General features: G+C 64.8%; 41 protein-coding genes. 22 read left to right on the top strand and 19 right to left on the bottom strand.

What is annotated here, in order from left to right; translation table 11 throughout:
- The coding region (gene lepA / locus ACN0S5_RS20490) for a translation elongation factor 4 (RefSeq protein WP_417210803.1) at positions 1–1,104 on the top strand (1,104 nt) is incomplete at its 5' end.
- A gap of 776 nt (positions 1,105–1,880) precedes the next feature.
- Here the strand turns inward: lepA and ACN0S5_RS20485 are convergent.
- The gene (locus tag ACN0S5_RS20485) at positions 1,881–2,369 is read right to left on the bottom strand and encodes an REP-associated tyrosine transposase (RefSeq protein WP_417210801.1); all 489 of its coding nucleotides are present in this window, start codon (positions 2,367–2,369) and stop codon (positions 1,881–1,883) included.
- 103 nt (positions 2,370–2,472) lie between these two features.
- Between ACN0S5_RS20485 and ACN0S5_RS20480 the strand changes: the two genes are divergently transcribed.
- The gene (locus tag ACN0S5_RS20480) at positions 2,473–2,805 is read left to right on the top strand and encodes a hypothetical protein (RefSeq protein WP_417210799.1); all 333 of its coding nucleotides are present in this window, start codon (positions 2,473–2,475) and stop codon (positions 2,803–2,805) included.
- A gap of 134 nt (positions 2,806–2,939) precedes the next feature.
- On the opposite strand, the gene ACN0S5_RS20475 is transcribed toward ACN0S5_RS20480, so the two are convergent.
- Positions 2,940–3,218 (bottom strand): hypothetical protein, encoded by a 279-nt coding sequence (locus ACN0S5_RS20475; protein WP_417210798.1) that lies wholly within the window; start codon positions 3,216–3,218, stop codon positions 2,940–2,942.
- A 92-nt stretch (positions 3,219–3,310) separates the two neighbouring features.
- Positions 3,311–4,174, bottom strand: a complete 864-nt coding sequence (locus ACN0S5_RS20470) for a DUF1353 domain-containing protein (RefSeq protein ID WP_417210797.1) — start codon at positions 4,172–4,174, stop codon at positions 3,311–3,313.
- A gap of 141 nt (positions 4,175–4,315) precedes the next feature.
- On the opposite strand from ACN0S5_RS20470, the gene ACN0S5_RS20465 reads away from it, so the two are divergent.
- A complete protein-coding gene (locus ACN0S5_RS20465; protein WP_417210796.1) occupies positions 4,316–4,495 on the top strand; it encodes a CTP synthetase in 180 nt (59 codons plus the stop codon).
- Here the strand turns inward: ACN0S5_RS20465 and ACN0S5_RS20460 are convergent.
- A complete protein-coding gene (locus ACN0S5_RS20460) occupies positions 4,486–4,935 on the bottom strand; it encodes a low molecular weight protein-tyrosine-phosphatase (RefSeq protein ID WP_417210795.1) in 450 nt (149 codons plus the stop codon). The genes ACN0S5_RS20465 and ACN0S5_RS20460 overlap by 10 nt on opposite strands.
- 45 nt (positions 4,936–4,980) lie before the next feature.
- Between ACN0S5_RS20460 and ACN0S5_RS20455 the strand changes: the two genes are divergently transcribed.
- Entirely contained in the window at positions 4,981–5,697 is a 717-nt protein-coding gene (locus ACN0S5_RS20455; protein WP_417210792.1) for an NAD-dependent deacylase, read from the top strand.
- Positions 5,698–5,732: 35 nt separating this feature from the next.
- On the opposite strand, the gene ACN0S5_RS20450 is transcribed toward ACN0S5_RS20455, so the two are convergent.
- The 4 genes from ACN0S5_RS20450 to meaB form a co-directional block, all read right to left on the bottom strand.
- Entirely contained in the window at positions 5,733–6,218 is a 486-nt protein-coding gene (locus ACN0S5_RS20450) for a copper chaperone PCu(A)C (RefSeq protein ID WP_417210790.1), read from the bottom strand.
- A 43-nt stretch (positions 6,219–6,261) separates the two neighbouring features.
- Positions 6,262–6,600, bottom strand: coding sequence for a hypothetical protein (locus ACN0S5_RS20445; RefSeq protein ID WP_417210788.1), 339 nt, complete (start codon positions 6,598–6,600; stop codon positions 6,262–6,264).
- Between the two features lie 115 nt (positions 6,601–6,715).
- Complete coding sequence (gene rpmB / locus ACN0S5_RS20440) at positions 6,716–7,003, bottom strand: 50S ribosomal protein L28 (RefSeq protein ID WP_323771531.1); 288 nt, start codon at positions 7,001–7,003, stop codon at positions 6,716–6,718.
- A gap of 255 nt (positions 7,004–7,258) precedes the next feature.
- Complete coding sequence (gene meaB / locus ACN0S5_RS20435; RefSeq protein WP_417210786.1) at positions 7,259–8,239, bottom strand: methylmalonyl Co-A mutase-associated GTPase MeaB; 981 nt, start codon at positions 8,237–8,239, stop codon at positions 7,259–7,261.
- Positions 8,240–8,393: 154 nt separating this feature from the next.
- Here meaB and hrpB point away from each other — a divergent pair, with 154 nt between their 5' ends.
- A complete protein-coding gene (hrpB, locus tag ACN0S5_RS20430; protein WP_417210785.1) occupies positions 8,394–10,850 on the top strand; it encodes an ATP-dependent helicase HrpB in 2,457 nt (818 codons plus the stop codon).
- Positions 10,851–10,924: 74 nt separating this feature from the next.
- Here the strand turns inward: hrpB and argF are convergent, their stop codons facing one another.
- Positions 10,925–11,851 (bottom strand): ornithine carbamoyltransferase, encoded by a 927-nt coding sequence (argF, locus tag ACN0S5_RS20425; RefSeq protein WP_417210782.1) that lies wholly within the window; start codon positions 11,849–11,851, stop codon positions 10,925–10,927.
- Between the two features lie 93 nt (positions 11,852–11,944).
- The gene (locus ACN0S5_RS20420; protein ID WP_417210780.1) at positions 11,945–13,126 is read right to left on the bottom strand and encodes an aspartate aminotransferase family protein; all 1,182 of its coding nucleotides are present in this window, start codon (positions 13,124–13,126) and stop codon (positions 11,945–11,947) included.
- A 238-nt stretch (positions 13,127–13,364) separates the two neighbouring features.
- Between ACN0S5_RS20420 and ACN0S5_RS20415 the strand changes: the two genes are divergently transcribed.
- Together ACN0S5_RS20415 and ACN0S5_RS20410 are read left to right on the top strand one after the other, a co-directional pair.
- Complete coding sequence (locus tag ACN0S5_RS20415) at positions 13,365–14,345, top strand: membrane dipeptidase (protein ID WP_417210779.1); 981 nt, start codon at positions 13,365–13,367, stop codon at positions 14,343–14,345.
- A gap of 11 nt (positions 14,346–14,356) precedes the next feature.
- Entirely contained in the window at positions 14,357–15,394 is a 1,038-nt protein-coding gene (locus ACN0S5_RS20410; RefSeq protein WP_417210778.1) for a zinc-dependent alcohol dehydrogenase family protein, read from the top strand.
- A 31-nt stretch (positions 15,395–15,425) separates the two neighbouring features.
- On the opposite strand, the gene ACN0S5_RS20405 is transcribed toward ACN0S5_RS20410, so the two are convergent.
- Positions 15,426–16,571 (bottom strand): amidohydrolase, encoded by a 1,146-nt coding sequence (locus ACN0S5_RS20405; protein WP_417210776.1) that lies wholly within the window; start codon positions 16,569–16,571, stop codon positions 15,426–15,428.
- A gap of 114 nt (positions 16,572–16,685) precedes the next feature.
- Between ACN0S5_RS20405 and ACN0S5_RS20400 the strand changes: the two genes are divergently transcribed.
- The 4 genes from ACN0S5_RS20400 (at position 16,686) to ACN0S5_RS20385 (ending at position 20,355) form a co-directional block, all read left to right on the top strand.
- A complete protein-coding gene (locus ACN0S5_RS20400; RefSeq protein ID WP_417210774.1) occupies positions 16,686–18,335 on the top strand; it encodes a hypothetical protein in 1,650 nt (549 codons plus the stop codon).
- Complete coding sequence (locus ACN0S5_RS20395) at positions 18,332–18,853, top strand: hypothetical protein (RefSeq protein WP_417210773.1); 522 nt, start codon at positions 18,332–18,334, stop codon at positions 18,851–18,853. Before ACN0S5_RS20400 ends, ACN0S5_RS20395 begins: the two co-directional genes overlap by 4 nt.
- Positions 18,854–18,954: 101 nt before the next feature.
- Entirely contained in the window at positions 18,955–19,488 is a 534-nt protein-coding gene (locus tag ACN0S5_RS20390) for an RICIN domain-containing protein (RefSeq protein WP_417210771.1), read from the top strand.
- A gap of 69 nt (positions 19,489–19,557) precedes the next feature.
- Positions 19,558–20,355 (top strand): phytanoyl-CoA dioxygenase family protein, encoded by a 798-nt coding sequence (locus ACN0S5_RS20385; protein WP_417210770.1) that lies wholly within the window; start codon positions 19,558–19,560, stop codon positions 20,353–20,355.
- 4 nt (positions 20,356–20,359) lie between these two features.
- Here ACN0S5_RS20385 and truA read toward each other — a convergent pair whose 3' ends face one another.
- Complete coding sequence (gene truA, locus ACN0S5_RS20380) at positions 20,360–21,127, bottom strand: tRNA pseudouridine(38-40) synthase TruA (protein WP_417210768.1); 768 nt, start codon at positions 21,125–21,127, stop codon at positions 20,360–20,362.
- A 196-nt stretch (positions 21,128–21,323) separates the two neighbouring features.
- On the opposite strand from truA, the gene ACN0S5_RS20375 reads away from it, so the two are divergent.
- The 5 genes from ACN0S5_RS20375 (at position 21,324) to ACN0S5_RS20355 (ending at position 27,910) form a co-directional block, all read left to right on the top strand.
- Positions 21,324–22,739, top strand: coding sequence for a YcjX family protein (locus ACN0S5_RS20375; RefSeq protein WP_417210766.1), 1,416 nt, complete (start codon positions 21,324–21,326; stop codon positions 22,737–22,739).
- On the top strand, positions 22,736–23,200 hold the full coding sequence (locus ACN0S5_RS20370) for a GNAT family N-acetyltransferase (protein ID WP_417210765.1): 465 nt from the start codon (positions 22,736–22,738) through the stop codon (positions 23,198–23,200). The genes ACN0S5_RS20375 and ACN0S5_RS20370 overlap by 4 nt, the downstream gene beginning before the upstream one ends.
- A complete protein-coding gene (locus tag ACN0S5_RS20365) occupies positions 23,197–24,210 on the top strand; it encodes a YcjF family protein (RefSeq protein WP_417210764.1) in 1,014 nt (337 codons plus the stop codon). The genes ACN0S5_RS20370 and ACN0S5_RS20365 overlap by 4 nt, the downstream gene beginning before the upstream one ends.
- A 194-nt stretch (positions 24,211–24,404) precedes the next feature.
- A complete protein-coding gene (locus ACN0S5_RS20360; protein WP_417210762.1) occupies positions 24,405–27,119 on the top strand; it encodes a DUF2339 domain-containing protein in 2,715 nt (904 codons plus the stop codon).
- An 83-nt stretch (positions 27,120–27,202) separates the two neighbouring features.
- The gene (locus tag ACN0S5_RS20355; RefSeq protein WP_417210808.1) at positions 27,203–27,910 is read left to right on the top strand and encodes a VIT1/CCC1 transporter family protein; all 708 of its coding nucleotides are present in this window, start codon (positions 27,203–27,205) and stop codon (positions 27,908–27,910) included.
- 6 nt (positions 27,911–27,916) lie between these two features.
- On the opposite strand, the gene ACN0S5_RS20350 is transcribed toward ACN0S5_RS20355, so the two are convergent.
- Positions 27,917–29,089, bottom strand: a complete 1,173-nt coding sequence (locus ACN0S5_RS20350) for an FAD-dependent oxidoreductase (RefSeq protein WP_417210761.1) — start codon at positions 29,087–29,089, stop codon at positions 27,917–27,919.
- 166 nt (positions 29,090–29,255) lie between these two features.
- On the bottom strand, positions 29,256–29,585 hold the full coding sequence (locus ACN0S5_RS20345; RefSeq protein ID WP_417210759.1) for a hypothetical protein: 330 nt from the start codon (positions 29,583–29,585) through the stop codon (positions 29,256–29,258).
- 413 nt (positions 29,586–29,998) lie between these two features.
- Here ACN0S5_RS20345 and ileS point away from each other — a divergent pair, with 413 nt between their 5' ends.
- Both ileS and ACN0S5_RS20335 read left to right on the top strand, forming a co-directional pair.
- Positions 29,999–32,950, top strand: coding sequence for an isoleucine--tRNA ligase (gene ileS, locus ACN0S5_RS20340; protein WP_417210758.1), 2,952 nt, complete (start codon positions 29,999–30,001; stop codon positions 32,948–32,950).
- A 110-nt stretch (positions 32,951–33,060) separates the two neighbouring features.
- The gene (locus ACN0S5_RS20335; protein WP_417210757.1) at positions 33,061–33,549 is read left to right on the top strand and encodes a histidine phosphatase family protein; all 489 of its coding nucleotides are present in this window, start codon (positions 33,061–33,063) and stop codon (positions 33,547–33,549) included.
- A gap of 20 nt (positions 33,550–33,569) precedes the next feature.
- On the opposite strand, the gene ACN0S5_RS20330 is transcribed toward ACN0S5_RS20335, so the two are convergent.
- Complete coding sequence (locus ACN0S5_RS20330) at positions 33,570–34,172, bottom strand: response regulator (RefSeq protein WP_417210805.1); 603 nt, start codon at positions 34,170–34,172, stop codon at positions 33,570–33,572.
- A gap of 282 nt (positions 34,173–34,454) precedes the next feature.
- Between ACN0S5_RS20330 and ACN0S5_RS20325 the strand changes: the two genes are divergently transcribed.
- Positions 34,455–37,052, top strand: coding sequence for an ATP-binding protein (locus ACN0S5_RS20325; RefSeq protein ID WP_417210756.1), 2,598 nt, complete (start codon positions 34,455–34,457; stop codon positions 37,050–37,052).
- Positions 37,053–37,119: 67 nt separating this feature from the next.
- Positions 37,120–38,628, top strand: a complete 1,509-nt coding sequence (locus tag ACN0S5_RS20320; RefSeq protein WP_417210755.1) for a malonate--CoA ligase — start codon at positions 37,120–37,122, stop codon at positions 38,626–38,628.
- On the opposite strand, the gene tsaA is transcribed toward ACN0S5_RS20320, so the two are convergent.
- The 4 genes from tsaA to ACN0S5_RS20300 form a co-directional block, all read right to left on the bottom strand.
- On the bottom strand, positions 38,620–39,117 hold the full coding sequence (tsaA, locus tag ACN0S5_RS20315) for a tRNA (N6-threonylcarbamoyladenosine(37)-N6)-methyltransferase TrmO (protein ID WP_417210753.1): 498 nt from the start codon (positions 39,115–39,117) through the stop codon (positions 38,620–38,622). The genes ACN0S5_RS20320 and tsaA overlap by 9 nt on opposite strands.
- Positions 39,118–39,420: 303 nt before the next feature.
- Positions 39,421–40,053 (bottom strand): hypothetical protein, encoded by a 633-nt coding sequence (locus ACN0S5_RS20310; RefSeq protein ID WP_417210752.1) that lies wholly within the window; start codon positions 40,051–40,053, stop codon positions 39,421–39,423.
- A gap of 204 nt (positions 40,054–40,257) precedes the next feature.
- A complete protein-coding gene (locus ACN0S5_RS20305; RefSeq protein WP_417210751.1) occupies positions 40,258–41,112 on the bottom strand; it encodes an SMP-30/gluconolactonase/LRE family protein in 855 nt (284 codons plus the stop codon).
- 9 nt (positions 41,113–41,121) lie between these two features.
- Positions 41,122–41,907, bottom strand: a complete 786-nt coding sequence (locus tag ACN0S5_RS20300) for an SDR family NAD(P)-dependent oxidoreductase (protein WP_417210750.1) — start codon at positions 41,905–41,907, stop codon at positions 41,122–41,124.
- A 126-nt stretch (positions 41,908–42,033) separates the two neighbouring features.
- Between ACN0S5_RS20300 and ACN0S5_RS20295 the strand changes: the two genes are divergently transcribed.
- A complete protein-coding gene (locus ACN0S5_RS20295) occupies positions 42,034–42,270 on the top strand; it encodes an Lrp/AsnC ligand binding domain-containing protein (RefSeq protein ID WP_094033077.1) in 237 nt (78 codons plus the stop codon).
- Positions 42,271–42,294: 24 nt separating this feature from the next.
- The coding region (locus ACN0S5_RS20290; protein WP_417210749.1) for an ABC transporter substrate-binding protein at positions 42,295–43,040 on the top strand (746 nt) is incomplete at its 3' end.

The raw sequence follows: 43,040 nt of genomic DNA, 5'->3' as shown, positions 1-43,040 counted from the left end.
GGCAAATACGGCGTCGACAAGCTGGGCGTCTTCCGCCCCGCCATGCAGGACGTCAAGGAACTCGGCCCCGGCGAGATCGGCTTTTTCACCGGCTCCATCAAGCAGGTCCGCGACACCAAGGTCGGCGACACGATCACCCACGAAAAGCGCCCCTGCGAAACGCCCCTGCCCGGCTTCAAACCCTCGATCCCGGTGGTGTTCTGCGGCCTCTTCCCGGTCGACGCCGCCGAATTCGAAGACCTTCGGGACTCCATCGAGAAACTCGCCCTCAACGACGCCTCCTTCAGCTTTGAGATGGAAACCTCCGCCGCCCTCGGCTTTGGCTTTCGCTGCGGCTTCCTTGGCCTGCTGCACCTTGAGGTCATCCGCGACCGGATTGAGCGAGAATACAACATCGAGCTGATCACCACCGCGCCCTCGGTGATCTATCGCATCTTCATGAAAGACGGCTCTGTGCAGGAGCTGCACAACCCCGCCGACATGCCCGACATGTCCAAGGTCGACCATCTCGAAGAGCCGCGCATCAAGGCGACGATCCTCGTGCCCGACGACTATCTTGGGGACGTGCTGAAACTCTGTCAGGACCGCCGCGGCATCCAGCTGGACCTGACCTATGTCGGCAACCGCGCGATGGTGGTCTATGACCTGCCGCTGAACGAGGTGGTCTTTGACTTCCACGACCGGTTGAAATCGGTGACCAAGGGCTATGCCTCCTTCGATTACCAGATGGACAGCTACCGCGAGGACAACCTCGTCAAGATGCAGATCCTCGTGAACGATGAACCCGTCGACGCGCTGTCCACCATGGTTCACCGTGACCGCGCCGACATGCGCGGCCGCGCCATGTGCGCCAAGCTCAAGGACCTGATCCCGCGCCAGATGTTCAAGATCCCGATTCAGGCGGCCATCGGCGGCAAGGTCATCGCCCGCGAGACCCTGTCGGCGCTGCGCAAGGACGTCACGGCCAAATGCTACGGCGGCGACGCGACCCGCAAGAAAAAGCTGCTGGAAAAGCAGAAGGCGGGTAAGAAGAAGATGCGCCAGTTCGGCAAGGTGGAGATCCCGCAAGAGGCGTTTATTTCCGCCCTGAAAATGGACGAATAGTCCATTTTACCGGGCGCGTGGGCGGCAGCGGGTTCTGCGAAGCAGGTTCCGCGTGCCCACCCGGTGAGCGGGTGTGCCAGCTTAACTTGAAAGCCAAAGAATGCCGTGCAAGTTTGAAGAAACAAAGTGCAACCTTTGAAACTTGGGATTTGGAATCTTGGATAACATTTGTCATTCTTTGGATGCTGTGCGCAGGGCTCTCGTATTTCATCGCGCGTGACCGCGCGCCTGAAAAAGCTCCAATTGCAACCTTGCTAGGTTTTTTGTTTGGACCGCTAGGCGTAGCGGCAACCTTTTACATTGTGCGTTCAGCAACAACAGGAGCCGTAAAAGACGCGGCGAAAACGGACTTGGAGAGTCTATCTAGAGTATCGACAACAAGCGATAAGCCCACGAGAAGTGTGGCGGAAATACGATCTGATATCGATAAAATGAAGAGCCGTCTCGAGAAGTAAAAGATGGATACCTGCAAGTGCCACAAGGGCCGTCGCTCCACCTTCACGCCTTCCCTCGCCGAGGCCGCACATCTCCGAACGTTGAAGTCCTCTCCAGAGATTCCATCGGGCTACGTCTTCCCAACTTTCACCCCCTACCCAACCAAATCCACCCCCACCCTCAAACCGCGCATCCCGATGCACCGAGGAATACGGCCAATCCTCAACCTGCTCCACCAACCCATGCTTCACCGGATTGGTCCAACGATACCGCAGCAAGCGTAGGGTGCGTGCTCGCACGCACCGCTCCGCCGCAACCATCGGTGCGTGAAATCACGCACCCTACGCCAGATCCATTCCCGGCTTGAACCGCGCATCACGATGGACCGAGGAAAATGGCCAATCTTCCGGGTGGTCCACCAACCCATGCTTCACCGGGTTCATCCAGCAATAGCGCAGATGCGCCGCGAAATCGGCCTCGTCCCGGATGTGATGTTCCCAGAACCGCCTTTGCCAGAGGCCCCGTTCCTGCCGCCGGTCATGGCTCGCGCGCGTCAGCCCCTTGGGCAGGTCGCGCGAGAAGCGGGACTTTATCAGCCGCCACCGGGTGCCATAATCCCGGTCGCCCGTTGGCATTTGCCAGATGCAATGCAGGTGATCCGGCAGGACAACCCAAGCTTCAATCCCGAAAGGCCGCTCTGCCCGCGTTCGGCGCACCGCCTCCCGCAACAGATCAATTTCCCGCACCAACAAGTCGTGTCTACGGTCCGCGAGATTGACCGTGAAGAAGACGCAAGCGCCGGACACCTTGGGGCGGAGATAGCGGGACATGGCCCATCCTCCCCCGAGGTGGGTTAATGGTGCGTAAAGCCTCCCCCCTCATTGCCCCCCAAGCCTCAACACATTACCTTCAGCCATGGGGGGAGAGACACGCATGTTCCGCAAATGCACAGCTTTGGTGGCCACATTGGCCCTGCCCATGGCCCTGCCCGCCCCGCTGGCCGCGCAGCCCGAGGAATGCCTTGGCCATGATCTGAACGACCCCGCGCAGTCCATCCCGATGAACGCGCCCACGCATACATGGACGCTCTACAATCTCGGCCCCGGAGAGGTCGTCATCCACGCCAGCACCGGCGATAATATCCCCGGCCCTGCCCCCAGCAGCGACCCAAAGCCCGCCCCTTTTCGGGGCGAGGTGGGCACCAGCTACGCCATCGCTCTGGCCGGTCCGGGTCTGACGATTGTCTACATCTGCCCCGGCCCCTGAGGAGTCCCAGACGGGCCTCTGAACAGCCCCGCGACTGGGCTCAAAGGTTAATCGCAGGTAAAACCGTCTCTGTAACCCCTTGATTTTTCGTCACCGTAACGCTGTCCACGCGTGGACAGCGCCGCGCGCCACCCTCAGCCCTGCGCCCCTCGCGCCGCACCGGGATGCGCTTTCAAAAAGTGATGCAGCACCCCGTACAAATCCTTGGCGTGGGCGGTATCCCCCTTGTGCAGCGCCGCGCGAATATCCTCGCAAATCATCTGCTGCAACCTGGCCGCCCCGTGATGCTCATGCATCACATACTCCGCCAGACACGAGGCGTTCACCTCCGGCAGATGGTCATGTTCGGCCACCGCCGCGATCTCTTCGCGGCTCAGGCAGGTCATGTCTTCGATGTCGTCCAGCGTGATCATGTCTCTCCTCCCGGATGGATGCCCTGACAGGAGAGAATAGACCGCCGCACCCGACCCGCCTTGATCCGGATCATGTCGGCAAGAGACGCGCCTTACTCGCCGGCAGAGGCGGCGGTGCCGAGGTCCTCGTAGTAATAGACCTCTTCGGGGATGTGGTCGTCTTCCGGGCCGTCCGGGAAAATGTCGCTGTTTCCTTCGTGACCAAGCTCCTCATCGCGGAGCCCGAAAGCATTGCGCAGCAACTCACGCTCTTGCCGCTGAAGGTAGGCGATCAACCGTGGCAACGGCGGGCGGGTGGCCTCGATATAGCTTTTGGCCCGGCGCATCGCGTCTTGTTTGTGCGCGACGGACACACCATCCATCGGGTTGCGATAGGCCACCGCGCGCGCGTCCGACTGACCTTGGGTCGAGAGCACACCACCTGTCGGCGCCCGCCAGCGCGGACCGCCCAGCCAGACCGCCGCGAACATGATCTTGGCGCGGATCTCGGGCGTGCCACCGACGATCAACCCGTCGTAGAACATGACATGCACGTCCTCCCACTTGGCCCGGTGGTACATCGACCCGCTCTCATTTCCGACACCGCAATAGGCATCGTGCACGGCGGCGGCGTTGATGTACTCGGGCGCTGTCGGATCGCCGACAATCGCAACAAATATCTTGGGGATCGAGGCCCCGTCGGTCAGCGTCCGCGGCGGCGCCACCCAGTTGCTGCCCTGCGCATCGACAAAGTTCAGCGGTTCGGCCGTGGGAAAGAACTTGTATGGCCGCTTGGGCAGTTCGACCGGCTCCGGCAAGACACGCAAAGGCGATTGGCTGAAGGTACAGCCGCCCTGCGGCCGGGTCAGGCAGGACAGTTCCGGCGCGTCGGCGCGGCTGCTCTGGGCGAAGTAACCCGACGTATCGCAAGCCGCGAGCGCAAAGGCGCAGGCGGACAATAAGGCAAGAGTGCGCATGGGACTATCCATTTGGTCAAATTCGATAGCGGGAAAATACGGGACTCCCGCGCGCCGATCAAGCCACGCCTGACCCAGATCAAGGCCGAAGAATGCCTCAAACGCTATATGTCGCGCAAACAAGCACCTCAGGAGAGCGCCATGTTCCGTTTGGCCAGTTTGCTCTATTCGCTGATTTCCACCAGTCTCGCCGGTTCGCTGATCATTGCCGTGCTTGTGGCGGGCTACGGCACGCTTATGCCGATTCTTGGGGCCGCCGCGCTTGGCTTTGTTCTGGCCGCGCCGGTGTCATGGTATGTCGCGCGACAGATCTACAGCTGACGCAACAGGCCATCGGCGCAGCGTTCGATCAGGTCAAGCGCGCCGTCAAAGTCGCGCGTGAAATAGGGGTCCGGCACGTCGGTCGTGTTGGCACTGGGCACAAAGTCGGTCATCAGCCGCAACTGCGCCCCGCCCTCGGCGGGCGCAAGGCCGCTCAGATCGTCAAGGTTCTGCGCGTCCATCGCCACGATCAGATCGAACCGCCCGAAATCCTCAAAGGACACCTGCCGGGCACGCAGGTCTGACAGGTCATAGCCGCGCGCACGGGCGGCGTCCTGCATCGGACCATAGGGCGGCTTGCCCACATGCCAGTTGCCCGTTCCGGCACTGTCCAGCACAAGGGGTTGGCCAAGCGCCTCTGCCTTGGCGCGCACCACGGCCTCGGCGGTGGGGGACCGGCAGATGTTGCCGAGACAGACAAAGAGGATACGGTGGGTCATGATATGGTCCTAGCGACCGGGGCACGCTTGGACAAGGGAGCGGAGATGGCCGAAAAGATCGTCATCCTGACGGGCGCGGGCCTGTCGGCGGAAAGCGGGCTGGGCACCTTTCGGGACGCGGGCGGGCTTTGGGCCCAGCACCGGATCGAGGATGTGGCCACGCCAGAGGGCTTTGCCCGCGATCCGGCGCTGGTCCACGCCTTTTACAATGCGCGCCGCCAGCAGGCGGCGACGGCCACGCCCAACGCCGCCCACATCGCCCTTGCCCGCCTTCAGAAAAACTGGCCGGGTGAGGTCATTCTTGTCTCCCAGAATGTCGACGGGCTGCACGAAAGCGCAGGCGCGACAGCACTCCACATGCACGGAATTCTTGCCGGGGCGCTGTGCGCCGCTTGTGGTCATCGCTGGCCCGCGCCATCCGAAATGCGGCCCCAAACCCCCTGCCCCGACTGCCATGCGCCCGCAGCGCGCCCGGACGTCGTCTGGTTCGGCGAGATGCCCTATCACATGGAAGAAATCGACAACCACCTGCGCGATTGCGCGATGTTTGCAGCAATCGGCACCTCCGGACAGGTCTACCCGGCAGCGGGATTCGTGGTCGAGGCCGCACAGGCCGGGGCCGAAACGGTCGAGTTGAACCTCGAACGCACAGAGATTTCGCGCGCCTTTGACCGACATCATATTGGCCCCGCAACCGATGTCGTGCCCCGATGGGTGGATGGATTGCTGACAGGCGGCGCGCGCCGCCTGCCGTTTGCATAAGGCGGGGATTTCCCCGCCGCCGGCGTGATAAAGTGTTAGTTGGTGACGTCCATGCCCGCACCCGTGCCATGATCCATGCCGTGCATCTGCATGCGCTCCAGATCGACAGGAATCTCGACCACCATCTCACCGGCCTTCTCGAAAGTCAGCGTGACAGTGACGGTGTTGCCCTGCTCCATCGGCCCGGTCAGCCCCATGAACATCACGTGATCACCCCCGCGTTGCAGCATATGGACGCCGCCAGCAGGCACGACAATACCCTCCTTGACCTCCATCATACGCATGACGCCCTCGCCCATGTCCTTGTGCGTGTGCAGTTCCACACGCACCGCGATCTCAGAGGCCACGGCAATCAGCCGGTCATCCTCGGGACCGGTGTTCTCGATCACCATAAAGGCGGCGCCAGCCTTGGCCGTGGGGCCCGAGCTGCGCGCATAGGGGTCCTTGACCACGATCTCTGCAAGCGCAGGCGTGGCAAGGGACAGCGCAACCGCGCCGGCGAAAAGGGTTTTCAGGGTCATTTGGGTCTCCTCAAGGGTCTCTGTCAGGTTTCATTTCGCACTGTCAGAGAAACGCCGGAGGCCCCCGCGCCTGTGCGGCAATCGCACCACGGGACCCGGCCACAAGAACGGGAGCATCCCACTGCACCGCCTGCCAGACAAAGGCCTGCGTGATCGGCGGCGGCACCGCGCCGGTTTCGACAAACAGCGCCAGCGCCGCGTCGGGGCAGATGTGTTGCACCTCTACCGGCTGGCCGTCCGCGCCGATCAACACCGTCGCCACGGTCAGACCACGGCAAATCACCATCGTGCCGACCGGGGCCGCCTGACCGCGCGCATGCGCCGCCGACAGGCTGGTCACGGCCATCACGACCGTCATCACCACACCAAGAAGGGACCGCAAACGCTGCTTCATCCGGCCGATATATCGCCATTGCCCGATGTGACCAAAGCGACAAAAGGAAACAGCCCCGCGCCAGGTGGCGCGAGGCTGCTTTCACTGTCCGTCGTCAAAGGCTTCAGGCGTCTGCCTGTGCCGATTTGATCTCTTTTTTGACCTTCAGCGCGCGATCCGAAAGCTCGGTATCTTTCGCCTTGGCCAGGAATTTATCCAGACCGCCGCGGTGATCGACCGAGCGCAGCGCATGCGCCGAGATGCGCAGCTTGACGCCGCGGCCCAGCGTTTCGGACTGAAGGGTCACATCGTTCAGGTTCGGCAGGAAACGGCGCCGGGTCCTGTTGTTGGCGTGGCTCACATTGTTGCCCACCATGGGGCCTTTGCCGGTCAGTTCGCAGACACGCGACATCGGTTCGTCCTCATCCACTGGTGGCAAGGCCTTTGCCCCGCCGGTTTCATCTATGCAAGAGCGTTTTCGCCCTGCCAATATCAAAAGGCGCCGCCCGTTACGTGGATCGGGGGGCGCCCGGAATCTGGTTCGACGGTGCATATGCAGATGCGTCGGCTTCGTCAAGGGCCTGTTACGATTCATCGACCCGCAGTTTAGGCTTGGAACGCCGACCTTTGCACCGCCAGTGAAACCGCGTGTTCCGCGATCCCACCGTCAGTCCATTTGCAGATAGTCCCGCAACAACTCTTCCGCCGCGACCGAAGGCGTCAACGCGCCGTCCTCGACCTGACGCGCCAGCGCCGCCATCGCCCCTTTGACAGGTTCACGCGACAACCGCGACAGCAGCCGCTCGCGCACTTCCGCCTCGAACCAGAATCGCGCCTGCGCCGCACGCCGCGCCGCGAAATGCCCGTTCTCGCGTCGCCAGTCGGCCAGCGCCTGCATTTCGGCCCATGCCTTCGCCAACCCGGTAACCTCCAGCGCGGACACGGTCATCGCCTTGGGAAAGCCGTCAGGGTCTTGCGGGCGCTTGCGCAACAGCCGCAAGGCCCCGGCATAGTCCGCACAGGTCCGCATCGCCGTTGATTTCAGATCGCCGTCCGCCTTGTTGACCAGCAGGATATCGGCCATCTCCATGATCCCCCGCTTGACCCCCTGCAATTCATCGCCGCCCGCAGGCGCCAGCAACAGCAGGAACAGGTCGGACATCTCCGCGACCATGGTTTCGGACTGGCCGACGCCGACCGTCTCGATCAGCACCACGTCAAAGCCCGCCGCCTCACACAGGTCGATCGCCTCACGCGTGCGCCGCGCCACCCCGCCCAACTGGGTCTGCGACGGCGAGGGCCGGATAAAGGCGTTGCGATCCCGGCTCAGCCGCTCCATCCGCGTCTTGTCCCCCAGAATCGATCCGCCCGACCGCGCCGAGGACGGGTCGACCGCCAGCACCGCGACCTTCAAACCCTGCGCCGTCAACATCATGCCAAAACTCTCGACGAAGGTCGATTTGCCGACACCCGGCGTGCCCGACAACCCCACGCGCAAGGCCTCGCGCCCGTGATCCTTCAGCCCATCCAGCAAACCCAGCGCCTGCGCGCGATGATCCGCCCGCCCGCTTTCCACCAGCGTGATCGCGCGGGCCAGCGCCCGCCGCTCGCCCGCAAGGATGCGGGTTTTCAGGTCGTCTATATCCATCCCGGTTTCATCACGCGCCGCCGCGAAAAAGTCCAGACCGCGCCCGCGCTTCTTCTGTCCTGAAATATTCCCGGGGGAGTCGCCTGAAAGGCGACGGGGGCAGCGCCCCCGCCACCGCTGGCCAAGCGCCCGTCCCATCGGGTAAAGCCAGCCCATGACACGCCTTCCCATCGATGACGCCCTGCCGGACCTGATCGCGGCCCTGCGCAATAGCGGCCGCGCCGTTCTGCAGGCCCCCCCCGGAGCGGGCAAGACAACCCGCGTGCCGCTGGCTCTGCTGGATGCGGATCTGACCGACGGCAAGATCGTGATGCTGGAACCCCGCCGCCTGGCCGCCCGCGCCGCCGCGCAACGGCTGGCCGAACAACTGGGCGAATCCCCCGGCCAGACTGTCGGCTACCGCATCAGAGGAGAGTCCAAGACCTCGAAACACACGCGAATCGAAGTGGTGACCGAGGGCATCCTGACCCGGATGATCCAATCCGATCCGGAACTCACCGGGATCGGCGCGGTGCTGTTCGACGAATTCCACGAACGCTCGCTGAATGCCGATTTCGGGCTTGCGCTGTGTCTGGAAATCGCCGGAGCCCTGCGGGACGATCTGATCCTTGTCGCCATGTCCGCCACGCTGGAGGCCCAGCCGGTGGCCGATCTCATGCACGCGCCCGTCGTGACGTCCAAAGGCCGCGCTTTTCCGGTCGAAACCCGGTGGCTGACGCAACCGCTGCCGAAACGCACCCGGTTCGACACGGCCATGGCCGACCTCATCCTGCAAGCCCATCGGGACACACAAGGCGGCATCCTTGCCTTCCTTCCCGGTGAGGGTGAGATTCGCCGCACCGAGGCGCTGCTGAAACCGCACCTGCCTGCGGACACACACCTGCGCCCGCTCTTTGGCGCGATGGACCTCTCTGCCCAACGCGCCGCCATCCGCCCGGAACAGGCGGGCCGCAAACTGGTGCTGGCCACGTCCATCGCCGAAACCTCGCTCACGATCGAGGACATCCGCGTGGTTGTAGACGGCGGCAAGGCGCGCCGGGCGCGTTTTGACCCCGGTTCGGGCATGTCACGTCTGATCACCGAGCGTGTCACCCGCGCCGAGGCGACGCAACGCGCCGGGCGCGCGGGCCGCGTTGCCCCCGGCACCGCCTACCGACTTTGGACAAAAGGTGAGGAAGGAGCGCTAAGGCCTTTTCCCCCAGCGGAAATCGAGGCTGCGGACCTGTCCTCTCTGGCGCTGGAAATTGCCCTCTGGGGCGCGGATCCGGCGCAATTGCCGTTTCTGACACCGCCACCCGAAGGGGCCTATGCCGAGGCACAGACGTTGCTGCAAATGTTGGGCGCTCTGGACACAGAATTGCGGATCACCGCGCACGGGCGGGATCTGAGCAGGCTCCCGCTTCACCCGAGACTTGCACATATGGTGACTCTTTCGGGTCCAGAGGGCGCAAATCTGGCCGCACTCTTGTCTGATCGCGATCCACTCACAGGAGCAACCTCAGACCTTACCCTCCGGCTCGACGCGCTCCGCGATCCGCGCGCCTTTTCAGAGCGCCAACGCGCCCAAATCAACCGCGCGGCGCTGGACCGCATCAAGACAGAAGCCAAACGCCTCACCAAAAGCACGAGAAACCGCGCAAAACCCGCTGATCCTGAAGGACATTACAGCGCTGCGGAATTTGCCGCCTTGGCGTATCCTGACCGCATCGGCCTGCGTCGAAAGGGCGACGCGGCCCGTTATCAGCTTTCCGGGGGCAAAGGCGCGGTCATGGACGATCACGATCCGCTGGCAAGCGAACGGCTGATTGTCGTCACCGACACCGATGGCAATCCCCGTGAGGCAAAGATCAGGCAAGCCATCGCAATTTCCCTGAGCGATATCCGCAGGCTCTTTGAAGATCAAATCACCTGGACCGACCTTTGTGAGTGGTCAAAGCGGGACCGCCGGGTCATCGCCCGGCAGCAGGAACGCTTTGGCGCCCTCGCATTGGATGATCGCATCTGGAAAGACGCCCCGGACATGGCCATCGCCCGCGCCATGCTGGACGGTGTCCGCGATCTGGGCCTGACGCTCTCCGACGCCGCACGCCGGTTCACCGCGCGCGTTGCCTTGGCGCGGGACGCGGGGCAAGACCTGCCGGACCTGTCGCCGGAGGCCCTGCTCGACACCATCGAAGACTGGCTTTTGCCCTATCTGTCAGGCGTCCGCACTGCGGCAGACTGGAAACGGCTGGACCTGCTGCCCGCATTGCGCGCGCGGCTCGACTGGACGCAGATGCAGGCTCTCGACAATAGCGTCCCCGCGCAGTTCACCACGCCGCTCGGTCGTCAGATCCCCATCGACTATTCCGGCGACCACCCGGAAATCAGCCTGCGCCTGCAAGAACTCTTTGGCCAAAAGACCCACCCGATGGTGGGCCGCACGCCGCTGAAGGTCACGCTGCTGTCGCCCGCCCAGCGCCCGGTGCAGACCACGATGGACCTGCCCGGTTTCTGGTCCGGGTCCTATGCCGATGTGCGCAAGGACATGCGCGCGCGGTATCCGCGGCACCCCTGGCCCGAGGACCCGACACAGGCGGACCCGACGCTCAGAGCCAAACCGCGAAGCTGAGCCGCGGCGTGGCTGGAGGGCGGGCCGCTGACGCGCGCAGGCGCGGCAGTCGGGGCGCGTGGAAGGCCCCGCCGTCAGACGCCAAGGCACCAGCGCATGATGGCCTTTTGCGCGTGCAGGCGGTTCTCTGCCTCGTCCCAGATGACCGAGTTCGGGCCATCCATGACCTCGGATGTCACCTCTTCCTCGCGGTGCGCGGGCAGGCAATGCATGAACAGGGCGTCCGGCTTGGCCGCCTCCATCAACTTGGCGTTCACCTGATAAGGGCGCAGCATGTTGTGCCGCCGCTCGCGCGAGCTTTGGGCGTCATGCATCGACACCCATGTGTCGGTGACAATCAGATCGGCCCCCTCAACCGCCTTGATCGCATCCCGCTCGATGATGATGGACCGGCCCGCATTCCGCGCCCAGCCGACGGATTCCATCTCCGGGTCCAGCTGAACCGGCCCCGAAAAGGTCAGGTCAAAGCCGAACTGACCGGCGGCATGCAGGAACGACGCGCAGACGTTGTTGCCATCGCCGCACCAGACCACCTTTTTGCCCGCGATGGGGCCGCGATGTTCTTCGAAGGTCTGGATATCGGCCATGATCTGGCACGGGTGGGTCCGGTCGGTCAGCCCGTTGATTACCGGAACGCTGGCGTATTCCGACATCTCTTCCAGCACCGACTCGTCAAAGGTCCGGATCATGATCAGATCGACGTAACGCGACAACACGCGGGCCGTGTCGGCGATGGTCTCGCCATGGCCCAGCTGCATCTCGTTGCCCGACAGCACCATGCTCTGCCCGCCCAACTGGCGGACGCCCACGTCAAACGAAACACGTGTCCGGGTCGACGGTTTTTCAAAGATCAGCGCCACCATGCGCCCGGCCAGCGCCTGATCCTCATCCGGCACCGCCTTGGGTTGTCCCTGACGGGCGGCTTTCATCGCTTTGGCCGTGTCGATGATGGACCGCAACGCGGCCTTGTCGGTTTTGTGGATATCGAGAAAATGATTCATAGCGTATTTTTCTTTTGGCTTGGGGGGAGGCAGGGCACGGCCCTTTTCGCCTGACGGCCCCTCCCCCGAGGTCTTTCAAACTCAGATGCCGTTTCAGGCAGAGAGTTTTTCCAATGCGGTCGCGGCGGCGTCCAGACGGTCGAAGGCCTGCTGGATTTCGCCTTCGGTGATGTTCAGCGGTGGCAGCAGGCGCACGATATTGTCGGCCGCCGGGACGGTGATGACCTCGGCGGCATAGCCCGCCTTGACCACATCCGCAGGAGCCATCCTGCATTTGAGGCCCAGCATCATGCCGCTGCCCCGCACGCCTTCGAAGACCTGCGGATGCGCGGCCACCAACCCCTCCAGCTTTTGCCGCAGCAATCCGGCACGGGCGCGCACATCGTCGAGGAAATCGGGGTCCGCGACGATGTCCAGCACCGCCTTGCCCACAGCACAGCCCAGCGGGTTGCCGCCATAGGTCGATCCATGCGTGCCCGGAACCATGCCACAGGCCGCCTCTTCGGTGGCCAGCACCGCGCCCAGCGGAAAGCCCCCGCCGATGCCCTTGGCGACCATCATGATATCCGGCGTGATGCCCGCCCATTCATGGGCAAACAGGCGTCCGGTCCGGCCCACGCCGCATTGCACCTCATCGAGGATCAGCAGCAGGCCTTTTTCGTCGCACAGATCGCGCAGCCCTTTCAGGCACTGGTCGGGCAGCGCGCGGATACCGCCCTCGCCCTGCACCGGCTCGATCAGGATCGCGCCGGTGGTGTCGTCAATCGCCGCATGCAGCGCGTCATGGTCGCCCCACGGCAGCGTCGTGAACCCGGCCAGCACCGGGCCAAAGCCTTTGACCATCTTTTCGGACCCCGAGGCCGCGATGGCGGCAGAAGACCGACCGTGAAAGCAGCCCTCAAAGGTCAGGATACCGGTCTTTTCCGGGTGGCCCTTTTCGTACCAGTGCTTGCGCGCCATCTTGACCGCCAGTTCGCAGGCCTCGGTCCCCGAGTTGGTGAAGAACACCGTATCGGCAAAGGTCGACTCGACCAGCTTGTCGGCCAGCGCCTGCTGTTGCGGGATCTCATACAGGTTCGACACATGCCACAGCTTGTTCGCCTGCTCGGTCAGCGCCGCCACCAGCGGCGGATGCGCATGGCCCAGCACGTTCACGGCAATCCCGGACCCAAGGTCCAGAAAACGTCGCCCGTCCTCCTCGAACAGCCAGCAGCCTTCGCCCTTTACGAAATGCAGGGGCGCGCGGTTGTAGGTCGGCAGAACGGAGGGGATCATATCGCTGTCCTCAGAAGGTGAAGGCCCGATTGGTGGCAAGCACCTAGGGCCGAGTCAAGATGTATGGGATTTTATGATGCAACAGGCGTGCCCGCGCCGCACGGGGCACGAGGGGATCAGGAGAGCTTAGTCTCGTCGGATCTGGACCATTGTCATCATGGTTGTGCTCATACAGCAATTCGCCGACCACGCAAGGCTTTGCATTGCGCGGCTGCCAAAGCGCCGCTAGCGTCAGCCCATGACAGCGCCCCTTATCGACACTCTCCAGTACTGCAACTTCTCGGAAAAGGTCTTTCGCCAGTTGCGCGCCGGTGGCGTGGACGCGATCCATGTCACCATCGCCTATCACGAAAGCTTTCGTGAGACAGTGGCCAACCTTGAACGCTGGAACCGGTGGTTCGAACGGTTTCCCGACCTGATCCTGCGCGGAACAGAGGCACGGCACGTTCGGGAGGCGCAGGAGACAAAGCGCACCGCCGTGTTCTTTGGCTTTCAGAACCCCTCGCCTATCGAGGATGACATTGGCCTCGTCGAAATCGTGCACCAGCTTGGCGTGCGGTTCATGCAACTGACCTACAACAACCAGTCCCTGCTGGCGACCGGCTGCTATGAGGAAGACGACACCGGCCTGACCCGCATGGGCCGCGCCGTGGTGACAGAGATGAACCGCGTCGGCCTTGTCATCGACATGAGCCATTCGGCAGAGCGGTCGACGCTGGAGGCGATCGACCATTCCACTCGCCCCATTGCCATCACCCATGCCAATCCCGACTGGTGGCACCCTGCCCTGCGCAACAAATCCGATGAGGTGCTGCGCGCGCTGACCAACTCCGGCGGGATGCTGGGCTTTTCCCTGTATCCGCATCACCTTGCAGGCGGCACCAACTGCACCCTCACCAGTTTTTGCGAGATGGTGGCAGAGGCCGCAGACCGCTATGGCGCCGAAAATCTGGGGATGGGCAGCGACCTGTGTCAGGACCAGCCCGACAGCGTGGTCGAATGGATGCGCGTCGGCCGCTGGACAAAGGACATCGACTACGGCGAAGGCTCTGCCTCTGCGCCCGGATTTCCGCCCATGCCCGACTGGTTTCAGGACAACCGCGACTGGGACAACATCCGCGACGGCCTGCGCGAGGTCGGCTTTTCACGGGCCGAGGCCGAGGGTATTCTGGGTGGCAACTGGCTGCGGTTCTACGAGTCCAGCTTTGGCCCCGCCTGAAGAGGTTCACCATGAAAGCCATGCTCTTTGAGGCCTTCGGGGCCGAACCCAAGGTCACCACCCTGCCCGATCCGGCACCCGCGCCGGGCGGTGTCGTGATCAAGGTCGCGGCCACCGGTCTCTGCCGCAGCGACTGGCACGGCTGGATGGGCCATGACCCGGATATCGCCTTGCCGCATGTTCCCGGTCATGAACTGGCCGGCACCGTTGCGGCGGTGGGTGCCGGTGTGACCCGCTGGCAAGAAGGCGACCGGGTGACCGTGCCCTTTATCTGCGCCTGCGGCACCTGCCCCGAATGCCATGCCGGCCACCAGCAGGTCTGCGATGCGCAGTTCCAGCCCGGCTTTACCCATTGGGGCAGCTTTGCCGAATATGTCGCCCTGCCGCAGGCCGACATGAACCTCGTGGCCTTGCCGGAAACGATGGGTTTCGACACCGCCGCCAGCCTTGGCTGCCGCTTTGCCACGTCCTTTCGGGCCGTGGTGGATCAGGGCCGCGTCCGGGGCGGGGAATGGGTTGCGGTGCATGGCTGCGGCGGCGTCGGCCTGTCGGCGATCATGATCGCGCGGGCGTTGGGCGCGCAGGTCGTCGCGGTGGACATCGACGAGGACAAGCTGGCACTGGCCGGCGAAACGGGGGCCAGCGCCACGGTGAACGCCCGTGACGGCAATGTGCCTCAGGCGGTCCGGGATCTGACAGGCGGCGGCGCGCATCTGTCGATTGACGCGCTGGGACACCCCGAAACCTGCGCCAATTCCATCCTGTCGCTGCGCAAGCGTGGTCGGCACGTTCAGGTCGGCCTGTTGCTGGGCGACCAGAGCCGCCCGCCCCTGCCAATGGACCGCGTCATCGGCTGGGAGTTGGAAATCCTTGGCAGCCACGGCATGCAAGCGCACCGCTACCGCGCCATGCTGGACATGATCGAAAGCGGCGCGCTAAGCCCTGACCGGCTGGTCGGCGACCGGATCAGCCTGACAGAGGCAGTGCCCGCCCTGATGGCGATGGACAGCTTTCAGGCGCGCGGCGCGACGGTGATCACGTCGTTCTGACACCGGTCTCCGTAGCGCATCGGGGGACCGTTTAGGCCTGTCCGAACGCCTCGACCGCGCGCAGAAAGATGCCCGCACCGATGCCGATCAATGCGTCGGGAAAGTCATAGTCCGGCGCGTGCAGGGCGGGACAGTCCTCACCCGATCCAAGGAACAGCATCGCCGAGGGCATCACACTTCCGAACAGGCCAAAATCCTCTGAGGCGCGCATCGGCAGCGCGCCCTCGAACCGGGGCAGGCCCTGCGCCGCGCGGTCCAGCAGGGCGGTGGCGTCGGGGTGGTTCACACAATGGCCAAAGGCCTCATGCACCGTGATTTCGGTGTCAAACCCTGCCGCCAGTTCGGCCACCAGCGCTCGCGCCTCGGACTCCAGCGCCGCCATGCGATCGTCCAGCAGGGTGCGCAGGGTCACATAGATCTCTGCCGCGCCCGGCGCGACGCCAAAGGTCGGCGCCCCCAGACGCGCATGGGTGACCGTGGCCAGACGAAAGCCCGGATCCTCTGTCGGTACGTCGCGGGCCAACCCGCCCAGAGCAGGAATCAATCCGGCCAGCGCAGCACCCGGCGACCGCCCTTTCTCTGGCTCCGAGGCATGGGACGTCCGCCCCGTCAGCCGCACCTTCAGCCCGCGTGAGGCGCAGTTTACCGGCCCCGCACGCAGCGCAACGGCACCACGCGGCATTCCCGGCAGGTTGTGCAGGGACACCGCCATCTGCGCGCCAAGCTCTGCAAAGCGCGGATCCCCCAGCACCGCCCGCGCGCCTGCTCCGGTCTCTTCCGCCGGCTGGAACAACAGGATGACGCGCGCGGCGGGCGGCGCGGCCGCCAGCGCCTGCGCCACCGCATGCAGGATTGCCATGTGCCCATCATGCCCGCACAGATGCGCCACGCCGTCACGCTGTGACCGGTGGTCGGGCTGCGCCGTCTCATGGATCGGCAACGCGTCCAGCTCTGCACGAATCAGCAGGCCGCCCTCTCCTGCGCCAAAGACCGCCGCCACACCGGTCCCACCCAGCCCGGTCACAACCCGAGTGGCCCCCAGCGCCGCCATCTCTTCGGCGATCCGCGCAGCGGTCATGGTTTCCAGCCCCGACAGTTCCGGCAAACGATGAAACGCATGCCGCAGGGCCTGCGACCTGCCCAGCATTCCGCTGTCCAACCTATCCACGATGCCCATGCGGCCCTCCGGTCCCTGTGCCAAATTCCTGCAATGGCACCCTTTCACGGCACAACACCGGGGCGCAATACCGAGCCTCTTCCCTCATGGCAGATCAGATGGCACAGTCACCGCATGAAAGACCACGCGCCCATGCCACCGCAAACCGAGCTGCGACCGCCGTCCCTTGTGATGCGGCTGGGGCGTATGGGCGCCGCGTTTCCGACCCGGCTAAGCTTTCTGCGTGTGCTGACCCGCCGCCTTGCCCGCGAAGGTGCGCGGCTGACCCGTCCGGTCTGGCGGATTGATGCGCAGGGCTATGGCCATGCGGTCTATTCCATCGCTCTGGGCGGGCATGACTACAGCCTCGTCGCGGTCTCGACCCATTTGCCCGACGAGATGCGCACCGACCGCGTGATCGCCACCGCGTGGGACACCTCCTATGTGCTGTATGACGGAGTGCCCGACGCTGCGGAAATCGACCGCATCCGCGCCACCGCCCCGAAACAAGAGGCCGCGCGGTTCACCGAACGCGATCTGGTCCTGAGCCGGGCCAACAAGTCGGTGCGCCTTTTCGCCCATGTGGTCGACCGTCTGCGCGCGGGCCTTCAGCCCGACGCCGATCTGATCAACGGCGTCGGCTACCTGATGCGCACCACCGCCGTCTATGGCAACGGCAAGTTCGGTATCGCCGACCGCGCCCAGATAGAGGGCCGCCCCGGTATCGACGGCCCCTTTGCCGCCGAGATGCTGACCGTCTGGATGATCCGCAGCTTTACCCACGACCTGGTCGAACACCTTGGCGGTGCGGCGCTGGACCCACGGCTGAAACGGCACCTCGGGATCGGGAATTCGACCGGCTTGGGGATGGCCCCTTTCCTTGTCTCGCACCCTGTCCTGCTCAACAACTGGATCACCGCCCGCGAAACCGCGCTGGCCCGTGTCCGCGCCCTGCCGACATTGCCCCCCGCGCAACGCGACCGGCTGATCCGCCTCGCCGACCGGGCCGCCGCCCATCTGGCTGAATGGCAGGTGCCAGACCCGCATCATCAGTCCCGGATCGATCTGCTGCGCGCGGAATGGCCAGCGGTGCGCGATGTGCTGGCCGATCTGCCCGGCACCCACCCGATAGAGGCCTTGATCCGCGCCGCACAGGCCTATTCGCCCGACACACAGGAGCTGTGCGTGGCATTGGTGCTGGAGCCGTTTGGCGACATCGTTGACGACCTGTCCGACCAGATGGCCGATCCACTGGGCCCGCCGGTCTCTGATTTTGGCTCTATCGCGGCCCTGCGGGCGGCAATTGAGACGCATTTTGGCTGGGCGCTGCGATTTGACTTTGACCATGCGGCCCAACAGCGCCGGTTCTGGTATGTCTCGGAGGAAAAGCTGGAACCCCGGATAGGCGACCGGTTCACCGAACCGGGGGCCGAACGGGAAAGCCCGTTGGACATCGCCCGCCGGGTGCAGGCGCTTTACCGGGCGCTGGACGGCGTCGACGACCTGCGCGCCTTTCGTGCCGCGCTGCCGCAACATGAACTGGCTCTGATGCGCGTGGCCTGTGTGTTGCGCCATCCCTATTCGGAAATCCGTGACAACCTGATCGCCGACACCTGCCTGCCGATCGACATGCTGCGCTGCAAGCTGGCGTTTTTCGGGGCGACAAAGTTTGACCCCAAGTCCGACCGTTGGACCCGGATCGCGCTGGCGCAGGGCGCGCCCCTGCCGGAAGACCTTGGAACGGATCGCGCGGACGACTGGTGGCTGGCGGGTCTGACCGCATGAGCTTTTCCGCCAACGAGATTGCGGGTCTCGCCCAAAAGGCGGCGCGCGGGGCGGGGTTCCCGCCTCGTCAGGCCGAACTTTTTGGCGCGGCCGCCGTGCATCACCTTGCCGGGGGTGGCCCCCCCGCGGCGCTGGACCGCGCGCTGGCCAATGCGACCGACAGCCCGGTGCTGCGCCTGCCGCTGTTGATAGAGGACGTTCTGCGCGCTCTTACCCTCACCGGTCCGGAGGTCACGTTGACGCTGCAACCCGGTGACGAGGCATTGGCGCTGGCCTACACCGGTTTGATCAATATCCAAGTGGATTGGGCCCGGATCGATCAGTCCGAAGACGGCCTGCCGCGCCTGACCCTATGCGCCCGATCCGACACCCCGGCCCGGCCCCGGCTGCCCGCCCGTATCGACGTCCCGGCAGAGTTGGTCGCGCACTTTGGGCAGTTGGCGTCTGAAACCTATGTTGCCTCTTCAGGGGCGTCCCGCGATGCCGGAGCGGGCGCAGGCAATATCGACAACGACTGAAACTTCAGGCGTCAAGCAAACGCTTGATTAAATATATATCTCAATGCAATCGTCTTGGTGTGGTGCGCTTTTGCGCCGCAATTTAGCAAATGGATTATCAAATGAAGAAACGTCTCGCGGCCTTTTTGGCTGTTGTCGTCGCTGGTCCGGCGGTTGCACAGGATTTTTCAGGCACCTACCGACTGCAAACCATGTTCCAGGCCCCGGAAAACAAGTGTTTCGAAGGCAATCGCTATGCCCCTGAATCGACACTGGGCGGCGCGGCCTTCATGGACACCTGCCAGAATGTCACTGGCCAGATGTGGAAAATTCAGTCGCAGGGCAACGGCTGGTATCGGCTAAAGACGGTTTTCCAAGGTGAGGGCAAATGCCTTGAAGGCAACCGTTACGCTCCCGAGTCGACACTGGGTGGCGCGGCCTTCATGGACAACTGCCAGAACGTGTCCGGCCAGCTTTGGAAGATCGAATCGCAAGGCGACGGCTGGTACCGGCTGAAAACCCAGTTTCAGGGGGAAGGGAAATGCCTTGAAGGCAACCGGTACGCCCCCGAATCGACGCTGGGCGGCGCGGCTTTCATGGACAACTGCCAGAACGTGTCCGGCCAGCTTTGGAAGTTTGTCGACCTCGGCAACTGACCCATGCCGCGCGCCCTCTTGCCCCGGCAAAGGCACCGTGTTTCTCTCCGGTGAAAACCGGAGAGATCCATGCCACACAGCTTACTGAACCCCGAAGACATAACCGCATATCAGCGTGACGGCGTGGTGGTGGTGCGCGGCCTGTTTGCCGATCATGTCGAGGCCCTGCGCGCGGGCGTCGCCCGCAACATGACCGATCCCGGTCCCTATGCTGCCGAAAACCTCAAAGCGGGCGAAGGCGGACGCTTTTTCGACGATTACTGCAACTGGCAACGCATCCCGGAGTTTGAGCAGGTCATCCGCACCAGCCCCGCCGCCGAGGTTGCCGCCGACCTGATGCAATCCGATAGTGCGCAACTGTTCCACGATCACGTGCTGGTCAAGGAACCCGGCACCTCGAAACCCACACCCTGGCATCAGGACGGACCTTACTACTTTGTCGAAGGCCACCAGACCGTCAGTTTCTGGAGCCCGCTGGACCCGGTGACAGAGGCCACGCTGCGCTGCGTCGCAGGCTCACACCTTTGGGAAAAACCAGTGCTGCCGACCCGCTGGCTGTCCGAGGACACCTTCTACCCCGATGAAAGCGCCTATATGCCGGTGCCCGACCCGGACGCCGAGGGCATGGATATCCGCGAATGGACGCTGGAACCCGGCGACGCCGTGGCCTTCAACTATGGCATCCTGCACGGCGCGCGCGGCAACAACAGCGACACGCGCCGCCGCGCCTTTTCGTTGCGAATGGTGGGCGACGATGCACGCTATACCACCCGTCCGGGGCCAACCTCGCCACCCTTCCCCGGTCACGACATGACCCAAGGCCAGCGCCTGCGCGAAGACTGGTTCCCGGTGCTGTTCCGGCGCTGACTGGTCAGGCGAACGGGTCCGCAGGATAGCCGACACCCATCAGGCTCAACCCGTCGGGCGGGCAAACCGGCCCGCAGGCGGGCCGCGAACGTGCCTCCAGCGCGGTCTTCACCCGATCCGGCGACCAGGCCCCAACGCCAACCCGCTCCAGCGTGCCCACGATAGAGCGGACCTGATTGTGCAGGAAGGACCGCGCGCGGAGCCGGAAATGAATTTCCGGCCCACCCAGCCCGTCGATGCGCTCGATCGCGATCTCATCCAGCGTCTTCACCGGCGATTTGGACTGGCACATCACCGACCGGAAGGTGGTAAAGTCATGATGGCCGATCAGATGCACCGCGCCTGCGCGCATCGCATCGACATCCAGCTGGTGGTTCACGCGCCAGACCTGCCCCGTCTCCAGCGTCGCGGGCGCACGCCGCATCATGAGCCGGAACAGATAGCGCCGCTCGACCGCCGAAAACCGCGCGTGCCAGTCGTCGTCGACCCGCGCCGCCTGCCGGATTGCCACCGGCAACGGCTTCAGATGATGGTTCAGCGCCTCGGACAGCCGGAACGCGTCCCAGTCCTTGACCATATCGCATTGCGCCACCTGCCCGCGCGCATGAACCCCCGCATCGGTGCGCCCCGCCGCCGCGATGGTGTGGTCGCGCGGTTCCAGCCGCGCCAGCGCGGCCTCTATGGCACCCTGCACCGACGGCTGGTCCGCCTGCCGCTGCCATCCCGCAAAGGGGCGGCCATCATATTCCACGAGTAAAGCATATCTGGGCATGGACCGCGTCCTAGCGCCCCGCCCGGCATAGGGCAATCCCGCGACGGGTCCGCGCGCGTGGCGGGCGGGGGTGGGCGGGTGGGCGCCCGCCACGCGCGCAGGCGCAACATCGGCCATATTCCCCGCCCGCGCCTCTGGCCCCACACGCGACCAATGACTAAGTTGCCAGCGAACCGCAGGACAAGGCCCATCCCTCATGGTCATTGGCACCATCGCCGACACACTCACCCGCAGCGTCGAGACCATCACCGGCACCCTGTCGGAGACGTTCTTTGAGCCGACCCTGCGGCTGGGCGTGACCGGGTTGTCGCGTGCCGGCAAGACCGTCTTTATCACTTCGCTCGTCGCCAATCTGATGGACCGCGCCCGGATGCCGCAACTGGTCGCCGAAAGTGAAAACCGCATCCTGTCGGCCTTTTTACAACCCCAACCCGACGACACCCTGCCGCGTTTCGACTACGAGACCCATCTGGCCGCGCTCACGGCACGCCAGCCGCACTGGCCCGACAGCACCCGCGCGGTGTCGGAATTGCGCCTGTCGTTGCGAATCCGTCCTGCCGGTCTGTTGGCGGGCTTGCAGGGGCCGCGCACCTTGCACCTTGATATTGTCGATTATCCCGGCGAATGGCTGCTGGACCTGTCGCTGCTGGACAAATCCTATGCCGACTGGTCGCGCGACATGCTGGACCGGCTTGCCCTGCGTCCCGACGGGCCGGAAACCCGCTCTTTGCTGGAGGCTGAGGACACCAAACAGGACCTTGACGAAAGCCGCGCCCGTCTGCTGTCCGACGCCTACACGGCCTCGCTGCACATTGCCCGCGGCGCGGGGTTTTCCGACTGCTCGCCGGGGCGTTTCCTGCTGCCGGGTGAGCTTGAAGGCTCTCCGGTTCTGACCTTCGCGCCGCTGCCGCCGGTCGATGGCGCCCCGCGCCGCTCGCTGTACCGCGAGTTCGAGCGCCGCTTTGACAGCTACAAATCGCGGGTCGTCAAACCGTTCTTCCGTGACCATTTCAGCCGCATTGACCGGCAGATCGTGCTGGTCGATGCGCTGGGCGCGATCCACGCGGGTCCCCGCGCGATGGAGGATCTGCGCCGTACGCTGGCGGACATCCTCACCGCCTTTCGCCCCGGCACCAACGCCTTTCTGACCAGCCTTTTCATGGGCAAGCGCGTCGAAAAGATCCTGTTCGCGGCAACCAAGGCCGACCACCTGCACCACCTTCAACACGGCAAACTGACCGCCATCATGGAGGCGCTGACCCGCGAGGCGCGGGACCGCGCGCGGTTTGCCGGGGCCGATACGCAGGCCATGTCGCTGGCCGCGCTGCGGGCCACAACCGAACAGGTGATCCAGCATCAGGGCAGCGAATTGCCCTGCGTGCGCGGCACGTTGCTTGAGACCGGCAAACAGGCGGCCTTTTACCCCGGTGCCCTGCCCGAAGATCCGTCGCACCTGCTGGGCACCGCCCGTGACGGGGCGGAAAAGTGGCTGGATCAGGATTATTCGGTGATGAATTTCGCCCCCGCGCCACTGGTGCTGAAGCCCGGAGAAGGCCCGCCCCACATCCGGCTGGACCGCGCCGCGCAGTTCCTGATCGGCGACCGGCTGTGAACGGGATTGAAATTGCCTTGCGCCCCGCGCATTCGGGCGATGCGGGGCAGTTGGGCGCGATGATCACCGAAGCGGTGGAGGCGCGGTCGTGGAAACCCCGCCTGCATTCTGCCGCGCAGGACATTTCACACGCCGGCACGCTGATTGATCGCGGCTGGGTCACCGTGGTGGAACATGCGTCCCGGTTGGCGGGCTTCATCGCCCGCAACGGCGTCGACATCGACGCGCTGTTTGTGGCGTCCTGGGCGCAGGGACAGGGCCTTGGCACCGCCCTGCTGAACGATGCCAAGACCCGCGCCGACGCGCTGGAACTCTGGACGTTTCAACAAAACAGCGGGGCGCAGCGGTTTTACCTGCGGCACGGGTTCCATGAGATCGCCCGCACCGATGGCGACAATGACGAAGGCCTGCCCGACATCCGCTATCACTGGCGCCGTCCCTCTCAGGAGCAACTGACATGAGCCAACCGCCCAAGGGCCCGATCCTGATTAACCTTGACGATGAGGGCGCAGAGGCCCCCAACCCCGCCGCCGCCCCCCCGGTGCCAGAGCCGCATCTGCCCCCGCCCGAAGGGGCCGCGATGACCACGGTCGCCGCGCTGGCGACGCGGCAACCTTCGGTTCTGGCGCGCTGGTTCTGGCGGCTGCTGGTGGCGCTGGTCGGCACGCTGGTCTCGATCGCCGCGTGGAAATTCGCGACTGACCTGATCGCCTCGACCCCGTTGCTGGGCTGGGCGGTCACTGGCCTGTTCGGGGCCTTTGCGCTGGTCTGCCTGATGATCATCGTCAAGGAAATCGCCGCCTTTTCGCGCCTGTCGCGGATCGACAGCCTGCACCATGCCGCCGAAACCGTTCTGGCGGCAGAGGATCTGGGGGCCGCGCGCAAGCTGACCGACGATCTGGTGACGCTGTACAAGGGACGCGAAGACACCCGGTGGGGCCGGGACAAGCTGGCCGCGCAGCGCGATGAGATCTTTGACGCCAAGGGCCTGCTGGACCATGCCGAAACGGCCCTGCTGGCCCCGCTGGACACCGCCGCCCGCCGCGAGGTCGAGGCCGCCGCACGGCAGGTCGCGACGGTGACGGCGCTGGTGCCGCTGGCGCTGGCCGATGTGGCGGCGGCGCTGACCGCAAACCTGCGGATGATCCGCCGCATCGCCGAGGTTTATGGCGGCCGCTCCGGCACGCTGGGCAGTTGGCGGCTGACGCGGGCGGTGATGTCGCATCTGGTGGCCACCGGGGCGGTGGCCATCGGGGATGACATGCTGGAGCCGATCCTGGGCGGCGGCCTTCTGGGCAAACTGTCGCGCCGCTTTGGCGAGGGCATGGTCAATGGCGCGCTGACCGCACGGGTGGGTGTGGCCGCGATGGAAGTCTGCCGCCCGCTGCCGTTTGGCAAGGGCAAGCGCCCCTCGGTCCGCTCCATCATCCGCTCCAGCCTGTCGGGACTGGTGATGCAGGACAAGGGCTGAGACAGGCGTCACAGGGTGGCAGACGCGGTGGCCGCAGGTGGTGGCAGATCCCGGATCAGGCCCCGGACACGCGTCCTTTTGTGACACCGACAGGATAACGCAAAGCTCTGGACGGGTCCGGCATTCCGGACCTGTGCAGCGGAACGGGCAGACCCTAAACTGCGCTTTCGAATAACCGGGAGCTTGCGGGTTTTATGGAAGCCATATTTGTCCTCTTGGGCCTTGTGGTCCTTGCTTTGCCCGTGGCTGTGATCGTGCTGATCATCGCGCATGTGCGCCTTCGCCGTCAGGTAACGGCGCTGAGCCGGACAGTTGCGGGCCTGCACGCCGAGACGTCCTCCGTATCCACGCAGCCCAAGTCGCCAGCGCGCCCCGCCAACGCCGCGTCCGCGCCGATGGCTGAGAAACCCGCCGCCCCGCCGCCGCCCCCCGCCACACAAACCGCCCAGGTCACGCCCAAAGCACCGCCTGTGCTCCCGGCAAAAGCGCCGCGCCGCACCGGGCCTTCGGCCCTTGAAACCCTAGGGGTCTGGCTGCGGGACAACTGGTTTTACGCGATTGCAGCCGTTTCTCTGGCCCTCGCCGGGATTTTCCTCGTGCAATACGGCATTGAGACCGGCCTGCTGACACCGACGATGCGGGTGATCGCCGCTCTGGCCTTTGGCGCGACACTGATTGCGGCAGGAGAGGCCATCCGCCGCCGTTTTGGCGACGACGCGGCCAGCGCCACGGCCTACCTGCCCTCTGTCCTGTCCGGGGCGGGCCTTGTTTCGTTGATGGGCGGCGTACTGGCGGCGCGTCTGTTGTATGACCTTGTGGCCCCCGGTCCGGCGCTTGGGGCGCTGTTCGCCATCGCCTTGTTCGGCCTTTTGCTGGGCTGGCGTCATGGCCCGCTGCTGGCCGCCGTCGGATTGATCGGCGGCATGGCAGCGCCGTTTCTGGTGGGCGGGCAAAGCGAAAACCCTGAATGGCTGCTGCTCTATTTTGGCCTGCTGACCGCTTTGGGCCTTGGCATCGACACGCTGCGCCGCTGGGCATGGGTCAGTGCCCTGTCGGTCACTCTGGGCTTTGTCACTGGCCTGCTGTTGCAGCTATCCGCGCCGGGGGACGAGGCGCTGATGGCCTCTTTTGCGGGTTATGCCGTTGTCCTTGTCCTGCTGGCGTTGCTGATCCCGTCGCGGGCGCTGGCCCCCGATCATTCCGGTCTTGGCATCGTGGAAACCGTGGCCGCCACCGCCGAGACATTGCGCAAGCCGATCTTTCCGGTGATCCTTTCCGGCGCGCTGCTTGTGGCCTGCTGTGCCGCGCTGGGTTACGCGGCGCTGTTCAGCGCCACGACCTGGCAATTGTCGGTTGGGCTGGCTACGGGTCTTGCGATCCTCCTGACCATCTGGTCACGGGGGGCGCCCGCCTTGCAGGATCAGGCGGCATTGCCGGCGCTGACCTTGCTGGCGCTGATCGCCCTGCCAGAGCTGAACGCCGCAGGGCGGGCCGCGCTGGACGCCCGACTGGCGGCCCAGGAGGGATTGACCGAACAACGCCTGCCGTTGGACCTGAGCCTGCTGCTGCTGGCCGCGACGCTGGTCGGGCTGGCAAGCGCATGGCGCAGCCTGAAACCGGGCCGATACCCCGCCGTCTGGGCCGCCGCCGCGGCGTTGATCGCGCCGCTGGCCGGTCTGGCGCTGGATTTCGTCTGGGACGCACGCGCCCTATTGGGGGCATGGCCATGGGCGCTGCACGCGCTGGCGCTGGCGGCGCTGATGGTGGCGCTGGCGGCGCGCTTTGCCCGCGCCGATGGGGCGGTCAGGCTGCGCACCGCGCTGTTCACCGTCTCGGCGCTGGCCTGTCTGGCCTTTGCCCTGACCGTCCTGCTGACAGAGGCCGCTTTGACGCTGGCGCTGGCGGCGGTTGTGGTCAGCGCCGCCGCGCTGGACCGCCGTTTCGACCTGCCGCAAATGACCGGTTTCATCGCGGCGGGCGTTCTGGCGCTGGGCTACCGGCTGACCTTCGATCCCGGCCTTGACTGGGCCATCGACGTGCCGGTGCTGGAGATGCTGGCCGCCTACGGCGGCACACTGGTGGCCCTGTTGGCGGCGCTCTGGCTGTGCACCCTGCGCCCCCGCCCGCGCGCCCGCGTCTTTCTGGAAAGCGCGGCATGGTCGGTGGCGGGCATGTCTGTCAGCCTTGTGCTGTACCACGCGATCGAGGCCCATATCGGCCACGGCCAGCAGGACGTGCATTGGTTCCTTGGCCTCTACGGCACGATCTGGATCGGCATCGCGCTGGCGCAACTGGAACGGCTGATGCTGGGTGGTCCGATGCGCTGGCTGCGGGCGGCGCTGGCGGTGATCTTTGGACTGGTGGCGCTGGGCAACCTTCTGACGGCGGTGAGCCTTGGCAACCCGCTGTTCGAGGAGCAGGCGGTGCATGGCGTGATCGGGCTGAACACCCTGATCCCGGCCTACCTGTTGCCCGCCCTCGCGCTGATCCTTGGGGCCTGGCGGCTGGGTCACTTGCCGCGCTGGCTGCGCATCGGGATCGGCCTGCCGGGTGCGGCGCTGGCGCTGCTCTGGCTTGGCCTGACGATCCGTCATGCTTGGCAGGGCGGGCTGGCAATGCACACGGTCCATGGCATCACCGACGGTGAGCTTTACAGCTATACCGTCGCCCTGCTGCTGGCCGGAGCGGGACTGTTTTATCAGGCGCTTGCGCGGCGGTCCGACGCCCTGCGCCGCGCCGGTGTCGCGGTGATCGCGCTGGCCGTGGCCAAGGTGTTCCTGATCGACATCTCCGGGCTGGCGGGGCTGGTGCGGGTGTTTTCCTTCCTGCTGCTGGGCCTGTCGCTGGCCGGGTTGGCGTGGTTCAACCGCTGGGTGCAGACCCGCGCCACACCGGACCCGGAACCATAGGGTTGCGAGTCGCTCGCGCTTGACCCGCGTCCGGACTCGCGCGACACGGCGCGCGACAATTCCGGAGGACCTTGCGGATGCATCTGCTCGAACACGGCCACACCGACACCGAGATCGCCGAACGGCTTGCCAACCCGCCGGGCAAAGGCGATCTGGGCGACGCGGTTTACGGCGCGATTGACGGCGCCGTGACAACCTTTGCCATCGTCGCCGGGGTCGCGGGCGCGGGCCTGTCGCCCTTCATTGTCGTGGCGCTGGGTTTGGCAAACGTACTGGCGGACGGCTTTTCCATGGCCGCAGGCAACTATTCCGCCACCAAGGCAGAGCGCGACAACAAGATGCGCCTGCGCAACATCGAAGAACGCCACATCCGCCTGCATCCGGAAGGCGAAAGGCGCGAGCTGCGTGTGATCCTTGAACAAAAGGGCCTGTCGGGGCCCACGCTGGACGAGGCGGTCGAGCAGGTGTCGACAAATCATGACGTCTGGATCGACACCATGCTGGAGGGCGAATACGGCATCGGTTCGGTCGATCCGCATCCGATGCGGGCGGCGCTGGTGACTTTTGTGGCCTTCCTTCTGGCCGGGTTCGTGCCGCTGCTGCCGTTCCTGATTGGCATGACCCAGGGCTTTGCCGTTGCGACCGTGCTGACGCTGATCACCTTTTTCGCCATCGGGTCGGTAAAAAGCGTCTGGTCGCTGTCGCCGTGGTGGCGGTCGGGGCTGGAGACGCTGGCCATCGGCGGGGTGGCGGCGGGGATCGCCTATTACGTGGGATCGCTGTTTGGCTGAAGCGCGTCAGCGCTGCAATGAGCCCAGCGGCGGCAACAGGTCGCCGCAGACCAGCCGGGTCAGGATGCGCTGGACCGGACGGACCGTCGACAGGGGATACAACGCCCGGTCCCGGAGAACCGGCAGCCAGCGGCTATCGCCCTGATATTGCGGCGTGAACAGGCGACTCATCAACTGGTAGCCGCGCACATGCCAGCGCCGCGCCTGCGCGTACCACTGCGCCGCCAGCGCCACGTCGCCGCGCGCGGCCTCCAGCGCCCTTGCAAGGGCACAGGCGTCCAGCAAGGCCATGTTCGCGCCCTGCCCCAGTTGCGGGCTGGCCCGGTGCGCCGCGTCACCGATGTAGATCATCCCGTCCTCGAACGGGCGCCGCAGGGTGCCGTGCGCATAGCGGGCCATGGTCATCTGGTCGGGGTCGGTGATCTGATCGATAAAGGGCGCAAAGGCAGGCCAATGCGTGACCGCCTCTGCCCGCCATGCCTCTAGCCCGCCATCGCGCCAGTCGTCATACGCCCCGGCCGGAAGCGACCAGAAAATCGACGACCGAAACCCCGACTGGCCGGGAATACGGCCCACCGGCAGCACACCCAGCATCCGGTCCGCGCGGCGATAGGCCTGCCGCAGCTCATTGCGCGGCAGGTCCGTGCCCTCGGGCCAGTCCACCGTCGCCCAAAGCGCGCCATAGCCCAAGGGCCGCGCGCGCATCGGAGACAGCGGCGAGCCGGAGCCGGTGGCATCGACGATCAGGTCGAACGGCCCTTCGTGCCCGTCGTCAAACAACAGTTCCGTGCCCGCGCGCCCGGTGACGCGGTGGCCCGGCTCTATCTGCACACCGGCGGCCAGCGCCGCCTCGTGCAGCGCCTGAAACAGCGCGGCGCGGTGAATGGCCAACCCAAAGCGCGGATCGCCGGGGGCGTCATAGGCCACATCCAGAACGGGGCGTCCGCTCAGTACCTCATGGCCGAACATGCGGTGGATGCGGTTGCCCCACGCCATCGCGGCGGGCAATGCGCCCAGCCTGTCCAGCACCTCCATTCCGACGGGTTGCACCACCAGTCCAGAGCCGACCGGGGCGGGCGCGTCGAATTGGTCAAAGACGATGACGGTGTGGCCCGACTGGCGCAATGCCGTCGCCGCCGCAAGGCCGCCCATACCAGCCCCGGCAATCGCAATATCCATGGCGGACCTCCCCTTCCTCCGACAGAAGGGAAACCGTCTTGACCGGGCGGGCGCAAGCGACGCAGCGACGCAGGTGGTGCGACCGATCCGCGCCGCAGATCCTCACAGGACGCCCCCGGCACCGGCCAGACCCGGAGCCGGGAGCGTCACAACCCGTCATGCGGGCTTATTCGGCGGGCGCACCGACCGGGGCCGCCGGGTCTGCGCCGCCGTCCGGCGCGCTGTCGCTCAGCGGGGCGACCGGCGCATCGGGCGCGTCCGTCAGGGGCATCGGCGCCCCCGTGGGATCGACCGCTGCGGGGGCCTCGACCGGGTCTGTCGTCGCGGCGGGGCCCAGCGACAAGAGCGCCACGATGGCCACGCCAATGGCCAGCGCAACAACAAGGCCAAGCACTGACCCGCTCGATCCTCGGGTGGTGGCAAGTCGCTGGTCGATCCGCTCGTCGGGGGCATAACGCGCCTCGTGCTGGCGCAGGTACGGGTCCTGAGTAGTCATTTGGCGTTCCTTTCCTCCTGTAGCGTCGGAGAGGTCCGGCGCATGCCGCTAACGTGGCGATTGCCCGCGTCCAGGAAAGGGGCCAAGGCCATGGGCCGGAAATCTCGGTACAGGTTTGCCGAAATGCCGGTTTCGACTCGGCGGGTTCCAGCGGATGGAACAGCGACGCGCCCCGCGACCGGCTTTGATCCGCCGGGCGCGCCTGAACCTGCGGCAGGTTCCCGCCCGCGCCCGCATCCTCTGGACGCCCGCCCCGTCCGGTCCTATAAGGCGCGCAAGATGTGTTTTTTCGCGATCATCATCCGAATTACATGCCCGGCGCTCTGACAGTACGAGCCGCCGGGACAAGGCGTATGAGCCGTCACGCCGCCCCTTCATCCTGACCGACACGACCGATCCAAAGGACGCCCGAGATGTGCGCCGACACACCCGACACGACCCTGCCCGACTACAAGGACACGTTGTCCCTGCCCAAAACCGATTTCCCGATGCGCGCCGGCCTGCCCAAGCGCGAGCCCGGCTGGCTGGACCGCTGGGACCGGCTGGGGGTCTATGACCGCCTGCGTGGGAAAAAAGAGGGCCGCACGCCCTTTATCCTGCACGATGGCCCGCCCTACGCCAACGGCCACCTGCACATCGGCCACGCGCTGAACAAGGTGCTCAAGGACTTTATCGTGCGGTCGCAGCAGATGATGGGCCGCGATGCGCGCTATGTGCCCGGCTGGGACTGCCACGGCCTGCCGATCGAATGGAAGATCGAGCAGCAGTACCGCGAAAAGGGCAAGAACAAGGACGATATCGACGTGGTCGATTTCCGTCAGGAATGCCGCAAATTCGCCGAAGGATGGATCGACATCCAGCGGGACGAATTCCAGCGCCTTGGCGTGACCGGCAACTGGGCCGATCCCTATCTGACGATGAATTTTCACGCCGAACGGGTGATCGCCGAGGAATTCCAGAAGTTCCTGATGAACGGCACGCTGTATCAGGGCTCCAAACCCGTGATGTGGTCGCCAGTGGAAAAGACCGCGCTGGCCGAGGCCGAGGTCGAGTATCACGACCACAAGAGCCACACGATCTGGGTGATGTTCGATGTCGTCTCCGCGGCGGATTTCCCGAACACCGGCGCCTGCATGAACACCGACCTGTTGTCGGCCAAGGTTGTTATCTGGACCACCACGCCCTGGACCATCCCCTCCAACAAGGCCGTCGCTTTCAACCCCGCCATCTCCTACGGGTTGTATGAGGTCACCGGCACGCCCGACGAATGCTGGGCCACCGTGGGCGACACATACCTGCTGGCCGACACCTTGGCCGCAGAGGTGCTGACCAAGGCGCGGCTCGAAGACGGTCAATGGACGCGCGTCCGCGACGTTTCTGCCGATGAACTTGGCGCGCTGACCCTTGCCCACCCGCTGCGCGGGATCGACGGCGCGGATGGCTTTTGGGACTACGACGTTCCGATGATCGACGGCGACCATGTCACCGACGATGCCGGCACCGGCTTTGTCCACACCGCGCCCAGCCATGGTCAGGACGACTATGAATGCTTTGTCGCGCGCAACTGGATCGACCGGATGACGCATAACGTCGGCGAGGAATCCGAATTCCTGCCGCATGTGCCCCTGTTCGCCGGGTTGCAGGTCTTTGACCGCAAAGGCAAAGAGGGCAAAGCCAACTCTGCCGTGATCGACGCGCTGGTCGCGACGGGCGGGTTGCTGACGCGTGGGCGCGTGACTCACAGCTATCCGCATAGCTGGCGGTCCAAAGCGCCGGTCATCTACCGCAACACGCCGCAGTGGTTCGCCGCCATCGACCGTGAGGTCGGCGACGGGCAGGACACCTATGGCACCACGATCCGCCAGCGCGCGCTGACCAGCATCGACCAACTGGTCAAGTGGACACCGCAAACCGGGCGCAACCGGCTGTATTCCATGATCGAGGCGCGGCCCGACTGGGTTCTGTCGCGCCAACGCGCATGGGGTGTGCCGCTGACCTGCTTCACCAAAAAGGGCGCGTTGCCGACCGATCCGGATTTCCTCCTGCGCGATCCGGCGGTGAATGCCCGTGTCAACGAGGCGTTTGAGACCGAAGGCGCGGATGCCTGGTACAAACCGGGCGCAAAGGCGCGCTTCCTAGGCAATGAATACGACCCCGAGGAATGGGAACAGGTGTTCGACATCCTCGATGTGTGGTTCGACTCCGGCTCGACCCATGCCTTTGTGCTGCGCGACCGCCCGGATGGGGCAGAGGACGGCATTGCCGACCTTTACCTCGAAGGCACCGACCAGCACCGTGGATGGTTCCATTCGTCCATGTTGCAGGCCTGCGGCACCAAGGGGCGCGCGCCCTATCGCGGCGTGCTGACCCACGGTTTCACGCTGGACGCCAAGGGCAACAAGATGTCCAAATCGCTGGGCAATACCGTGGCACCCGAGGATGTGACCAAGCAGTACGGCGCGGATATCCTGCGTCTTTGGGTGGCACAGGCCGACTACACCGCCGACCTGCGCATCGGGCCGGAAATCCTGAAAGGCACCGCCGACGGCTATCGCCGCTTGCGCAACTGCCTGCGCTACATGCTGGGCGCGGTGACCCATTTCACCGAGGACCAGCGCGTCGACGCCGCCGAGATGCCGGAACTGGAACGCTATATCCTGCACCGTCTGGCGGAACTGGATCACGTGGTCCGCGAAGGCTATGCCGCCTATGATTTTCAGGGCGTCTATCAGCAGCTGTTCAACTTCTGCACGGTGGAACTGTCGGCCTTCTACTTCGACATCCGCAAGGACGCGCTGTATTGCGATGGCGACACCGCGCGCCGCCGCGCCGCGCGCACGGTCATGGACCTGCTGTTCCACCGCCTGACCACATGGCTGGCCCCGATCCTTGTGTTCACCATGGAAGAGGTCTGGCTGGAGCGGTTCCCCGGAGACGAGTCGTCGATCCACCTGCAAGACATCCCCGAGACGCCCAAGGAATGGCTGGATGAGCCGCTGGCCGCCAAATGGCAAATGGTCCGCCGCGCCCGCCGCGCCGTGACCGCCGCGCTGGAGGTGCAGCGCACCGACAAGGTGATCGGTGCCTCGCTGGAGGCAGCCCCCGTGGTGCATGTGCGTGAGGCCGATATGCTGACCGCGTTGAAATCGGTGGCATTCGAGGACGTCTGCATCACCTCGGATATCGTGCTGTCGGGCGATCCCGCGCCGTCCGAGGCGTTCCGCCTGCCAGAGGTCGACGGCGTCACGGTGGTGTTCGAAAAGGCCGATGGGGATAAATGCCAGCGCTGCTGGAAAATCCTGCCGGACGTGGGCACCCATGCCCATCCCGCCACCTGCAAGCGCTGCAACGACGCGCTGGGGTAACAGCCATACATCACCTGCCCCGGCTGGTCCGGGGCAGGCCCGCACGCGACATTGCCGGACCGCCCTGAATCGCGTTACCCTTGGGTCAACAAGATGTGAGGGACCACGCCATGCTGCGCCGCTTATTCCTGATTTCGCTTGTCTCGGTCACGGCCGCCTGCGGGGTTCTGCCCGGCAATCTGGCGCTTGGACCAAACTCCACCCTGATTGTGACGCGCCATGCGGACCGGGATGGCGAAGACCTCAACGACAAGGGCCGTGCGCGGGCCCGCGCCCTTGTCAAGGCCGTCGACGGTCTGGGCGTGGCGCATATCTACAGCCCCGGCATAAAGCGCAATCTCGACACGGCGGAACCGCTGGCGCAGGCGCTTGGATTGCCGGTCAAACGGCTGCCGCAGGAAAACCCAACCCCCGCGCTGGTCGAGCGCGGCGCGGGAACCGTGGTGATCTGGGTGGGCAACAAGGGCAACATCGCAACGATCTGGGAGGACCTGCGCCTGTCAGAGCCGTCGCCGCTGGCCTATGGCGATCTGCACATCATCCGGTCCGACGCGCAAGGGCGGGTGACAATCGAACGCCGTCGCTATGGGCCGGAGTAGACAGCGCGCGGCCAGCCACCTCAGGCCAGCCCGCGATCCCGCGCGATCATCGCCGCATGGGTGCGGTTGCGGGCCTCCAGCTTGCGGCTCAGGGTCTTGACGTGCAGCTTGACCGTGACCTCCTGCAAATCAAGATCGCGGGCGATTTCCTTGTTCGCCTTGCCCTCGCAGATGCCGCGCAAAACCTCTTGTTCGCGTCGCGTCAGAACGCTTTCCTTGTCGAGGCGACCGGGCTTCATGAAGTCGATCGGCGTATAAACCTCACCCGCCGCCATGAACCGGGCCGCCGACAACAGCGACCGCGCGCTGAGGGTTTTGGGAATAAAGCCCTGCGCGCCCGCCTTCAGCGCCGCGCTGGCCACGTCCCGCGTAGCACTGCCCGACAGGATCGCCACCGGACGTCCGGAATTGGCCGCGCGCATCAGTTCCAGCCCTTCGAGACCGTTCATCCCCGGCATGTTGTAATCCAGCAGAACAAGGTCGAAGCTGCCGCTTTCCTTGGCCATCGCAACCGCGTCCTGCAACGTGGCCACGGTGCGGACCTCATCCACATCCGCCCCGTCGAGATACGCGGCGATGGTGTCGCGAACCAAGTCGTGATCATCCGCCACAAGAATTCTCATCATGTCTGCCCCACTCACACCAGTGCGCCGCTGTTCCCGGTCCCCGGCTGTTTTTTCCGGTTCGTTGTGCCTCGCTCGTAAGTGAGAGATACAGGAATTGAAATACATTGCCAAACCCTGCGTCCCGAGAAGCGGCACTCAGACCCGATCGCGCTTGCAAGCGCGCGCATAGATGGGTTGTCTTGGCGTGCACAGATCCACCGAGGCGCGCAAAAAAATGACGAGTTGCCCCAGACCCAAGATGGCAGACTGTTTCGGCAAGGCACCCGCCACGGTGACAGCGTGAGACCTGCGAAGACAGGGGCACCGCTGTTTGCCCCGGCCCTTGGTCTGCGGCGGGTGCTGGCCGTGCTGGTTGTCTTTCTGATCGTCGCGACCATCGCGGTGCTGGTGCTTGACCTGCGCCAGCAGGTCCGCAGGCTCGCCGCTTCGGCGGCGGACAATATGCAATGGACGCTGGGCCAGACCGAGGTCGAACTCATGGCGCTGGAGATCGCCGCCCTGCGCGCCAGTGCAGAGATCGACACTCTGGAAGAGGTCCGCCTGCGCTATGACGTGTATTACAGCCGTGTGCAAACCCTCAAGGACAGTTCAAAATTCGCCGCCTTGCTGGACTTCGGCATCGTCGCGGACCGGATTGATCAGATCTCGGCCTTTCGCGACACTTGGTTGCCGGTGATCGACGGGCCGGACGCGGGCCTGCGCGCCGCCCTGCCCCGAATGGCCGATGAGGCGCGCGCCGCCCGTGGGGCCGTGCGCGACGCAACGCTGGCCGGTGTCGAATTTTTCTCGGAACTGGGGTATGCCCAGCGCGACAGTCTGGGCCAGAGCATGGCCCGAGTCGGGCTGTTGACCGTGGCGCTGCTGGCGATGCTTGCGGTCCTGTCTCTGGCCCTGTTCCGACTGGCCCGGCAAAGCGATGCCGAAGCGCGGGAAAACCGCGAGACCCGCGAACGGATCGAAACCATTCTGTCGACCTCGTTCGACGCCGTGGTGGTGTCGGACTATGCCGGGCGCATTATTGAATACAACGGCGCGGCCGAACGGGTCTTTGGCTATGCCCGCGCCGAGGCCATCGGCGCCGACATGGCCGACCTGATCATCCCCGACCATTTCCGCGACGCCCACCGCGCGGGGCTGGCCCGCTTTCGCAGGGGCGGAAGTCCAAGGTTCACCGGTCAGGGCATTGTCCGGCTGGATGCCAAACGACGCGACGGCTCTGTCTTTCCGGTCGATGTGTCCTTGGCCCGTGCCCAAAGCCCCAGTGGCGAAATCTACATCGCGTTCCTGCGCGACATATCCGACCGTGTCCGCAGCGAGGCCGCCCTGAAACGCGCACGGGACCGCGCCATCGCAGGTGAAAAGCAAAAGGCAGAGTTGCTGGCCGTCATGAGCCATGAGATGCGCACGCCGTTGAACGGGATGCTGGGCACGCTGGAACTGGTCGACAATTCCGCGCTCGACAAACGCCACCAGCGCTTTTTGCGCATCGTGAAAGAGTCCGGCCGCGTGTTGCTGCGCCATGTGAACGAGGTTTTGGACATCTCGCGGCTGGACGCGGGCAAGATGAGCCTGCGCAAGACCGGGTTTGATCTGATCGCATTGCTGGAAGAGACCATCGACAACCAGCGCCAGAACGCGGCGGTGCATGGCAATACCCTTGTTCTGGTGCCGCCGAACCCGGAACTGCACCACGTCCACGGCGATCCGGACAGGCTGCGCCAGATCCTGCTGAATCTCGTCAGCAACGCGATCAAGTTCACCCGCAACGGGCGTATCGCCATCGAGGCCGATTGCAGCAACGGTCTGGAGGCGGTCGAACTGCGGGTGACCGACACCGGCATCGGCATCGCCGAGGCGGATCTTGACCGCATTTTTGAGGATTTCGTCACCATTGACAGCACCTACGGGCGCAGCACGTCGGGCACCGGGCTGGGGCTGGGCATTTCGCGGCGGCTGGCCACGGCGCTGGACGGCGAACTGGACGTGGAAAGCGAACCGGGGGACGGCAGCGTGTTCTGGCTGCGGCTGCCGCTTGCACCTCCGGAACGGGCCTATCCGGACCTGCCCGTGCCAGAGAGTCCTCCGGTGAAACCGTCCCCGGTGCCGCCTCCCTGCGAAATCCTGCTGGTCGAGGACAATGAGATCAACAGGATCGTCGGGCGCGAATTGCTGGAACACGACCGGCACCATGTCGAGACCGCCGCCAGCGGCGAATTGGCCCTGAAACTGGCCGAAGCGCGCCGGTTCGACGTGGTCCTCATGGACATTTCGATGCCCGGAATGGACGGAATAGACGTGGCCCGCACCCTGCGCGCCGGCGCGGGCATCAATGCGGCAACTCCGATCATCGCCACCACGGCACACGCGTTGCCGCAAGAAATCGAGGCATTTCTGGCCGCCGGGATGCAGGCGGTCCTGATCAAGCCACTGACGCTCGACGCGATCCGTGGGACATTGATGCAAGCCACCCAAAAGGCCCCCACTGCCCCGCCGCCGCCCCTTGTCTCGTTGACCTGTGAGAGCATCGACACGACCCAGCTTGCGGAAATGCGGCGGCATCTGTCCGATGAGCGCGTGGCCTTTATCCACGACCGCTTTGTCGATGAGATGTCCGATTTTCTGGATGTTCTGCCGGACCTGATGCAGTCGGGCGGCGCGGGTCTGGCCACGCTGGCGTCCGAAGCGCATCGCCTGTCCGGCTCGTCGGCGGTGTTGGGAAGTGTCAAGCTGACGGCGCTGTTGCGGGCGCTGCACACCGAGGCACAGGCCGAACAAAGGGCCGCCTTGGCGAAGCGCACTGTCGAGCTGGCCACCTGCTGGGAGACCACGCGCGCGGCGCTGACGGTGGCGTTGCAAGCCTTGGAACAGGCGCAGTAGGCGCGGTGGCTTTACGCCTTCCGCCCAGCGGCGTTAAACACACCAGAAACCGCGCAGGAGAGCCCCAATGTCCAACCCGCTTTACGACACGCTGCTTGGCCACCAGTCGCAGAACGCCAAGGTTTTCCTGCACCTGCCAGAGGGCGGACACCTCAGCTATGCGGGCTTCGTCGGGCGGGTCGCCCAGTTCGCCGGGGCCTTGCGCGGTCTTGACCTGCAACCGGGCGACCGGGTGGCGTTGCAGGTGGAAAAATGCCCCGATGCGCTGGCGCTGATCTTTGGCTGCCTTCAGGCGGGCGTGATCTTTCTGCCCCTGAACACCGGCTACACAGCCGATGAGATCGCCTATTTCGTCGAGAACTCCGGCGCGCGGGTGCTGGTCTGCGACCCGTCCAAGGCCGCAGCCCTAAGCGCAGTGGCAGAGCGTTTCGGCGCGGGCTGTGAAACGCTGGGTCCGCAGGGCGGCAGCCTTGCCGACATGGCCGATACTGCCCCGACCACCGCCCCCGTCGCGCCGCGCGCAGGTGACGACCTTGCCGCATTCCTCTACACCTCCGGCACCACGGGCCGCTCCAAGGGCGCGATGCTGAGCCAGAACAACCTGCTGTCCAACGCGCTGACGCTGGTCGACCTGTGGCGCTTCACCGGCGATGACGTCTTGCTGCACGCGCTGCCGATCTTTCACACCCACGGGCTGTTTGTGGCGACCAACGTGATCCTCGCGGCGGGCGGATCGATGGTGTTCTTTCCGAAACTCGACGCCGACGCGCTGATCGACTGGATGCCGCGCGCCACCAGCCTGATGGGGGTGCCGACCTTCTACACCCGCCTGCTGGACAACCCACGCTTTGACGGCGACGCGGCGCGGGATATGCGGCTGTTCATCTCCGGCTCCGCCCCGCTGCTGGCAGAGACGCACAGGCAATTCGAGGCGCGCACCGGCCACCGCATCCTTGAACGCTACGGCATGACTGAAACGAACATGTCGACCTCCAACCCCTATGACGGCGACCGCCGCGCGGGCACCGTGGGCCCCCCCCTGCCGGGGGTCGAGGCCAAGGTCTGTGACGACGCGGGGGCCGAGTTGCCGCGCGGTGAGATCGGCACGCTGGAGGTGCGCGGGCCGAACGTGTTTCAGGGCTATTGGCAGATGCCCGAAAAGACCGCCGCCGAACTGCGGGCGGACGGGTTCTTTATCACCGGCGATCTGGCGATGATGGACGCGGAGGGCTACGTCACCATTGTGGGCCGGGGCAAGGATCTGATCATCTCGGGCGGGTTCAACATCTACCCCAAGGAGATCGAGGAGCTGTTGGACGCCCAGCCCGGCGTGTTGGAATCCGCCGTGGTCGGCGTGCCGCATCCGGACTTTGGTGAGACGCCTGTGGCGGTGCTGGTGCCGCTGCCGGAACAGGTGCCGGATCTGGAGGCCGTTGGCGCGGAGGTGTCCGCTCGGTTGGCCCGGTTCAAGCATCCCCGCCATATGGAACTGATCGACGCCCTGCCGCGCAATACGATGGGCAAGGTACAAAAGGCGGCGCTGCGGGATCGGTTCGCGGGGCTGTTCTCAGGTTGAGACGCCGGGCTTGGCGCGGGCCTGCACGGCGTAGGAGCAGCGGTAAGGCTTGATATCCAGCAAGGGCGTGCCGGTCAGGCAGTCGAGGCCGCGCACGGTGAGGGTTGTGCCCTCGCGCCCGATCAGGCGGACAATTGAGGTGCCGATGGGATTGGGGCGCAGCGGTGAGCGGACGGAAAAGGTGCCGCGCGTCAGGCCGTCGGCCTTGGGGCTTTGGGTGAGCAGGTCGCGGCGGGCCTCGTGCAACCAGTAGAGAACCTCGATAAATTCGAACTGGTCGAGGCCTTCGAGGGCAGGGGCATAGACGGGGTCGAGGATCAGGCGGCAATCGGGGCCGCCGTCTGGATCGCCCTGTCTGGGGCAATCGGCGCGGACCTGAAAGGGTGTCTCGATCCGGCCGATAAAACGCAGGCCCGCGTCGGTGGCGGGGGGCAATTCGGCATGGATTTCGCCGGCGCGGAGCTGGTCTCGATGGATGGATGTGGACATGGGATGAGAGTGCCCTTGGGGCTGGATTTGGGCCAGTGGGTTTTTGGCCGCAGGGAGGGGTGTCCACGCGTGGACAGCAAGGTGACGTCGCGTCTTCAATGGGTTGCAGAGGCGAATTTACGAAGTGTTAGGGCTTGGGGGAGCGAGGGCGGCGCGTTTGGTATGGATTTCGGGACACCTGTCGGTTTCCGCGGTTGGGCATAGACTTGGCGAACATTGGAGGGTTTTGTAGTCAGGTTGTGGACGAAAATGAGGGTTTCGGTAGCGATCTCAGATGTCGGCTGTGCGGGACTTTGCAGACACTCAGTGATCGCGAAGTAACGTCAGCTTTTCAGCCTGAGAGCTCAGACGTATCGCTTCAGATTTAGCTGTTTTTTCGAATGCCATTTTCAATTCGCCTTCAGAACACTGCCGACGAAAATCAGAAAAACCCGCCATGAGGAAGCCAGGCATGTTCAGCCATACCAACCTGAAATCTTCCTCTTCAACTATCCGCATATTGTATGAACGGTTCAAGACCGTTGCGACGGGATGCGAAGGACACTCAAAAGTCGGTATGCAAAAAATTGGATGACAGGAGCCAGCAGAGCGCCGTTCCAATATCTTTCTTCTCCAACACTCCTCAGCTTGAAATGCAGCTTCCGGCACATCAATCTTCAACCACATCAGCGCCTTATAGACCGTCGATAGCCCGAGATGTTCAAGTGCAACTTGGGGCACATTGTCTAATTTCTCTGGGAAACGGTATCCATCGGAGACCGGATCTTCACCCCATTTGTTGAAAACGTCGTTCTCGCATTCCCTGCAGAAATAGTGCTCGGCATAGAAATCTTGTTGGGTGCCGAACTTGCCGTTCGGCTTTTGTTGGTGAAGTGTACTCCCGGCTTTATTGATTACGAATTTAGGGTAGATGTGACATTTTTTTTTGAAGCTCACGTTCCCTAAGGCATAGCTTGCACGTTCCCTTCATTCTCCACCTTTCATCCTACAGAGCATTCGCGACCGCATCACCATAGCAGTCATTTGTTCGCACTGCAGCATTCCGAACAATGGGCTCAGACGAGCCATTCGCCACAGCCCCACGACGCTCCCAAGAGCACCGTTTTTGGCATGGTTGAACGCCTGCCGTGGCCCACTCCCTTACCCCAACAAAACCCTCGGCTCTTCCCGCCCCGTCACCTCTGTCTCAAACGCAAAGGTATTCCCTGCCGCGTGGTCGTCCTCTGACAGCCCCTCGCTGGCGGAGGTGAGCATAAGCGTGGTCAGGTTGGAGCCGCCGAAGCTGGGGCAGGTGATCTGGGGGGTGGGCAGGGGGAGTGCGCGCAGGAAAGTGCCGTCTGGCGCGTAGCAGGCGACGCGGGCGGCGTTCCATTGGGCGTTCCAGAGGTTGCCTGCCGCGTCGGTGACGGCGCCGTCGGGGTTTAGTCCTTCGGGGTTCAGGTCCAGCCAGTCTTCGGGGTCGCCTGCGGGCCAGCCTTCGGCGTCCAGTGCGACGCGGCGGATGATCTTGGTCGGGGTGTCGGTGAAATAGGCGTAACCTCCGTCCGGGGCAAAGCAGATGGCGTTGGGGATGGAGATGCCCGGATACAGTGTGCGCAACTCACCTTTGTAGTAGCGATAGATCGCCCCTGCCCCGGCTTCGGCGTGATAGCCCATCGTTCCGATCCAGAAGCCCCCCTGAGGGTCGGCGCGGCCATCGTTGGAGCGGGTGACGGGGTTGTCCGCCTCCAGAACAACCACATGGGTTTCGGTTCCGGCATCGAGGTCGAAGGTAAAAAGGTCGCGTTCGGAGGCGATCAGCAGGCGGTCCCGGTCTACCCAGCCAGCGGCAGAGACGGCGCGGTCAAATTGCCAGTGCCGTTGCGTGGTGCCGTCGTGTTCATACAGACGGTGGCCAAGGATATCGAACCACAGGAAGGTGCCTCGCCGGGGGTGCCAAAGAGCCCCTTCGCCAAGGATGCAGCGGGTGTCGGACAGGGTGGTGCAAGCGGTCATGGGGTTTCCTCAGGCGGCAACGGTGACAACGCCGCCATCGACGGCAAGGCATTGTCCGGTGATCATGGCGCTGGCCTGTGAGGCCAGAAACAGCACTGGCCCGGCAAGGTCCATCGGTTCCAGGTGGCGGCCAAGGCATTGTTTCGGCAGAAAGGCGGCCAGCGCCTCTTCATTGGCCCAGAGCCGCAACTGGCGGTCGGTCAGCACCCAGCCGGGGGCCACGGCGTTGACGCGGATGCCGTCGCCGCCAAACTCGCGGGCATGGCCACGGGTCATGGCGGTGATGGCCCCGTTGGCGGTGGTGTAGGCGGTCATCTCGCCCATGCCGACCATGTAGCTGATGGAACTGAAGTTGACGATTGCGCCGCCCCCCGCTGCCTGCATCATTGGCACGGCGATCTGGGTGGTGAGGAAATAGCTTTTCAGGTTGACCGCGATCAGCGCGTCCCATTCGGCGGATGTGGTGGTCAGCGTGTCGTGGCGGGTATCGTTGGCGGCATTGTTGATCAGCACGGTGATCGGGCCATGCGCGCGGGCGGCCTTGGCCATGGCGGCGCGCAGGGCGGGCTCATCGGTGACGTCGCAGGGCAGGAACAGCGGGCGGTTGCCGTGCCGGGTTTCCATCCGGTCGCAGAACACGGTGACATCCGAGCGCTGGACAAAGGCGACGCGCGCGCCCTGCTGGAGGAACGCCTCTGTCAGGGCGGCCCCGATCCCGGCACCGCCGCCGGTGATGAACACCGACGCACCGCGCAGGTCCGGGTGGACGGGGATCGTGTTCCCGGTCTCGTCCATCGTGCTCCTCCCCATGATTGCGCTGCCACTGTCTCGCGCCGGGGCGCGCGGCGCAAGACCTCTCAAAGGGCTGGAATCACGGCGCGATATCGGTTCTAGTCTGGGCACACCGGAAGAGAGGGTTCCATGAACTGCGTATTCGTCCAGATCAGATGCCGCCCCGGCACGGCCTACCGCGTGGCCGGAGACATCGCCCTGCGCGAAATCCATTCCGAGTTGTACTCGACCAGCGGCGAGTATGACCTGCTGCTCAAGATGTACATCCCGGAAGAGGACGACACGGGCAAGTTCATCAACGACAACCTGCTGGATATCGACGGGATCGAACGCACGCTGACCACGCTGACGTTCAGAGCGTTCTAGACAACAGACGACGGGGAGACTTTTATGACTTTCAAGACATTGGCCAAGACATTCGCACTGGGCGGCGCGGTCTGCGCCGCGCTGGCGACTGCGGCGGCGGCCGAGGTGAAGGTGGGCATGATCACCACGCTGTCGGGCGGCGGCGCGGGCCTTGGCATCGACGTGCGCGACGGCTTTATGCTGGCGATCGAACAGTCGGGGCGCGACGATATCGAGGTGGTGATCGAGGACGATCAGCGCAAGCCGGACGTGGCGGTGCAACTGGCGGACAAGCTGGTGCAGTCGGAAAAGGTGGACGTGCTGACCGGGATCATCTGGTCGAACCTTGCCATGGCGGTGGTGCCAAGCGTGACCGCGCAGGGCAAATTCTACCTGTCCCCCAACGCGGGTCCGTCGCAACTGGCCGGGCGTGGCTGCCATCCGAACTACTTCAACGTGGCCTGGCAGAACGACGCCTTTCACGAGGCGGCGGGGGCCTATGCGGCGGCGGATGGGTCGAAAAAGGCCTTTGTGATGGCGCCGAACTATCCGGCGGGCAAGGATGCGATCACCGGGTTCAAGCGCGGCTTTGGCGGTGAAATCGCCGAGGAGGTCTATACCAAGCTGGGCCAGACCGATTACGCCGCCGAGATTGCGCAGATCAAGGCCTCGGACGCGGATATCCTGTATTACTTCCTGCCCGGCGGGATGGGGATTTCCTTTATGAAGCAATACTCCGGCTCGGGGGCCGAGGTGCCGGTGATCGGGCCTGCGTTCTCCTTCGATCAGGG

This window comes from Antarctobacter sp. (assembly GCF_048262615.1).
Lineage (GTDB): Bacteria > Pseudomonadota > Alphaproteobacteria > Rhodobacterales > Rhodobacteraceae > Antarctobacter.
This window is presented reverse-complemented; position numbering and strand designations above follow the sequence as displayed.

Coding starts and splice junctions, on each gene's coding strand:
- ACN0S5_RS20485 (WP_417210801.1), bottom strand. CDS start 2,369: ATGTCCCGCTATCTCCGCCCCAAGGTGTCCGGCGCTTGCGTCTTCTTC.
- ACN0S5_RS20480 (WP_417210799.1), top strand. CDS start 2,473: ATGTTCCGCAAATGCACAGCTTTGGTGGCCACATTGGCCCTGCCCATG.
- ACN0S5_RS20475 (WP_417210798.1), bottom strand. CDS start 3,218: ATGATCACGCTGGACGACATCGAAGACATGACCTGCCTGAGCCGCGAA.
- ACN0S5_RS20470 (WP_417210797.1), bottom strand. CDS start 4,174: ATGCGCACTCTTGCCTTATTGTCCGCCTGCGCCTTTGCGCTCGCGGCT.
- ACN0S5_RS20465 (WP_417210796.1), top strand. CDS start 4,316: ATGTTCCGTTTGGCCAGTTTGCTCTATTCGCTGATTTCCACCAGTCTC.
- ACN0S5_RS20460 (WP_417210795.1), bottom strand. CDS start 4,935: ATGACCCACCGTATCCTCTTTGTCTGTCTCGGCAACATCTGCCGGTCC.
- ACN0S5_RS20455 (WP_417210792.1), top strand. CDS start 4,981: ATGGCCGAAAAGATCGTCATCCTGACGGGCGCGGGCCTGTCGGCGGAA.
- ACN0S5_RS20450 (WP_417210790.1), bottom strand. CDS start 6,218: ATGACCCTGAAAACCCTTTTCGCCGGCGCGGTTGCGCTGTCCCTTGCC.
- rpmB (WP_323771531.1), bottom strand. CDS start 7,003: ATGTCGCGTGTCTGCGAACTGACCGGCAAAGGCCCCATGGTGGGCAAC.
- meaB (WP_417210786.1), bottom strand. CDS start 8,239: ATGGATATAGACGACCTGAAAACCCGCATCCTTGCGGGCGAGCGGCGG.
- hrpB (WP_417210785.1), top strand. CDS start 8,394: ATGACACGCCTTCCCATCGATGACGCCCTGCCGGACCTGATCGCGGCC.
- argF (WP_417210782.1), bottom strand. CDS start 11,851: ATGAATCATTTTCTCGATATCCACAAAACCGACAAGGCCGCGTTGCGG.
- ACN0S5_RS20420 (WP_417210780.1), bottom strand. CDS start 13,126: ATGATCCCCTCCGTTCTGCCGACCTACAACCGCGCGCCCCTGCATTTC.
- ACN0S5_RS20415 (WP_417210779.1), top strand. CDS start 13,365: ATGACAGCGCCCCTTATCGACACTCTCCAGTACTGCAACTTCTCGGAA.
- ACN0S5_RS20410 (WP_417210778.1), top strand. CDS start 14,357: ATGAAAGCCATGCTCTTTGAGGCCTTCGGGGCCGAACCCAAGGTCACC.
- ACN0S5_RS20405 (WP_417210776.1), bottom strand. CDS start 16,571: ATGGGCATCGTGGATAGGTTGGACAGCGGAATGCTGGGCAGGTCGCAG.
- ACN0S5_RS20400 (WP_417210774.1), top strand. CDS start 16,686: ATGAAAGACCACGCGCCCATGCCACCGCAAACCGAGCTGCGACCGCCG.
- ACN0S5_RS20395 (WP_417210773.1), top strand. CDS start 18,332: ATGAGCTTTTCCGCCAACGAGATTGCGGGTCTCGCCCAAAAGGCGGCG.
- ACN0S5_RS20390 (WP_417210771.1), top strand. CDS start 18,955: ATGAAGAAACGTCTCGCGGCCTTTTTGGCTGTTGTCGTCGCTGGTCCG.
- ACN0S5_RS20385 (WP_417210770.1), top strand. CDS start 19,558: ATGCCACACAGCTTACTGAACCCCGAAGACATAACCGCATATCAGCGT.
- truA (WP_417210768.1), bottom strand. CDS start 21,127: ATGCCCAGATATGCTTTACTCGTGGAATATGATGGCCGCCCCTTTGCG.
- ACN0S5_RS20375 (WP_417210766.1), top strand. CDS start 21,324: ATGGTCATTGGCACCATCGCCGACACACTCACCCGCAGCGTCGAGACC.
- ACN0S5_RS20365 (WP_417210764.1), top strand. CDS start 23,197: ATGAGCCAACCGCCCAAGGGCCCGATCCTGATTAACCTTGACGATGAG.
- ACN0S5_RS20360 (WP_417210762.1), top strand. CDS start 24,405: ATGGAAGCCATATTTGTCCTCTTGGGCCTTGTGGTCCTTGCTTTGCCC.
- ACN0S5_RS20350 (WP_417210761.1), bottom strand. CDS start 29,089: ATGGATATTGCGATTGCCGGGGCTGGTATGGGCGGCCTTGCGGCGGCG.
- ACN0S5_RS20345 (WP_417210759.1), bottom strand. CDS start 29,585: ATGACTACTCAGGACCCGTACCTGCGCCAGCACGAGGCGCGTTATGCC.
- ileS (WP_417210758.1), top strand. CDS start 29,999: ATGTGCGCCGACACACCCGACACGACCCTGCCCGACTACAAGGACACG.
- ACN0S5_RS20335 (WP_417210757.1), top strand. CDS start 33,061: ATGCTGCGCCGCTTATTCCTGATTTCGCTTGTCTCGGTCACGGCCGCC.
- ACN0S5_RS20330 (WP_417210805.1), bottom strand. CDS start 34,172: ATGAGAATTCTTGTGGCGGATGATCACGACTTGGTTCGCGACACCATC.
- ACN0S5_RS20320 (WP_417210755.1), top strand. CDS start 37,120: ATGTCCAACCCGCTTTACGACACGCTGCTTGGCCACCAGTCGCAGAAC.
- tsaA (WP_417210753.1), bottom strand. CDS start 39,117: ATGTCCACATCCATCCATCGAGACCAGCTCCGCGCCGGCGAAATCCAT.
- ACN0S5_RS20305 (WP_417210751.1), bottom strand. CDS start 41,112: ATGACCGCTTGCACCACCCTGTCCGACACCCGCTGCATCCTTGGCGAA.
- ACN0S5_RS20300 (WP_417210750.1), bottom strand. CDS start 41,907: ATGGACGAGACCGGGAACACGATCCCCGTCCACCCGGACCTGCGCGGT.
- ACN0S5_RS20295 (WP_094033077.1), top strand. CDS start 42,034: ATGAACTGCGTATTCGTCCAGATCAGATGCCGCCCCGGCACGGCCTAC.